Annotated in this window: 52 protein-coding genes and 1 pseudogene (1 of these 53 only partly in view); 28 read left to right on the forward strand and 25 right to left on the reverse strand. The window is 41.7% G+C overall.

What is annotated here, in order from left to right; translation table 11 throughout:
• Positions 1–1,486, reverse strand: partial view of a zinc-dependent metalloprotease gene (locus NOS7524_RS19525; RefSeq protein WP_015140209.1) — the 5' portion only. It extends 1,433 nt beyond the left edge of the window; only the first 1,486 of its 2,919 coding nucleotides appear in the window; it begins with the start codon at positions 1,484–1,486; the stop codon falls past the left edge of the window.
• A gap of 408 nt (positions 1,487–1,894) precedes the next feature.
• Between NOS7524_RS19525 and NOS7524_RS19530 the strand changes: the two genes are divergently transcribed.
• From NOS7524_RS19530 to NOS7524_RS19555, 6 genes are all read left to right on the forward strand, one after another.
• Complete coding sequence (locus NOS7524_RS19530) at positions 1,895–3,613, forward strand: pentapeptide repeat-containing protein (RefSeq protein ID WP_015140210.1); 1,719 nt, start codon at positions 1,895–1,897, stop codon at positions 3,611–3,613.
• Between the two features lie 439 nt (positions 3,614–4,052).
• Positions 4,053–5,426, forward strand: a complete 1,374-nt coding sequence (locus tag NOS7524_RS19535; RefSeq protein WP_015140211.1) for a nicotinate phosphoribosyltransferase — start codon at positions 4,053–4,055, stop codon at positions 5,424–5,426.
• A gap of 172 nt (positions 5,427–5,598) precedes the next feature.
• Positions 5,599–6,201, forward strand: coding sequence for a nicotinate-nucleotide adenylyltransferase (locus NOS7524_RS19540; RefSeq protein WP_015140212.1), 603 nt, complete (start codon positions 5,599–5,601; stop codon positions 6,199–6,201).
• A complete protein-coding gene (locus NOS7524_RS19545) occupies positions 6,162–6,908 on the forward strand; it encodes an NUDIX hydrolase (RefSeq protein ID WP_015140213.1) in 747 nt (248 codons plus the stop codon). The genes NOS7524_RS19540 and NOS7524_RS19545 overlap by 40 nt, the downstream gene beginning before the upstream one ends.
• A gap of 193 nt (positions 6,909–7,101) precedes the next feature.
• On the forward strand, positions 7,102–8,847 hold the full coding sequence (locus NOS7524_RS19550; protein ID WP_015140214.1) for an NAD+ synthase: 1,746 nt from the start codon (positions 7,102–7,104) through the stop codon (positions 8,845–8,847).
• A 590-nt stretch (positions 8,848–9,437) separates the two neighbouring features.
• Positions 9,438–10,061: an HMA2 domain-containing protein gene (locus NOS7524_RS19555; RefSeq protein WP_015140215.1), complete on the forward strand. Its 624-nt coding sequence runs from the start codon at positions 9,438–9,440 to the stop codon at positions 10,059–10,061.
• A 100-nt stretch (positions 10,062–10,161) separates the two neighbouring features.
• On the opposite strand, the gene NOS7524_RS19560 is transcribed toward NOS7524_RS19555, so the two are convergent.
• Both NOS7524_RS19560 and NOS7524_RS19565 read right to left on the reverse strand, forming a co-directional pair.
• Positions 10,162–10,773, reverse strand: coding sequence for a DUF4231 domain-containing protein (locus tag NOS7524_RS19560; RefSeq protein ID WP_015140216.1), 612 nt, complete (start codon positions 10,771–10,773; stop codon positions 10,162–10,164).
• A 3-nt stretch (positions 10,774–10,776) separates the two neighbouring features.
• Entirely contained in the window at positions 10,777–11,529 is a 753-nt protein-coding gene (locus NOS7524_RS19565; protein WP_015140217.1) for a hypothetical protein, read from the reverse strand.
• A 157-nt stretch (positions 11,530–11,686) separates the two neighbouring features.
• On the opposite strand from NOS7524_RS19565, the gene NOS7524_RS19570 reads away from it, so the two are divergent.
• Positions 11,687–12,589 (forward strand): ABC transporter ATP-binding protein, encoded by a 903-nt coding sequence (locus tag NOS7524_RS19570; protein WP_015140218.1) that lies wholly within the window; start codon positions 11,687–11,689, stop codon positions 12,587–12,589.
• 3 nt (positions 12,590–12,592) lie between these two features.
• Here NOS7524_RS19570 and NOS7524_RS19575 read toward each other — a convergent pair whose 3' ends face one another.
• A complete protein-coding gene (locus NOS7524_RS19575; RefSeq protein WP_015140219.1) occupies positions 12,593–13,273 on the reverse strand; it encodes a tetratricopeptide repeat protein in 681 nt (226 codons plus the stop codon).
• Between the two features lie 739 nt (positions 13,274–14,012).
• On the opposite strand from NOS7524_RS19575, the gene NOS7524_RS19580 reads away from it, so the two are divergent.
• Positions 14,013–14,339, forward strand: coding sequence for a YbjQ family protein (locus NOS7524_RS19580; RefSeq protein ID WP_015140220.1), 327 nt, complete (start codon positions 14,013–14,015; stop codon positions 14,337–14,339).
• Positions 14,340–14,405: 66 nt separating this feature from the next.
• On the opposite strand, the gene NOS7524_RS29605 is transcribed toward NOS7524_RS19580, so the two are convergent.
• Positions 14,406–14,696 (reverse strand): hypothetical protein, encoded by a 291-nt coding sequence (locus NOS7524_RS29605; RefSeq protein WP_015140221.1) that lies wholly within the window; start codon positions 14,694–14,696, stop codon positions 14,406–14,408.
• A gap of 323 nt (positions 14,697–15,019) precedes the next feature.
• Here NOS7524_RS29605 and NOS7524_RS19585 point away from each other — a divergent pair, with 323 nt between their 5' ends.
• Positions 15,020–15,646, forward strand: coding sequence for a hypothetical protein (locus NOS7524_RS19585; RefSeq protein WP_015140222.1), 627 nt, complete (start codon positions 15,020–15,022; stop codon positions 15,644–15,646).
• A 143-nt stretch (positions 15,647–15,789) separates the two neighbouring features.
• Here the strand turns inward: NOS7524_RS19585 and NOS7524_RS19590 are convergent, their stop codons facing one another.
• Positions 15,790–16,050 (reverse strand): hypothetical protein, encoded by a 261-nt coding sequence (locus tag NOS7524_RS19590; RefSeq protein ID WP_015140223.1) that lies wholly within the window; start codon positions 16,048–16,050, stop codon positions 15,790–15,792.
• A 195-nt stretch (positions 16,051–16,245) separates the two neighbouring features.
• Positions 16,246–16,926, reverse strand: coding sequence for an iron-sulfur cluster biosynthesis transcriptional regulator SufR (sufR, locus tag NOS7524_RS19595; protein WP_015140224.1), 681 nt, complete (start codon positions 16,924–16,926; stop codon positions 16,246–16,248).
• A 247-nt stretch (positions 16,927–17,173) separates the two neighbouring features.
• Between sufR and sufB the strand changes: the two genes are divergently transcribed.
• The 6 genes from sufB (at position 17,174) to NOS7524_RS19625 (ending at position 23,357) form a co-directional block, all read left to right on the forward strand.
• The gene (gene sufB, locus NOS7524_RS19600; RefSeq protein ID WP_015140225.1) at positions 17,174–18,613 is read left to right on the forward strand and encodes a Fe-S cluster assembly protein SufB; all 1,440 of its coding nucleotides are present in this window, start codon (positions 17,174–17,176) and stop codon (positions 18,611–18,613) included.
• 79 nt (positions 18,614–18,692) lie between these two features.
• Positions 18,693–19,481 carry a Fe-S cluster assembly ATPase SufC gene (gene sufC / locus NOS7524_RS19605; RefSeq protein WP_015140226.1) on the forward strand — a complete coding sequence of 263 codons (789 nt, stop codon included), beginning with the start codon at positions 18,693–18,695 and terminating at the stop codon, positions 19,479–19,481.
• A complete protein-coding gene (gene sufD / locus NOS7524_RS19610; RefSeq protein WP_015140227.1) occupies positions 19,481–20,854 on the forward strand; it encodes a Fe-S cluster assembly protein SufD in 1,374 nt (457 codons plus the stop codon). Before sufC ends, sufD begins: the two co-directional genes overlap by 1 nt.
• Before the next feature lie 113 nt (positions 20,855–20,967).
• The gene (locus NOS7524_RS19615) at positions 20,968–22,230 is read left to right on the forward strand and encodes a cysteine desulfurase (protein WP_015140228.1); all 1,263 of its coding nucleotides are present in this window, start codon (positions 20,968–20,970) and stop codon (positions 22,228–22,230) included.
• Between the two features lie 33 nt (positions 22,231–22,263).
• Positions 22,264–22,713: a hypothetical protein gene (locus NOS7524_RS19620; protein WP_015140229.1), complete on the forward strand. Its 450-nt coding sequence runs from the start codon at positions 22,264–22,266 to the stop codon at positions 22,711–22,713.
• 14 nt (positions 22,714–22,727) lie between these two features.
• Positions 22,728–23,357 carry a Uma2 family endonuclease gene (locus tag NOS7524_RS19625; protein ID WP_015140230.1) on the forward strand — a complete coding sequence of 210 codons (630 nt, stop codon included), beginning with the start codon at positions 22,728–22,730 and terminating at the stop codon, positions 23,355–23,357.
• Between the two features lie 16 nt (positions 23,358–23,373).
• Here NOS7524_RS19625 and NOS7524_RS19630 read toward each other — a convergent pair whose 3' ends face one another.
• Positions 23,374–24,051 carry a Uma2 family endonuclease gene (locus NOS7524_RS19630; protein WP_015140231.1) on the reverse strand — a complete coding sequence of 226 codons (678 nt, stop codon included), beginning with the start codon at positions 24,049–24,051 and terminating at the stop codon, positions 23,374–23,376.
• 159 nt (positions 24,052–24,210) lie between these two features.
• Here NOS7524_RS19630 and NOS7524_RS19635 point away from each other — a divergent pair, with 159 nt between their 5' ends.
• A complete protein-coding gene (locus tag NOS7524_RS19635; RefSeq protein WP_015140232.1) occupies positions 24,211–24,648 on the forward strand; it encodes a secondary thiamine-phosphate synthase enzyme YjbQ in 438 nt (145 codons plus the stop codon).
• Positions 24,649–24,847: 199 nt separating this feature from the next.
• Here NOS7524_RS19635 and NOS7524_RS19640 read toward each other — a convergent pair whose 3' ends face one another.
• The 6 genes from NOS7524_RS19640 to NOS7524_RS19665 all read right to left on the reverse strand — a co-directional run bounded on the left by NOS7524_RS19640 (position 24,848) and on the right by NOS7524_RS19665 (position 29,927).
• Entirely contained in the window at positions 24,848–25,198 is a 351-nt protein-coding gene (locus NOS7524_RS19640; RefSeq protein WP_015137800.1) for a four helix bundle protein, read from the reverse strand.
• A gap of 32 nt (positions 25,199–25,230) precedes the next feature.
• Positions 25,231–26,937 (reverse strand): ISL3 family transposase, encoded by a 1,707-nt coding sequence (locus NOS7524_RS19645; protein ID WP_015137799.1) that lies wholly within the window; start codon positions 26,935–26,937, stop codon positions 25,231–25,233.
• 54 nt (positions 26,938–26,991) lie between these two features.
• Positions 26,992–27,711, reverse strand: coding sequence for an SDR family oxidoreductase (locus NOS7524_RS19650; protein WP_015140233.1), 720 nt, complete (start codon positions 27,709–27,711; stop codon positions 26,992–26,994).
• A 75-nt stretch (positions 27,712–27,786) separates the two neighbouring features.
• Positions 27,787–28,962 carry a pyridoxal phosphate-dependent aminotransferase gene (locus NOS7524_RS19655; RefSeq protein ID WP_015140234.1) on the reverse strand — a complete coding sequence of 392 codons (1,176 nt, stop codon included), beginning with the start codon at positions 28,960–28,962 and terminating at the stop codon, positions 27,787–27,789.
• 87 nt (positions 28,963–29,049) lie between these two features.
• Positions 29,050–29,388: a carbon dioxide-concentrating mechanism protein CcmK gene (locus NOS7524_RS19660; RefSeq protein WP_041555858.1), complete on the reverse strand. Its 339-nt coding sequence runs from the start codon at positions 29,386–29,388 to the stop codon at positions 29,050–29,052.
• A gap of 80 nt (positions 29,389–29,468) precedes the next feature.
• Positions 29,469–29,927 (reverse strand): hypothetical protein, encoded by a 459-nt coding sequence (locus NOS7524_RS19665; RefSeq protein WP_041555859.1) that lies wholly within the window; start codon positions 29,925–29,927, stop codon positions 29,469–29,471.
• Between the two features lie 379 nt (positions 29,928–30,306).
• Here NOS7524_RS19665 and petN point away from each other — a divergent pair, with 379 nt between their 5' ends.
• The 3 genes from petN to NOS7524_RS19670 all read left to right on the forward strand — a co-directional run bounded on the left by petN (position 30,307) and on the right by NOS7524_RS19670 (position 32,983).
• Complete coding sequence (gene petN, locus NOS7524_RS28830; protein ID WP_010998401.1) at positions 30,307–30,396, forward strand: cytochrome b6-f complex subunit PetN; 90 nt, start codon at positions 30,307–30,309, stop codon at positions 30,394–30,396.
• A gap of 7 nt (positions 30,397–30,403) precedes the next feature.
• Positions 30,404–30,565 carry a hypothetical protein gene (locus NOS7524_RS30205; RefSeq protein ID WP_015140237.1) on the forward strand — a complete coding sequence of 54 codons (162 nt, stop codon included), beginning with the start codon at positions 30,404–30,406 and terminating at the stop codon, positions 30,563–30,565.
• A 333-nt stretch (positions 30,566–30,898) separates the two neighbouring features.
• Positions 30,899–32,983, forward strand: a complete 2,085-nt coding sequence (locus tag NOS7524_RS19670; protein ID WP_015140238.1) for a GAF domain-containing protein — start codon at positions 30,899–30,901, stop codon at positions 32,981–32,983.
• A gap of 193 nt (positions 32,984–33,176) precedes the next feature.
• On the opposite strand, the gene NOS7524_RS19675 is transcribed toward NOS7524_RS19670, so the two are convergent.
• The 3 genes from NOS7524_RS19675 to NOS7524_RS19685 form a co-directional block, all read right to left on the reverse strand.
• Positions 33,177–34,283 carry an ABC transporter ATP-binding protein gene (locus tag NOS7524_RS19675; RefSeq protein WP_015140239.1) on the reverse strand — a complete coding sequence of 369 codons (1,107 nt, stop codon included), beginning with the start codon at positions 34,281–34,283 and terminating at the stop codon, positions 33,177–33,179.
• Positions 34,284–34,383: 100 nt separating this feature from the next.
• On the reverse strand, positions 34,384–34,602 hold the full coding sequence (locus tag NOS7524_RS19680; RefSeq protein WP_015140240.1) for a hypothetical protein: 219 nt from the start codon (positions 34,600–34,602) through the stop codon (positions 34,384–34,386).
• Between the two features lie 22 nt (positions 34,603–34,624).
• Complete coding sequence (locus NOS7524_RS19685; protein WP_015140241.1) at positions 34,625–35,341, reverse strand: GUN4 domain-containing protein; 717 nt, start codon at positions 35,339–35,341, stop codon at positions 34,625–34,627.
• A 361-nt stretch (positions 35,342–35,702) separates the two neighbouring features.
• Here NOS7524_RS19685 and NOS7524_RS19690 point away from each other — a divergent pair, with 361 nt between their 5' ends.
• From NOS7524_RS19690 to NOS7524_RS19705, 3 genes are all read left to right on the forward strand, one after another.
• Positions 35,703–37,124, forward strand: coding sequence for an NADP-dependent isocitrate dehydrogenase (locus tag NOS7524_RS19690; protein WP_015140242.1), 1,422 nt, complete (start codon positions 35,703–35,705; stop codon positions 37,122–37,124).
• Between the two features lie 445 nt (positions 37,125–37,569).
• A complete protein-coding gene (locus NOS7524_RS19700) occupies positions 37,570–38,118 on the forward strand; it encodes a Uma2 family endonuclease (protein WP_015140243.1) in 549 nt (182 codons plus the stop codon).
• Between the two features lie 34 nt (positions 38,119–38,152).
• A complete protein-coding gene (locus tag NOS7524_RS19705) occupies positions 38,153–38,728 on the forward strand; it encodes a Uma2 family endonuclease (RefSeq protein ID WP_015140244.1) in 576 nt (191 codons plus the stop codon).
• Between the two features lie 158 nt (positions 38,729–38,886).
• Here the strand turns inward: NOS7524_RS19705 and rsmG are convergent, their stop codons facing one another.
• The 4 genes from rsmG to NOS7524_RS19725 form a co-directional block, all read right to left on the reverse strand.
• Positions 38,887–39,624, reverse strand: coding sequence for a 16S rRNA (guanine(527)-N(7))-methyltransferase RsmG (gene rsmG, locus NOS7524_RS19710; protein WP_015140245.1), 738 nt, complete (start codon positions 39,622–39,624; stop codon positions 38,887–38,889).
• A gap of 144 nt (positions 39,625–39,768) precedes the next feature.
• Positions 39,769–40,926 (reverse strand): hypothetical protein, encoded by a 1,158-nt coding sequence (locus NOS7524_RS19715; protein ID WP_015140246.1) that lies wholly within the window; start codon positions 40,924–40,926, stop codon positions 39,769–39,771.
• 141 nt (positions 40,927–41,067) lie between these two features.
• Positions 41,068–41,886, reverse strand: a complete 819-nt coding sequence (locus tag NOS7524_RS19720; RefSeq protein ID WP_015140247.1) for an alpha/beta fold hydrolase — start codon at positions 41,884–41,886, stop codon at positions 41,068–41,070.
• Between the two features lie 337 nt (positions 41,887–42,223).
• Positions 42,224–42,949, reverse strand: a complete 726-nt coding sequence (locus NOS7524_RS19725) for a lysophospholipid acyltransferase family protein (protein ID WP_015140248.1) — start codon at positions 42,947–42,949, stop codon at positions 42,224–42,226.
• Positions 42,950–43,328: 379 nt separating this feature from the next.
• On the opposite strand from NOS7524_RS19725, the gene metG reads away from it, so the two are divergent.
• The 3 genes from metG (at position 43,329) to lptC (ending at position 46,989) form a co-directional block, all read left to right on the forward strand.
• Positions 43,329–44,930 (forward strand): methionine--tRNA ligase, encoded by a 1,602-nt coding sequence (gene metG / locus NOS7524_RS19730; protein ID WP_015140249.1) that lies wholly within the window; start codon positions 43,329–43,331, stop codon positions 44,928–44,930.
• Positions 44,931–45,103: 173 nt separating this feature from the next.
• Complete coding sequence (locus NOS7524_RS19735) at positions 45,104–45,727, forward strand: LabA-like NYN domain-containing protein (protein ID WP_015140250.1); 624 nt, start codon at positions 45,104–45,106, stop codon at positions 45,725–45,727.
• A complete protein-coding gene (gene lptC, locus NOS7524_RS19740; protein ID WP_015140251.1) occupies positions 45,727–46,989 on the forward strand; it encodes an LPS export ABC transporter periplasmic protein LptC in 1,263 nt (420 codons plus the stop codon). The genes NOS7524_RS19735 and lptC overlap by 1 nt, the downstream gene beginning before the upstream one ends.
• Positions 46,990–47,216: 227 nt before the next feature.
• Here lptC and NOS7524_RS19745 read toward each other — a convergent pair whose 3' ends face one another.
• From NOS7524_RS19745 to NOS7524_RS19760, 4 genes and pseudogenes are all read right to left on the reverse strand, one after another.
• Positions 47,217–48,536, reverse strand: coding sequence for a D-alanyl-D-alanine carboxypeptidase (locus NOS7524_RS19745; RefSeq protein WP_015140252.1), 1,320 nt, complete (start codon positions 48,534–48,536; stop codon positions 47,217–47,219).
• Positions 48,537–48,972: 436 nt separating this feature from the next.
• Positions 48,973–50,043: an LOG family protein gene (locus NOS7524_RS19750; protein WP_015140253.1), complete on the reverse strand. Its 1,071-nt coding sequence runs from the start codon at positions 50,041–50,043 to the stop codon at positions 48,973–48,975.
• Positions 50,044–50,243: 200 nt separating this feature from the next.
• Positions 50,244–50,591, reverse strand: a pseudogene (gene trxA, locus NOS7524_RS19755) (thioredoxin); the annotation flags it as partial.
• Positions 50,592–51,031: 440 nt separating this feature from the next.
• Positions 51,032–52,195, reverse strand: a complete 1,164-nt coding sequence (locus NOS7524_RS19760) for a GuaB3 family IMP dehydrogenase-related protein (RefSeq protein ID WP_041555861.1) — start codon at positions 52,193–52,195, stop codon at positions 51,032–51,034.
• Positions 52,196–52,331: 136 nt separating this feature from the next.
• Here NOS7524_RS19760 and NOS7524_RS19765 point away from each other — a divergent pair, with 136 nt between their 5' ends.
• From NOS7524_RS19765 to NOS7524_RS19775, 3 genes are all read left to right on the forward strand, one after another.
• Positions 52,332–54,800, forward strand: coding sequence for an endonuclease MutS2 (locus NOS7524_RS19765; RefSeq protein WP_015140256.1), 2,469 nt, complete (start codon positions 52,332–52,334; stop codon positions 54,798–54,800).
• A 485-nt stretch (positions 54,801–55,285) separates the two neighbouring features.
• Positions 55,286–55,891 (forward strand): DUF3038 domain-containing protein, encoded by a 606-nt coding sequence (locus NOS7524_RS19770; RefSeq protein ID WP_015140257.1) that lies wholly within the window; start codon positions 55,286–55,288, stop codon positions 55,889–55,891.
• 25 nt (positions 55,892–55,916) lie between these two features.
• Positions 55,917–57,506, forward strand: coding sequence for a DUF4335 domain-containing protein (locus NOS7524_RS19775; protein WP_015140258.1), 1,590 nt, complete (start codon positions 55,917–55,919; stop codon positions 57,504–57,506).
• The last annotated feature ends 165 nt before the right edge of the window (positions 57,507–57,671 follow it).

The raw sequence follows: 57,671 nt of genomic DNA on the forward strand, positions 1-57,671 counted from the left end.
TTAATGCTGATAACGAAGTTCGAGTCTTGGTTTGATTAGGTTGGATAAGTTGGCGATAGTTACCTTTGAGATAGCGGACAAAGCTGGCATCGACTAAGATATCTGCATCTAAAATTTCCCCAGTTAAAGGATTAACGCGGGATGGCCCCATAGCAAAATAACCATCGACTGTGTTGATCCAGCGAATGGTATTGTAGCGAATATCTGCTGGATGCCAAGTTACATTGTCTGGCATTTGCCTCGCTTCGATTGCATCCTGAAACCCCGCTTTCAGGAAGGCTTTGTTCCACATCAGTATCCCTTCTTTAATGGCATCGCGATATTCTAAAGGGACGGCGTTGTCAATCCAGAAGACGATGGGTTTTTTCGGTCGGGATATGGGTGCGTTGGGGTCTTGTTTTTCTAAATGCCAGCGATTAATGTAGCGGACAAAAGGATCATCGCGGTCATTTTTCGATAAATCTTGGTAGGCAGTGAGAAAATAACCAACCCGTTCGTCAGCTAACCGGGGGCGGTAATTGTTGTTGGGCAGTTGTGAGAGACTATAGTGAACCCGGAGAGTGAAACCACGATTGTCAGCTAGGGCTGTAAAAAAACCCAGCATGGGATTTCCAGGGTTGCTACTACCTGAGAAGTTCAAGACTGACTCAACTTCTAAGTTTTGCGGAAAAACTTGAGCATCACCAAGATATGATTGCTCTGTGTTGGCGCTCAAGCCTATACCGACAGCTAATCCTGACAAGTCTGTCAGTAGTAAGTCCCCTAAGTCAATCAGTAAAGTTTTGCGTTCTGGATGAATACTTTTAATCGACAAAGAGTAAAGAACAGAATCACTAAAGGAACGGGCAAGCGATCGCGCTTGGGGATCACCTTCACGAGTGCGAAAATTCACATTCCGCACAACAAAATATAAGTTTTTATCTACTCTCTTGAAATAAAACAAAAAGTCTTGTAATGGCAGTCCACTGTAAATCCCCCATTCACCAATGCCAGATTCCAGGGTAGCAGTCGCTAAGTAATTTTTATTAAGTTGTTCTGGTTTGACTTCCAGATAAATTTTATTCTTTTCTTTATGGCGATATACAGTAAATAATCCCTCTAATTTTTCCGTATCTTTAGTTACTTCATCAAATTCTTCCAAATCATCTTTTTTTTCTGGTTTAGTTTCGGTGTTGGGTTTCTTTCCTGGTTTATCTGTAGGTTTACCAACTTTTAATAATGGTTGCTGACTTGATTGTTTGATATCATTCACCACCCAAAAGAATGGTTGGCTTTGTGCCTGTTGATTTTGATCAATTACCCAGACTTGTTTCGGCATCCGCACTAAGGACTGATGCAATTGCTTGGTACTATCTGTTACATTTATTGTCCGAGTGTCATGTAATGTTTTCCTGACTGCACTATGAGACACTGATTGGGCATTTGCAGTTGTGATTCCTAAAAATAAACCATGTAGCAACATGACATAAAAGATTAGCCTATTCATTCCGTTCATCCCTGATCACAATAATTAATTTTTAATAATGACTTTTAGTCTAGTTTTGCTGTAGTATTTTTCCTAACTATGTACTTTGTAGCAAACATTACGTATTATTTTGACCTCAGTTTAGTAGGCTTGCAGAATCATTGACATCATATCTTAGCCAAAATTGTGAAAAATGTATGTTTTTTCGGGAAAAATGTTCATATTTGCGCGTTAAAAATTTAATTTTATCAAGAGAAAAATCTCTCCGACGGTAGGTTAATCATTACCAATGTCTTGTCAAAATCAAATACTTTGCTTGATTTTATACACTATTTTTGAGTTAATCGGCTATATCACTAAATTAATTTCTGCAATTTGGTATAAATTTTTGACTTTAAATTCAGTAATAAGTATTAATAGATACAAAATATGTCAAATTTACCTCAAGTTTGGAAGCTATTGCAAAATTACGTTAAAGGTACAAGGTCACAAGATAGACCAACAAAAAGACATTTGGTATCAACAACAGTTGTACCTCTCAAAAATGGTGTGCAGAGGCGAGACAAAAATGTCAACCTTTATCAAGGTAACTTACAGAAAGAAAGATTACTCCAAAGATTGCAAACCAGTTTAGAAGCATGGACAAAACCAGGAGATAATCACAGGTTTAATATAAGCGATCGCCAACTGTATGCAGAAATTTATGATTTACTAGGCGATGGGGGATTAAGCGCCGAAATTGTTCAAAAGCTCATAGACTTTCTCATCACTAACAACCAATGGCAACCTCTGCTACTGTTTGAGCGTTTAGAAGGCTTTTATGAACGTTGGTGTCGGGGAGAATTCATTGATGCACTTCCCACTGATAACTTACCTCAACGCAAATTGCTGAAAATGTTAGCACAGAATCAGGCGATCGGGCTGAGGCAAGTAGATATATACACAGGATTGAACGTACTAATTTTACTGTTAGAATTACATCGCCACGTCCAACAACAAGACGAACTGCGATCGCACATCAACTTTTATCCCTCCAGCCAACCAGATACAGACAGCTTTTTTACATCCCAATTGCTGCGGGTGATTTACTATAGCGATGCCATTGAAATTGGTAACTTTAGTAATATTGTCGGGCAGTTTCTCAAAGGCGCTAACTTTCGAGGTGCATACTTGGGTGATGCCAACTTAACTGGTGCTAACTTTCAAGGTGCAAACCTGAGCGGTGCATACTTAGGTGATGCCAACTTAACTGGTGCTAACTTTCAAGATGCTAACTTAGCCGGGGCAAACTTGGGTGATGCTAACCTCAGTGGCGCTAACCTCAGTGGCGCAGACTTGAGTAGTGCCGACCTGAGCAGCGCCAACCTCACAGGTGCAAATCTCACAGGTGCTACTTTGTATCGTACCGACTTCAGCCGTGCCGACCTCAGTAGTTGCCATCTCAACGATGCCGAAATGGGTCACGCTGACTTGAGTGGCGCTAATCTCAGAGATACTCAACTTTGCCGCACCAACCTCACAAATGCAATTCTTTTTGGCGCTAATCTCAGCGATGCTAACCTCAAACATATTAACCTCAGCCACGCCGACCTGTGCCGCGCCGACTTAAGCGGTGCAGACTTATCCCACGCCATCCTCAACGGTACTAACCTCAGCGACACAATTTTATTTAGTACCAACCTTACAGATGCCAGCCTCATGGCCGCTGACCTCAGTTATGCCAAACTCAACGGTGCTAAACTCATCGACGCTAAACTCAACGGTGCAATGTTTCTGGGTGCAGATCTCAGTGGCGTAGACCTGAGTCGGGTAGTTCTCAACGATGCCGATTTAAGTGGCAGCATTCTCAGCGAAGCCGACTTGAGTAGTGCCGACCTCAGCGATGCCATTTTGTTGGGTACCGACCTCAGTTTCGCCAACCTTAATAGCGCCAACTTAAGCGGTAGCAATCTCAGTGGTGCCATGCTCAATGGTGCAGACTTAAGCGAAGCCAATCTCAGCGATGCCATTCTGGAAGATACAGACTTAAGTGAAGCCAACCTAGAACAAATGACCTGGGGTGAACAGCAACAATGGGAAGGCGTGCGGGGTTTGGATACGGCGTTGAATGTACCGGAGAGGTTAAGGGTGCAGTTGGGGTTGAGTTAGGTAGGTGACAGGTGACAGGTGACAGGTGACAGGTGACAGGTGACAGGTGACAGGTGACAGGTGACAGGTGACAGGTGACAGGTGACAGGTGACAGGTGACAGGGAATGGGGTTTTGATCCAAACTGCTGGTAGTTCACCCAACAAACTGTGCGGAGTTTGTAGTGTACCCCTGCTCTTAAGCAAGCTACGCGAACGCGTAGCGTGTCGCAGAGAGGGCTAAAGCCCTTACTACAAACTTATTTACCCTGTAAAATATTTTTAATGAAATTAACTATTAAAAAAAGTAAATTAATAGTTAGATGCGGTAGAAAGCCATACACAATCATTTGTTTATTACTCCCCTGCTCCCCTGTCCCCTGTCACCTATTTTACACTTGACATTATTTATGGTAAAATCTACCATAATAGAAACAACCACTCTTGTAAGGATACTCTGGTATGTCACCTTTCCCAGTCCGGGATAGCCACCAGAACCCAATACTAAACATCTCTGCGGCTGATTACAGTCTGCTGACAGACCTTTACCAGTTAACAATGGCAGCTTGTTACACGGGTGAAGGTGTGGAAAAAAAGCGGGCTAGCTTTGAGTTATTCGTCAGGCGATCGCCAGAGGGTTTTGGCTATTTAATAGCAATGGGTTTGGCGCAAGCATTGGAATATTTGGAAAATCTGCGCTTTAGTTCCGAACAAATAGCCGCCTTACAGGCAACAGGGATTTTCAACCATGCCAGCAAACGCTTTTGGTCATTGCTAGCTGAGGGACGATTTACTGGGGATGTGTGGGCAGTACCAGAAGGGACGGCTGTATTTGCCAACGAGCCGTTATTACGGGTAGAAGCCCCCCTATGGCAAGCGCAATTAGTGGAAACCTATCTATTAAATACACTCAACTACCAAACCCTGATAGCTACCAGGGCAGCACGTCTGCGGGATGTCGCAGGTGATCAAGCCAGACTTTTGGAATTTGGTACAAGACGGGCATTTAGCCCCCAAGCCTCATTATGGGCGGCACGGGCAGCTTTAGCGGGGGGTTTAGATGCTACTTCCAATGTGTTAGCGGCGCTACAGCTAGGGGAACAACCTAGTGGTACGATGGCTCACGCCTTGGTTATGGCGTTGTCAGCGATGGCAGGCAGTGAAGAACAAGCCTTCACTGCATTCCATCGTTATTTTCCAGGTGCGCCATTGTTAATTGATACTTACGATACCGTCGCGGCGGCCACACATTTAGCGGAAAAAGTCAATGCCGGAAAGATGGAATTAACAGGGGTAAGGTTGGACTCTGGAGACTTGGTGATTCTATCACAACGAGTGCGATCGCTCCTCCCTGGAGTGACAATTTTTGCTAGCGGAGACTTAGATGAATGGGAAATTGCCAGACTCAAAGCCGCCGATGCAGAAATAGATGGTTACGGACTAGGAACGAAATTAGTCACAGGTACTCCTGTGAACGGAGTTTATAAACTCGTAGAAATTGACGGTATCCCCGTGATGAAAAAGTCCAGTGGTAAAGTCACCTATCCAGGACGTAAGCAAATTTTTCGGTCATTTGCGGGAAGCCAAGTCAAAGCAGACAGACTGGGATTAATCACCGAAACTCCCCTCCCCACAGAACAACCCTTATTGCAATTAGTAGTTAAAGAAGGTCAACGACTACAGCCACCAGAAACCTTAGCTGCAATTCGCCAACGTACAGCCACTTCGGTAGCAAGTTTACCAGAAAAAACCAGACAACTAGATCATCCTATTGCCTTAACTGTGGAAATTTCTCACACGTTGGCAGAGTTGATCAGGGGTGTAGGTGACAGGTGAGCCACTGCGGTGGACGGGTTCCCCGGCATATAGCAAGTGGCGAACCCCTTTAGGAGTGACAGGGAAGGAGCAGGGGAGCAGAGGAAAAAAACTCATGACTATTGCCTATTGCCTATTGCCTATTTTGCCTATTACCTATTGCCTACTAACTAATGACTATTGACTATTAACCATGCAAAAAATCGCTTTATTTGGTACTAGCGCCGATCCACCAACAGCAGGACATCAAAAGATTCTGCGGTGGTTGTCTGAACGTTATGATTGGGTGGCGGTTTGGGCGGCTGATAATCCGTTTAAATCCCATCAAACACTGTTAGCGCATCGGGCGGCGATGCTGCGGTTGTTGATTACGGATATAGAAGCACCTCGACAGAATATTGCTTTAGAACAGGAATTAAGTAGTTTTAGAACCCTGGAAACATTGGATAAAGCTAAATCCCGTTGGGGTGAAGATATAGAGTTTACCTTGGTAGTTGGTTCAGATTTATTGCATCAGCTACCACGCTGGTATCGAATTGAAGAATTATTACAGCAAGTGCAACTATTGATTGTGCCGCGACCGGGATATGAGATAGATGAATCTAGCTTAGAAGCTGTGCGAGGACTGGGAGGAAAAATTGCGATCGCTAGTTTAACTGGTTTAGATGTCTCCTCCACAGCCTATCGTGAACATGGAAACACCGAAGCCCTCATTCCCCCTATTGCTGCTTATATTAATCAACAGCATTTGTACAAATGCCCGGACGCAACCACAAAAAAATTTCAACTCCGTTAAATCAACAACCTTTGGCCGATTTCAAGGTTGGTGTTGATAATGTAATTTTCTCTGTAGATACTGTACAGAATCGCCTCCTAGTTCTCTTAGTAATGCGACAGCAAGAACCATTTTTAAATCAATGGAGTCTTCCCGGTACTTTAGTTCGTCAAGGAGAGTCTTTAGAAGATGCTGCTTATCGCATTATGTCTGAGAAAATCAAGGTAAATAATCTTTATTTAGAACAGTTATATACCTTTGGTGGGCCAGAACGCGACCCCAGGGAAGCAACTGGTAGTTATGGTGTGCGTTATCTATCAGTTAGTTATTTTGCCCTGGTCAGGTTTGAAGAAGCAGAACTAATTGCTGATGGCGTGACTGGGATTGCTTGGTATCCAGTCAAGCAAGTGCCAAAATTATCCTTTGATCATAATGAAATTTTAGCTTATGGGCATAGAAGGTTACGCAATAAATTGGAATATAGTCCGGTAGCCTTTGAAGTTTTGCCGGAAATGTTTACATTGAATGATTTATATCAGTTATACACCACAGTTTTAGGGGACAACTTCTCTGATTATTCTAATTTTCGAGCGCGTCTCCTCAAGTTAGGTTTCTTATTGGATACAGGCATCAAAGTATCAAGAGGTGCAGGTCGTCCAGCCAGTTTATATAAATTTGATGCTGAAGCCTTTGCCCCATTTAAGGATAAGCCATTGGTATTTATTTAAAAGTAGGGGTATAGGGGTGTAAAAGGTTGTTTGAAAAGGGTTTGGCTGTGATTTTAGAGACTTATTGATCCCCTCCCTTTTGAAGGGGGATTTAGGGGGATCTAAAAGTATTCGATACACCATTAGAGACTTTTCAAACATCCTCTAAAAGAGAATCACTAATAACTAATTACTCATGACTAATAACTAAACTATGAAAATTGCGATCGCTCAACTTAATCCTATAATTGGTGATTTGTCAGGTAATGCCCAAAAAATTCTGGCAGCAGCACAGCAGGCAGCAGAAACAGGGGCGCGACTGTTGTTAACACCAGAGCTTTCTTTATGTGGTTATCCACCAAGGGATTTATTATTAAATCCCAGCTTTGTAGAAGCTATGAGTATTACTTTGCAGCAATTAGCTAGAGATTTACCGACTAATTTAGTTGTATTAGTTGGGACGGCTGACCAAAATTTAAAATCTCATATTACAGGCGGTAAAAGCTTATATAACAGCATTGCTTTGTTAGAAAATGGCAAAGTCCGGCAATGCTTTCATAAGCGGCTATTACCAACCTACGACGTATTTGACGAAAATCGTTATTTTGAACCAGGACTATCAGCTAACTATTTCACCCTAGATAATGTCGATATCGGCGTAACAATTTGCGAAGATTTATGGAATGATGAAGAGTTTTGGGGCAAACGACATTATGCAGCTAATCCCATCGCTGACTTATCAATTTTGGGTGTGGATTTAATTGTCAATTTATCTGCTTCACCCTATACAGTAGGTAAGCAATGCAGTCGAGAAGCGATGTTGCAACATAGTGCTGTGCGTTTCCAGCAACCGATCATTTATACTAACCAAGTTGGTGGTAATGACGACTTAATTTTTGACGGTTGTAGCTTTGCTTTGAACCGTCAAGGTGAAGTGATGTGTCGCGCCAGTGGTTTTACTACCGATTTAGTCACAGTAGAATTTGACGAGGCAAAACGGGATTTAACATCAGGTTCTGTAGTCTCAGTATACACATCAGAAGATGAAGAAATTTGGCACGCTTTAGTTTTGGGAGTGCGAGATTATGCCCAAAAGTGCCGTTTTTCTAAAGTAGTGTTGGGTTTAAGTGGCGGGATAGATTCCTCATTGGTAGCAGCGATCGCTACGGCCGCACTTGGTAAAGAAAATGTCTTGGGTGTACTGATGCCCTCCCCCTACAGTTCCGAACATTCCATCAGCGATGCTTTAGCATTAGCAGCAAATTTGGGTATACAAACGCAAACCATACCCATAGGCGAATTAATGCAAGGCTTTGATCACAGCTTGGCTAATTTGTTTGCAGGTACAGAATTTGGGATTGCTGAGGAGAATATTCAATCTCGGATTCGGGGTAACTTATTAATGGCGATCGCTAATAAATTTGGCTATCTCTTATTATCTACTGGCAACAAGTCAGAAATGGCAGTGGGTTACTGCACCCTCTACGGCGACATGAATGGCGGATTAGCAGTAATTGCCGATGTTCCCAAAACCCGTGTTTACTCACTATGTCACTGGCTAAACCACAACGGCGAAATCATCCCCCAAAACGTAATCACCAAAGCACCGAGCGCCGAACTCAAACCCGGTCAAGTTGACCAAGATTCCCTACCCCCCTACGAAATTTTAGACGATATTCTACAACGTCTCATCAATGAACACCAATCAGTAAGTCAAATCGTTGCCGCAGGTCATGATCCGGTAGTTGTAGACAGAATCATCCAAATGTTAGCGCGGGCAGAATTCAAACGCCGACAAGCACCCCCAGGATTAAAAATCACTGATCGCGCCTTTGGTACAGGCTGGCGAATGCCAATTGCTAGTAATTGGAGTGCGATTAAAAATACATATCAACGCACAACCATTTCTTCTCCTACTCCTGGTCGTGAACATCAACAAGCCCAAACACAAATTCAATAATTCCTGATACGGAGTTAGTAGGGTGTATCAGTGTGAGAAAATCTAGTTACATCTAGAAATGATTCATACTGACGCACCCTAAATTTTGGATATTTTTTGATCTGGAAGTCCCTATATAGGACTCCTATTTGATTTTTGTTGGTGTAGCCTGCGCTGGTACATAAAAAACTCAGTACACCCCTACCCTCTCCTTTCATATTGCCTATTGCAAGAGTGCCTATTGCCTACATACGCAGATAATATTAGAAATCAAAGCGGATTCCTATATCTCTGTTGATAATGTAAATGAGACTATGACCTGTCGTTAGTAAGATGATAGAAACAGGTAGCTTAGTTAATATAGTGCATGAATAGAAGTGACCTAACATGGCACCTAAAGTTGTTGATATTTTGCAAAAAGCTAGTGTGCTTAGTGTAATAACAGGTAGTCAAATATTGCTGGTTTCCGGTCACAAAATTCAGTAGTGTTTAAATGTTACAGCAAATTAAGGTTTCATACTAGAGTGACGGCAGATCGGTAAGTGGAGGTCGCACCGAGATATTTAACCTTCGCTGTCTTTTCTGCTTTTTTAAAACTGCAATATAAAAATATGACTTCTAAACAACTGCCTCATTCTGGCAATAACTCTATTAGCAATCCACATAGACAACAGCCTAAAAAAAATACTAAAAGCTCAGTTAATAAAACAGCAGCACCGCCAAAGATATCTTATACTGTTGCCCATGTAATTCCAGGACGTATACGTTTTCGTATTCCTCGGCTAGGCAAGGATTCTGAGTATGCTAATAAACTTCAGCAACTAATAGAATCAGATTCTAGGATTAAGAATGTCCGTATTAACCCTATAGCTGCATCCATTGTGATTAGTTATCAACCAGGCATCATCTCTGAAGAAAAAATGCGTTCGCATCTAGTCTATCTCATTCAAAATGCCCCAAATATAGTTTTACCAGTGAAAGCAACGACAAAACCAATCGTAGGAGCTATCTTTGATGCTGTGATCAACTTGATTGATAGTACGCGTAACATTAACAAAGCCCGTCATGCTAATACCTATCAACAGCCGAGAACAGACACTTGGGAACGGGTACTTGGGGGCGCAAAAACCTTGATCAAAGGTATCAAATCGGGCATCATGTTTATCTTGCCCAACAAACGATGGCAATCGCAAAGCAGCGATCGCAAAGCACATTTACAGCCATCGCCACTATGAATCAATTCAAAATAGTCTACGACAAGGCTTGCGCCTACAAAATTCAAATTAGTTAAGGATAATTTATGTAGAGAATTGGTATTTTTTATGAATCATAATGCTATGATTCCTGTTTTTCTGCTGATTGAGCTTCATCATTGACGGTTTCTTCGGGCAATAGACTAACAAAGTTTTCCTGTTTCTCTCCTGCCGCTTTTTTATCCTGCACAACCTGAGTTGAATAAACTTCCACATCTCGCTGAATAATATCTTCTATTTGACCGGCAAATACATTAAAAGCCTCATCATGATTAGTATAACTACGATATACCCCACTTAATTGTGAAAATTGCCAAGCTTGGGTTTTGAGAGATTCACAAGTCCGGCGATAGTGTCGCCACCGTTCTCCGTAGTGGAAAAACTCTTCAATCGCAGCACTCATTGCTACTACTTGACTGATACCAAAAGTTGACCAAAAAATAACTCGTTTAGCGTTTTCATTAGTAGTATTGAAACTAATTAAAGCTGGGAGAATTACCCCACCAATAATAGTTGTTAGCCGCAAAGCATAGTAGCGATCGCGTGCTTGATTGGCTTTACCTTCCATCCAGAGTAATTGATCTAACCAGCGCGATCGCAAAAAATGTTTCTGCACATCGCTCAATTTCATCATTTCAAATAATTTGTCAAAATCATCCTGTAAAAATGCTTTATAACTATATTTTTTGGTCATTCTTCACTCTGAGGTAGAAAGCACACTCTTAATTATTTCGGCTAAACTTTCAAATCTTGCTTCTGAGTTAAATAAATTAATGTAGTGCAATATACCAGATTTAGCTAACTTCATCGCTCTTGTGTCTGTCATCTCTCCATGCAGAGCATCTGCCAGTATATCTGCGGTTCTGCCACTACCCGCTATGACAATGACTAACCGTCCTTTTGTGATACTATGCAGTGCGTCATCAAAGGTAATTTCACCACCATTAATCAGTATAGTTAACGCAGGTGCGCCATTAGCCAACACAGTTGCTACTTGAGCTAACCAAGGAGATTCATCACCCCAATTACTACCAGGAACTAACACAAAATGATTATGGTTAGGTTCTAGAGGAGATGAATCAGCAGGTGGTTCTAAAGCATTAGGTAGAGCAACTTTACTTAAAGGTGCTACACCAATCAAAACAAATTTGCCTCCTATTTTAGTACGCGCCTCACCCATCAAGCGCATCACTCCTGTATCAGTACCCCCATCTACAACATAAGCACCTAAATTTTCTGCTATGGGGGCTAAAACTTCCATAAACAACCGTTGAAGTTGCAGAAAAGTTGCTGCACACATCTGACTTGCACCCCCCACAACTACTAGAGTAGGACGTACCATTTGCAAACCCATTGCTGCTAGAGCCTGGGGTAATTCCGTCAGTTGATGCACGACAACAGCAGATGCTATTTGTCCATTGTGAAAGCTAAGTTGCAAAAGTTGTTCCATTAGTGTAAGGCTCTGTCAAGCTATTTTCTATTATTCGTAGTCAGCACTTTAGTCCTGACTACAAACTTTAATAGCATTTTGCTTACTCCCCATTCCCCATTCCCCATTCCCTAATGAATGGTAGTGTATGTAATGAAACTGTGTAATCAATGTCTTCATGTCTGCTGCTGTTCTTTTAGAAAACGTCTACAAGTTTTACAACCAAGTTCCCGTCGTGAATGACCTGTCATTTACCATTGAGTCTGGAGAAATATTTGCTCTCCTCGGCCCTAACGGTGCTGGTAAATCAACTACAATTCGGATGTTGACAACACTCACAAAGCCATCCCAAGGGCGAATAGAGGTAGCAGGATATGATGTAGTGAGTCAACCCATGCAAGCAAAACAAAGTATTGGGGTGGTGTTGCAGCAAATCAGTGTTGATGGGGATTTGACTGTTTGGGAAAATATGGAATTACATGGCAGACTACATCATATAGCTAACCCACAACGACAACGATTAATTAATCAATGGCTGGATTATGTCGAATTAGCTTCTAGAGGCGATAGCTTAGTAAAAACCCTGTCTGGGGGTATGAAGCGGCGATTACAAATAGCTAGAGCTTTGTTACATCAACCGCGAATTTTATTTTTAGATGAACCAACAGTAGGACTTGACCCCCAGACTCGGCGACGACTATGGGAGATTATTCGGGATTTGAATAAGCAAGGAATGACGATACTATTAACTACTCATTACATGGATGAGGTGGAATTTTTGTGTGATGCCTTTGGTAGTGTTAAGCCAGGACGCATCGGGATTATGGATGGTGGTAAACTGATTTCTTTGGGAACGCTACAACAATTGCGCTCGTTACATGGTGAAGGTTTGGTGATGAAGCAGTTGGATGTCACCGACGCAGGAAGTGATAGTGTGCGGCGGTGGGAATATTTATTTTTCCCTTCTTTGGAAGCAGCAAACATTTATCTGAATCAACAAACAAATAAAACGGGAATGATGGTGCGTCCTTCTAATTTAGAAGATATTTTTGTCGAACTCACAGGAAGGCAATTAGATTAATCTTCAACCTCCTAACTCCTGCAACATAGCTTCTACTCTAGCTACACCATCCAAGTCGTTCTTGCGCCGATACAAATCACGGGCTTTTTGCAATACGTTGCTGGCTTGCTTGGGGAGACGACGTTGCTTATACATGACAGCCATAAATTCATAGGTTTGGGGATTGTTCCGATTCAAGTTAAGGGCTTGTTCAAATGCCCAATTAGCTGCTTTATAGTCTCCCATCCGTGATTGGGTAACACCTAATCCTAGGTAAGCATTAATATTACCTCTGTTGAGTTGTATGGCGCGGCGGTAAGCTTCGTTTGCACCGCGAGTATCACCCATATTGCCTTTGATATAACCCACGGCATAGTAAAAATCACTATTATTGGGGTTAATCGCGATCGCGCGGCGGTATGATGCTAAAGCTGCCTGAAAATTTCCTTGTTGAGCTTGTAGGTAGCCGATACCAGAATGGATTCTGGCATTTCTATTGTCTAGGCTAGCAGCTCGTTGGTATACGGCGATCGCCCCATCAAAATCACCAGCATCTACTAGCCGCTTACCCTCTTCTAAGAGTTGTCTTAATTCTGGGTTATTAGCTTGCACTACCAAGGTTTCAGCCTGCGCTACTGATGGTATGCTAGCAATATTGCATCCTAGCAACAAAATACCTAGTATGAACGATATGCGTTTGTACACAGTAATTTTCCTGAAATTATAGTGAACTTTTTTCTTGTACATTAAAACAAAAATATCAATTTTTGCAAACAGTAATTTGTCTAGCTTTATAAAATATTAATAATCAGTAAATTCCCTATCCCAGTTCAAGACCAAATTTCTCAGGATTTTTATGGAAGCATTCTAAGAGCGGCAAATATTCAAGATACTGTATAAGTAAATCTGTCACTTTTGAAAAGAAGGCAGAAGGCAGGAGGCAGGAGGCAGAAGGAAAGAATTTGGTGGGGGATTCAGACCCCACCAAATAAGTACCACTGAATCATTCGCGCAGCGTCTCGTAGAGAAGATTTCAGTGGGGGACTCAAACCCTTGCTCCCTTCCGGTCGCCAGAAGGCTTGTGCATCAGACAGAAGATAAACATAAAAGCCTTCTGCCCTCTGCCTCCTGCCTTTCTTGTTGAATCAGTTATCTTTTTTTGGTGATGATTTTGTCTGCTAAACATTACATATAATCAACTAAAAGATAGGCAGATGGTGATGGGAGCAGGAATTTCCTAGTATGAAGACACTTGATACTTTAGCAAATATATAATGAATAATTATATTTATTTATCCAATATCTTTAGTTTTTTTTGTCTATTGTTTAGCTAAAATCAAGCCAAACTATTAAAAATTACCTTGTTTACCATACATTACTCTAGAAAAAACTGTCAGCAATAATACATAAGTATGAACTAATCAGCAATTCGTGAGGATAAATTATGATTTTAACTACAACTGATGTGATTCAAGGTGGGGTGATCGACTCATATTTAGGTATTGTGACAGCAGAAGTTGTCTATGGTAGCAATTTCCTGCGGGATTTTTTAGCTGGTATTCGGGATGTCATTGGTGGACGCACGGGTAGTTATGAGCGTTTATTTGAACAGGGGCAAAATAAGGCCATACAAGAATTAGAACAACGGGCGTTGCGCTTGGGAGCCAACGCTGTAATTGGTATCGAAATTGACACTGGCACAATTAATGTTGATCAGTCAGGAGTTTTGATCTTAATTACTGCTACAGGTACTGCTGTGAAATTGCGTTAGTTTTTGTTTCTGCATTTCTACAGAACTCATGTCCTACAGAAACTGTTCATAAATCAAATAGGAGTCCTATATTTGATTTTTGTGAGCGTAGCCTGCGCTGGCGCATAAGAAACTACCTACACTCACAAAGTCTTCTTGCCTACTTCCCATTCCCCACTGGCTTGAAAGAGCAGGGGGAGCAGGGGAGGCAGGAGGAGAAAGACATATTTCATGTTTGACTGTGAAACTTGCTTCATCGGGACTTCCTATTCCCTGCCTACACAAATAATTTCCAAAATCAAAACCGATTACTATATATCTTTGGTTATAGACCTTTAATAATTTGTGATAGGTAATATTGTGGATGGTATTACTCATCACTTATGGCTAGAAAATTATTTTTTTCTAAAAAGTAATTATGAGAAGTTATTAAAAATATTGATAAATTTACAAGCAATTAGTTTAGTATCACCCTCAAAAAAGCTTTCAAATCAAGATATACAGCAAAATTAAGCAATAATAACTAATATTAAACTCGATAAATATACTGATTTCTTACTACCCTTGATAGAGGCAATAACTCTTTCTGTTGATAGATATTAAAATCGATAATTCACAATTTAATTTTAAACGTAAGCATAAATATAACTAACTTGAGAAAAACGTTACTTCACTAAAGTAGCAATGGAGAAAATAGACTTATGTCATACGTAAATCGAGTAGGTGACGAAGTTATTCAGCCAGAATCTGCGATCGCTGGGAGAGTAGCCGAATATCATGATCGGGTACGTTGGGGTCCCGTCATTTCCGGTGTGTTAGTTGCCTTAGCTACGCAATTGATTTTAAGTACCGCATTTGCCGCAATTGGCGCGGGAACCATTGCAGGTTCAGGTAGACCTCGCACCATTGCCCCTGATATAGCAGGTAATGTAGGAATTTGGTCAACCATTGCGCTGTTAATTTCCCTATTTGTCGGCGGTTGGATTACATCCCGTGCTTGCGGCCCCATGAATCGCAATACCGCACTCCTCAATGGGGCGATTTTATGGGCTACTACTTTAGCACTTAGCTCCTGGCTATTAGCAAGCGGCGTAACAGGTGCTTTTGGGATTGCAGCAGCCAATGTGGGACCAGTCATAGCACAGCAACCAGGTGTAGTCGCAACCCCACCCCCTCAAGTTACTGCTGAACAAGCCCGTGAGATTGCAGACGCTACTTCTAGAGGTTTGTGGTGGTTTGTCTTTGGTTCTTTATTAGGTTTAGTAGCTGCGTTAATAGGTGCGGCTGTAGGAGTTCGTAGTCCTCGGACTCACACTTATCAAGCTTAAAACTTAAATTATTGCCAGCATCAACACAGAATAATCATCTTAAACTCCCATTATGCTCGTTATTAGGTTCAACCTAGTAACGAGTTTTTGCAGGAGATTGGGAAATTTTAGATTTTAAAATAATTGATCAAGGAATCATAATCTTACCATTTTAAATAAGCAGCTTCGACTCCTTCCTCTCTCCTAATTTTGCCGTCTTTTTCAAACCAAGCTACTATTTGTTGTGTTGTTAAATCTTCAATAGTCACGCCATAATCTTGGGCAATATGTTTTAACAGTTTTAGAGAAGAAATAGTTAATCTTGTTAAAAATTTTTCTGGAGAAGACAACAGAGCGGCATCTACTTTAGCTGACTCTTCTGGAGTGAGAAATTGAGTTGACGGTTGTTGTGATGGGAAATCCATAAACAAATCAAAATTTAAAATAGTCTACGACAAGGCTTGCGCCTACAAACTTCACAAATCGCATCCTACTACGAATTCTAGTAGGTGAGGGCAACACTTAAAAGTTAGCTTTGGGTAATATTAGCCAAGAATTGGTAAAGCTCTTTACCAATTGACTCTGCTTGATGACCTAAACTGAATTTGAAAAACACCTGATTAACGAGATGTTTGCTTGCGGGCTTGCACTAGGTAGCCACAACGATGTTCACCATTGATGAGCCAATGGGTACGCTCAACTGTGCAATCTGGAAGAACAGCAGCAAACATTTCTAGTTCATGACCGCAAATACTGGGAAATGATTCAGCAACATTAGAAATTGCACAATTATGTTCCATGAAGATAAATCTTTCCGCCTCTGTTGACTCAGGGGAATCTACAGGGTGATATTCCGCCATGAAACCTTCAGCTTTTCGCAATTCTACTAAATTTGCTACCCGTTCGCGCAAGGAACCATTACCCACGCGATCGCGGTATTCTTGGGCTTTGCGTTCCCATTGTTTTTGTAAAATTGTCTTGAATTGGTCGTGTCCCACTGTTTCCGCCAAGGTATCGAGGAGCGAAACCGCAAAATCACCGTGGCGATCGCTAGCGGTTTTGTGCAGGCGTTCTCGCCCTTGCCGACTCAATTGATAAACGTGCTGCGGTCGCCCCATCCCCGCTTGTACTGTTGATGAATAGGTAATTAGCTCCTCCGCCTCCAAATCTTTAAGATGACGACGAATAGCTTGGGGGCTGACATCTAATATAGAGGCTAAATCAACGGCTGTTGCCTGGGAGTGCTTGAGGAGATACTCTAGGATCTCTTGCTTGGTTGAGGACTGTTGAGTGGTCGCCATCTTCTCTACAAGACGCTCCGCGAACGTCCAAAAAATTTTTTCAGAAAATTTGACTTTGACAACATTGTTGTTGTTAATCTAGCGTAAAATGAAAATATATTAAACAACAACCATGTTGTTTTAGTCTATATCATTATTGTAACAGTCGTTTAACCACTCGGTTAAATGAGATGGGAAGCGACCCAATCCTAACCCGTCTCCCATCCTTAAAGAGAAACACTTCCTGAACACATAGAGACCACTAGCGATGAGTGCTACTGTCAAAACCTTAGTCAACCAGCCCTACAAGTACGGTTTCGTCACTGACATCGAAACCGACACGATTCCGCGTGGACTAAATGAGGATGTTATCCGCTTAATCTCCGCTAAGAAGAATGAACCGGAGTTTATGCTGGAGTTTCGTCTCAGAGCTTACCGCCAGTGGCTCAAAATGACCGAGCCGACTTGGCCTAGCGTTACTTATCCACCTATCGACTATCAGGATATCATCTATTACTCTGCCCCTAAGCAAAAGAAAGAAAAACTCAACAGCTTAGAGGAAGTAGATCCCACCCTCCTAGAAACCTTCGAGAAGCTAGGCATTCCCTTATCGGAACAGAAGCGTCTCGCCAACGTCGCTGTAGACGCAATTTTTGATAGCGTTTCTGTTGCCACCACCTTTAAAGAAAAACTCGCCAAAGACGGCGTGATTTTCTGCTCCATTTCCGAAGCATTGCAAGAACACCCAGAACTGATCAAAAAATATCTGGGTAGTGTTGTTCCCATTGCTGACAACTATTTCGCTGCCCTGAATGCGGCGGTTTTTAGTGATGGTTCTTTTGTCTATATTCCTAAAGGCGTAAAATGCCCAATGGAACTGTCTACCTACTTCCGCATCAATTCCGGTGATACAGGGCAATTTGAGCGGACTTTGATTGTCGCTGAAGAAGGTAGCTACGTTTCCTACTTGGAAGGTTGCACCGCGCCGATGTACGACAGCAACCAACTACACGCCGCAGTCGTGGAACTCGTCGCCCTCGACAACGCTGAGATTAAATACTCCACCGTCCAAAACTGGTACGCTGGTGATGCTAACGGCAAAGGCGGGATTTACAACTTCGTTACCAAGCGCGGTTTGTGTCAAGGTGTGAACTCCAAAATTTCTTGGACACAGGTAGAAACTGGTTCAGCGATTACTTGGAAATATCCTAGCTGCGTGTTAGTCGGTGATAACTCCGTCGGTGAATTCTACTCGGTGGCGTTGACAAACAATATGCAGCAAGCCGACACCGGTACGAAAATGATTCACATCGGGAAAAACACCCGCAGCACAATTATTTCTAAAGGTATCTCCGCAGGTAATTCTAGTAATAGTTACCGGGGTTTGGTGAAAATTAACCCCAAAGCCGAAGGGGCGCGTAACTATTCACAGTGCGACTCCATGTTAATTGGGGATAATGCCCACGCCAATACTTTCCCCTACATTCAAGTGCAGAATAACACCGGGAAAGTAGAACACGAAGCGTCTACTTCCAAAATTGGAGAAGATCAGCTATTTTACTTTGCTCAACGCGGCATTTCCGCCGAAGATGCGATTTCCATGATGATTAGCGGCTTCTGTAAGGATGTCTTTAATCAGCTACCAATGGAATTTGCGGTGGAAGCTGATAAGTTATTGAGCCTGAAATTAGAAGGTAGTGTGGGTTAAGGCTTGTAGTAAGCACTTTAGTGCTGCCGAAAGGTGCTTCAGCACCAACTACGAACCAAAAAATGAAGAGAGAGAGAACATGATTGTTGAAAATAGTGATGTGATTTTGTCGGTAAAAGATTTGACGGCAGAAGTTGATGGTACGCCGATTCTTAAGGGTGTAAATTTGGAAGTTCGCGCTGGTGAAGTTCATGCGATCATGGGGCCGAATGGTTCTGGTAAGAGTACCTTTTCTAAGGTGTTATCAGGACATCCAGCTTATACTGTGACTGGTGGTGAGGTGATTTTCCAGGGGCAGAATTTACTGGAAATGGAACCAGAAGAACGGGCTAGGGCTGGTGTGTTTTTGGCGTTCCAATATCCTCTGGAAATTCCTGGAGTGAGCAATTTGGATTTCTTGCGGGTAGCTTATAATTCTCGCCGCAAAGCCCAAGGTTTGGAAGAGTTAGATGCTTTTGATTTTGATGATTTGATTGAGGAAAAGTTGGAAGTGGTGAAAATGAATCCTGCTTTCCTCAGTCGCAGTCTGAACGAAGGGTTTTCTGGCGGTGAGAAAAAGCGCAACGAAATTCTGCAAATGGCGCTGCTAGAACCACAGTTAGCTATTTTGGATGAAACAGATTCTGGCTTAGATATCGATGCTTTGAAAATTGTGGCTCACGGTGTGAATCAACTCACCAGCCCCGAAAATGCCACGATTATGATTACCCACTACCAACGGTTACTTGATTATATTGTTCCTGACTTTGTACACGTTATGGCGCGGGGACACATTATTACCAGTGGTGGTAAGGAATTGGCACTGGAATTAGAATCTCGCGGTTATGACTGGCTGTTGGAAGAAACTGCGGTTGAGGTGGGTGTGTAATGACGAGTAAAGTTTCTCCTAGTTCTATCCCTAATTCGGATGCCGTCAGTTTGACATCGACTCTGTTAGATCGAGATGCTGATTTAGTGGCTTTGTTAAATCAGGTGACTCCACCAGCAACAGTAGGTTGGTTACAGGAATTACGCGATCGCGCCGCGAATTGGGTACGTCATTCCACTATCCCCACTACCCGCGAGGAAGAATGGCGGTTTACTGATTTGTCGGCGTTATGCCAAGTGGAATTCAATCATGTAGAGACTTTGCCAGCAACGTCTCTAGATATCACTGGATTAACGCTACCAGAATCTCACTACAGCCGATTGGTGTTTGTGAATGGTGTTTACTCGCCGGAATTATCAGCCGTGGCGGATTTACCTGCTGGGATAGTTGTCGGTAATTTAACTACATTACCTTTAACCGAACAAGAACGGGTACAACAACATCTAGCCCAAGCAGAGGGAGCATTAGAAGTATTTACCGCCCTCAACACTGCGGGAATATCTGATGTAGCAGTCGTATTGGTAGCAAAAAACCTAGTCGTTGAGACACCAATTCATCTGTTATTTATTACCGTCGCAGGTGAAACAGCGACAATTTCCCAACCCCGGTGTTTGGTGGTGGCAGAAAGTGGTTCCCAGGTGAGTGTCATTGAAGATTATGTGACTATCCCACAAAGGGAAGAAACGGTTTACCTCACCAACACCGTTACAGAAATAGCGATCGCTGATAATGCTCATGTAACTCATATTAGGGTTGAGCGAGACTCTCAAGCCGCATTTCATATTGGTAAAACTGCCGTCACCCAAGCACGTTACAGCCGCTATAGTTGTCACGCTATCACCTTGGGTGCAAAGCTATCACGGCATAATTTAGAGATTTTGCAAACCGGTGAACAAACTGAAACGACTCTCAACGGTTTGACGATGATTGCAGGCAACCAAGTAGCGGATACCCACAGCGCGATCGCTCTCAATCATCCCTATGGTACAAGCAAGCAATTGCACAAATGTATTGTCGGCGATCGCGCTCACGCAGTCTTTAACGGTAAAGTGTTTGTTCCCAAACCAGCACAACTAACCGACGCAGCACAGTTAAACCGCAACTTGCTGCTATCATCAAAAGCCAGAGTTGATACCAAACCCCAACTAGAAATCACCGCCGACAACGTGAAATGCGCTCACGGTGCAACAGTCAGCCAGTTAGAAGATGATGAAATATTCTATCTGCAAAGCCGGGGTATTGATGCCAATGACGCGCGCAAGTTATTAGTTAACGCTTTCGCCACCGAAATCATCAATCATATCCCAGTAGCTTCATTGCGAGAACAATTATTAAACACCGTCACTATCTGGAAAACAGGGAGTGGGGAGTAGGGAGTAGGGATTAGATATGAGGGCAAAGGGAGCTTTTGAAGCAAAGCCCAAAGCCCAAAGCCCAATTTCCGATGCCCAATGCCCCATGACTAACTACCAATGACTAACTACCAATGACTTACACTCCTACCAAAACCCTAGCTGATAAAGTCCGTGCTGATTTCCCGCTATTACAGCAGGAAGTCAACGATAAACCTTTGGTTTATTTAGACAATGCGGCGACATCCCAAAAACCATTCTTCGTCTTAAATGCACTCAGGGATTACTACGAAGAATATAACGCCAACGTGCATCGGGGAGCGCATACCCTCAGTGCAAAAGCTACTGATGCTTATGAAGGCGCACGGGATAAAATTGCTAAATTTATTAACGCAGCCTCTCGCCAAGAAATTGTCTACACCCGCAACGCCAGCGAAGCCATTAACCTCGTAGCTTATAGCTGGGGGATGAACAATTTAAAAGCTGGGGACGAAATTATTCTGTCGGTGATGGAACACCACAGTAATATTGTGCCTTGGCAACTTGTGGCGCAGAAAACTGGTGCAGTTCTCAAATTTGTGGAATTAACACCAGAAGAAACCTTTGATTTAGAACAGTTTAAACAACTGATTTCTGATAAAACTAAATTAGTTTCTATAGTTCATGTTTCTAATACACTGGGTTGTATCAATCCAGTGGCAGAGATTGCAAAGATTGCTCACAGATACGGCGCGAAATTCTTACTTGATGCTTGTCAAAGTGTTCCCCATATGCCTGTTGATGTCCAACAAATCGACTGTGATTGGTTGGTAGCATCTGGACATAAAATGTGTGCGACCACCGGTATAGGTTTTCTATATGGTAAGTTGGAATTACTAGAAGCAATGCCACCATTTTTTGGTGGTGGTGAAATGATTGCTGAAGTGTATTTAGATCATTCCACCTACGCCGAATTACCCCATAAATTTGAAGCGGGGACACCAGCAATTGGGGAAGCGATCGCACTGGGTGCAGCCATAGATTATCTGACTAATATAGGTATGGATAAAATCCACGCCTATGAAGCAGAATTAACAGCTTATTTGTTCCAAGAATTAGCTAAAGTCCCCCAAGTGAGAATCTACGGGCCAAAACCCAATGCTCAAGGTGAAGGGAGAGCCGCTTTAGCAGCATTCACTGTTGAAGGTGTCCACGCTAACGACTTATCTACATTATTAGATCAAGAAGGCGTAGCCATCCGTTCTGGACATCACTGTACACAACCATTACACCGTCACCTGGGTTTACCAGCCACCGCACGAGCCAGTTTATCTTTCTACAATACCCGCGAAGAAATTGATGTTTTCATCAAAGCACTCAAGGAAACCATTGACTTTTTTGCTGGAATTTTCGGTTAATTGAGGGTGGGCAATGCCCACCTTTTAATTTTTATGAAAAAGTCTACTTTAACTCTGCTATGCTTACTTTGGGTTTTGATTCCTCATACTGCGATCGCAGGAGGTTCAAGTTGGGAATATCAAGTTGTTAGGTTCAAGAAAACATCCCCGACATCAGCAGAATTTTCTCTACGTCCAACAAGGCGAGAACAGAACTATCCTAGAAGAGAGTGCAAAGAGATTGTAGTACGCGCCCGATATCGTCCTGAAGCATTTTGGCGACGAACATGGAGTCAATTTGTTTCTCGAAGAACGCAAAATCAAGCTCTAAACTTACTTGAAGAAGCATTTAAACAGAAAAAACCAACTCGATTTGGTGAGATAGGTACTGGTTTGAAAAAAGCAAATGGTCAAGCTTGTGTTTTTGAAAGTAGGGGACTTGATGTGCGTCAAGAACATCCTAGTAAACAAAATGCCGTATATTCCTATCACGATCCTATTTAGCTTCATTTATTCATATGCTCATACAGTCAACCCCTGCCGAACAAAGAACAGTTTTACATAACGTTAGCTGGGAAACCTTTGAAGCCTTGCTCAGAGATACAGGCGAGGATAGAGATTCTAGGTTTGCGTATGACTGCGGCACTTTAGAAATTATGACCCCACTTTTTGAACACGAAAACCCTAAAATTCAGTTTGACCGTTTAATATTTGCTCTAGTTGAAGAATTAAACTTAGAAGTAAAAAGTGCTGGCTCTACAACCTTAAAACTCCCATTAGCTAAACGAGGTATAGAACCAGATAACTGTTACTACATCCAAAATGAATTTAGAGTAAGAGGTAAAGAACAATTAAATTTAGAAACAGATCCGCCACCTGATTTAGCCATAGAAATAGACATTACTAGCAGTTCAGTCAACAAATTTAATATTTACTCAGCGTTAGGTATTGCTGAATTGTGGAGATATGACGGACACAACTTAAAATTTTATCAGTTAGTTAACGGTCAGTATATTGAGCATGAATTTAGTCTGGCTTTTCCTGTAGTGTCTGCAAGTGAGATGAGTAGATTTATGCAGCAAAGTAAAAGTATGACTGAAACTGCTTTGATAAAGTATTTTCGGACTTGGGTGAGAAATAATATCTAAAAAATGTAGGTGAACTTCAAGTTAAAGTATCAGGATCTATTCCTAATTTTCGCAATTCATCTGCTAATCTTTGAGCGCGTTGTTCAGATGCGATCGCTCTTTCTTCTGGTGACAAATATCTCACCCCTTGGGCATCATACCAATACAACCAATCCCTTGTGATTCCTTGATAAGTTCCCTGTTCATAACCAATTGCTAAACCTATCTCTGGCAACCAAACAGGATTTCCCGGTTGCAATACATATTCATTATTGACTAACTTATAAACTTCTAAAGGTGGTTTTTTCCGCCGTTGGGGATTATAAACCACATAATATAAAACCTCCATCTCGGCGTAAAGTTTCTTTTTGTAAGTATATTCTCCCCTGCGTCTGTGAGAAACAACCTCTAAAGCCATAATTGGCATGACTTTTTCTTCCCACAGTACATAACTCAGGCGTAAGTTCTCATCAAAAACGCGCTCAACTCCCAAGCTTAAAAAACCATCGGGGACAATTGGTGGCTGTTCGGGATCGTAATAAATTCCCATATCAACCCCAAAAAACCAATCCATCCGGCTTGACCAAATCCAAGCTAGTATGGCTTCTAGTAACCCAGGAATTAGATGTTGTAGTTGATTATCCACAGGTTCATCGTCAGAATCGGGTAGATCCTCGGCGGAGGGTAAGCAGTGTAATGGGTTGTAATTTAGCATGGTAAGAGCGATGGCGTAGAGCGCCCGCTATAGGCGATCGCAAACTTATAATCTTGATACTATCTATGTTACTTAATTATTTTTACTATAAGTAGCAAAGAGCTTTAAAATATTTTTTATACAAAGTTTTACACTCTAAAAATTTACATTTCTAAGTTTATGCCAATTTTTCATAAATTAATCGAAATCGAAACTGAACCAGGGATTAATATTCATAACATTACGCCTCAAATCAAAGATTTTCTAGCTGCTACTGCAATTAAAAATGGGCAAGTTCTAGTATTTTCTCGACATACTACAACGGCTTTGACAATTAATGAAGATGAAGTCAGACTATTAGAAGATATCAAAGTATTCTTGAACAAACTAGCCCCTGAATCAGATCGTTATTTACATAATGATCTACATTTAAGAATTGTGCCAGAAGATGAACCAATGAATGCTCATTCTCACTTGATGGCAATGATGCTAACTACTAGCGAAGTTATCCCTGTGATTGATGGAGTATTAGGGTTGGGAACTTGGCAATCAGTATTATTTTTTGAGTTAGATGGGCCACGTAAAAGAACTGTGTCCTTACAAATTTCTGGAGAGTAATTAGGAGAGATAAATTAGTGGATGGAAAAAATATAAAATTATTTTTCCATCCTCAATTCACTATTCCAAATTAAATTCCACAAATTCTGTTTGTGTAAACAGCATATTTTGGTTCTTGGCAACTTTTGGTGATCTTAGCCGGGGGAAGGCAGAGGGCAGAGGGCAGAAGGCAGAAGTCGGAAGAGTAGAAGTAATAATTTCAACCCTTGAGTTTGTTTAAAGTAGCAACTAATATACTTTGCATTTCCTCAACTTCATTTAATACGGGAGTGAAAAGGTCTTTATCAGCTAAATCTACTTCTTTGGCAATGATTAATTGCGTATCAAGTTCTCTCAAAGAACCTAGCGCAATATGTAAAAACTGGATATATTCTGGTTTGGAACGCCTACCATAGCCTTCAGCTATATTAGACGCTACAGATACGGATGAACGGCGTATTTGACTAGTTAAACCGTACAATTCTGACTGAGGAAATAGGCGGGTAAATTTATAACAATTGATAGCAAGTTGAACTGCCCTTTGCCAGATAAACTGATTTCTATAACTCATATAATCAAGTGTAAATTGTCAAAATTTTCTTTTCAAATAGCCAACAGAAATCGTCGTTCTAGTAAGTCTATCTTGGCGCGACCATACATCTGCCGTTTTAACATTTTCAGTCGATTAATATGCCCTTCAACTGGGCCATTACTAACTGACATAGTTACACCTGCTTTCACAGCATCGTAGTCAGACTCTAAACTAACAGCAAAGGAGCGCAACAAAGAAACCAAGCTGTTTTTAGCTTTGTTTAACCAAGCATCGAGCTGCTCAGGCAGGCGTTGACGCACAAGAGATGCAAACTGTTGTGCTAGTTCAATAGCTGACTTCAAATCCGAATGGGCTTTTTGTAGTTGAGCGATGACTTCACGCTCATTAGGCTGTATTAATTCTGGTCGTCGCAAGACTAAAGCTGTGACGCGACTGGGGGTGAGAGGACGATGGGCGCAAGAGCTAACCCTGGGGGAAGCGTTTTTTCTTGAACCTTTTGCTGGCTCAAATCCGGGCAAGGTCTTGAGATAACGAGTGAAGCGAGCGACCGTGGCATAACTACCGGTATAGCCGCAGGTGCGAATTTCTTCAAACAGTTCTTGGGTGTTGTGGTTCCCGCTATTCCAGCGACTGAGGAGGTAATCATGATAAGGGTTGAGAAGACTCAGACCGTGGTCGCTACGTTCACGACGTTCGGTAAAAGTTGAGCTACGCAAGTAATTGAATACGGTAGTTTTAGAAACTCCCAGCTCTTGAGCGATTGCTAGCCCTGATAAGCCAATAGACCGCAGTCTCCAAACTTGCTCATGGATTTCTCTGCGTCTATCCCGTGCTTTGGCGGATTGAACTTTTCTTTTTAAAGATGTGTTTTGGGGAAACCTTGGCACAACTGGACTCTTATTAGTCTCAGCAATCATGGAAAGGTTGTTTGCTGTTTCCACCTCTAAATGCACTTTAGTATCAGTATTAAAGACTTGTTTTTCCACTTCTTTTAGTGTTTTGGCGTGATTACCAAAGACTTGATAAAGCGTTTGAGATAAGTTCTGCAATAGATGAAAGCGGTCTGCAACTTGAATGGCTTCTGGCGCACCTTGGCGAATACCACTTTCATAAGTTTTTGACCGATCTCGTGAGACGACTTTGACACCAGGGTGAGCTTTTAACCATTCTGCCAAAGTTTCAGCCTTTGCATCTTTGAGTAGAGCAATTGGTCGTCTGCGTTCGAGATCAATTAGTGCTGTGCCGTAAGTTTTACATTTACGAAAACAAAAGTCGTCTACCCCAAGAGTATGTGGCGTTACGATGGGTGGTAGTGGAATTGAGCGGACTAAATTTAATAGCGTGTTGCGAGAAACTTTTATCCCCAAGTCCTGTGAGAGTCTTACCCCTGCTGCACCACCATTAGCTAAACCAATCGCACTCAGTCTTTGAGCTAAACGTAGAGTTCTTCTCGCCCAAGGTGCGGTAACATTGGTCAGCCTTTCTGCAAAAATGCGCCGTTTACACAATTTATTAAGGCAAAAAAACTTCCGCACCCTTAACTGTAAAGTAATGCTGTAATCAGCCCAGGGTAAATCTGCTAACTTTCGCTCATAGCGACTATGAATTTTATGAGTTGGTTGGTTACAAACTGGACAATTAACTACTCTATTGATAGCAGAAACAATCAACTTTATCTGAGTTTTTATCTCGTCAAGAATGCAATTTTCAAGTTTCAGGTTTGCTGAATCTGGTAATAGATAACTTAGCACTGACATAACCAAGCTGAGGCTTATCCCTCAAATGTTTGATGGAGTGAAGTTTGACGTATCTCAATTATATCTTTCTAACTTCTGCCTTCTGCCTTCTGCCCTCTGCCTTCCCCCAACCAAGATCACCAAAAGTTGCCAAGAACCCATATTTTTGTCTACTGCTGACAAGATTTTATTGCTAGTAAGCTTAGAGTTTAAGCAACGACAAACCAAATCTGCCACATCTGCACGATGAATACTGCCACAAATACGTGTATCTTCCGTTAGAATACCATTACCCGTGGCTGGTTCTGATTTTAGTCCACCAGGACGAATAATTGTGTAATTCAGTCCGCTAGCAATTAAATGTTGTTCGGCTTTATCTTTTTCAATTAAAATTGTTTGCAATGCGGTTAAAGCTTGAGGTGATAGCGCACCGACACTATTACCAGTCCCAATAGAAGTCACCAGGATAAATTTTTGTACACCAGCTTTGATAGCGGCATCAATGAGATTTTTATTACCTGGATAATCTGGTTTTTCTGTGTCTGTCGGCAGCCCTCCAAGGGTACTAATAACAGCATGAATTGGCTCATCTGTTAACATAGCTAGTTCTACATCATCGACATTTAAGGTATCTCCTTGAACAACTTTAATACCCATTGTTTCGAGTTCAGCACGAGCATTTTCACTTCTCAGAAGTGCTTTAATATTGAGCTTTTGCACTGTTAAGTGTTTAGCAATTTCTCTGCCAACACCGCGACTAGCTCCTACTAAAAAGATGTTTGGTACACTGGTCATTTTGATTTTTGAGAGGATTATTTATGTTTTATACTTTAGCAAAATTTAGTTATAATATTTTAGTGCAGATAAATTTTAATGTTTATTGTTTAAAATTGTTTTTGTCCCTTTGACTAATCTTGCCATACCTTCTTGAACTGTATCTTTTTGCAATGCACCATAAGCAACTCGTAAATAGCAACCATGTTCCATGCCAAAGGTTGTACCTGGAATAACTGCTATTTTATGTTCTTGAATCAGCCGTTTGACTAATTCAAAAGCATCCATTTGGGTATGCACTTTCAAGAAAAAATAAAAAGCACCATCAGCAGGAGTAATAGTACACAATCCTTGTAGCTGCTGAAGGTATTCTAAAACCAATTGTCTGACTTGAGCGATCGCACCAATATTGGCTTGTAAATACTCTGGTTTAGCCTGCAATGCTCCCAAGGCTGCATACTGGGAAACCACTGGCGGACAAATCAAAATTGTATCCTGGACTTTCTTCACAGCAACCAGCAGGTGTTGAGGTATCACCATATAGCCAATCCGCCAACTAGCAAAACCGTAAGCTTTGGAAAGACTAAATAGGGAAATAGTATACTCACTGCTATCCGGAAATGATCCAGGGGAAATATGTTTTACACCGTCATAGGTAAAGTATTCATAGGCTTCATCACTAATGTGATAAATACCGCGATCGCGACAAATTTGATTAACTTGTTGTAATACATTTTCCGGATAAACCACACCTGTAGGATTATTCGGTGAAATTGTCACAACTGCCCGTGTTTTGGGTGTAATTGCTTGAGCGATCGCCTCTGGAATTAGTTGATAATTTGCATCGGTTTCGACTAACACCACACGACAACCAGCCATAGTAATAGCCATTTCATGGTTGAAGTAATAAGGTGTATTCAAAATAATTTCATCGCCAGGGGAAGTGATAGCCAAAATAGCATTCATAAATGCCATATTACTTCCCGCAGTTACTACAATACAATTTCTGCTATTAATTAGAATTTGATTAAAAGCTGCTAATTTATCCGTCAAAGCATTTAATAAAGAGGGAATTCCTTCAACAGCTTTATATAAATTATTAGTAGGTTCAGATAAAAATTGAGGCAAAAGCTCAATAGCTTCTGGTGGTGGACTGTAGGAGACTACACCCTGTCCTAAAGAAATCGTACCAGGAGAATTTTTAATTAACTCCCCAACTACAGGAATAATTGGCGACTGTACTGCCTGCATCCGAGAGATTAAATTAGTCATTATTTATTAGTTAGTTATTAGGTAATAGGCAATATTCATTTTCTCTCCTGCTCTCCTACTTCCTACTTTTTACTCCATACTCCCTACTCACACCGATAAGGGTGGGGGAAACCGGATATCTGCACTAAAATTCTCTATATTGGCAGTGTGATCAATAGGTAAAACATATTCTAAGTTTTCATGGGGTCGAGGGATAATGTGATCAGCAAGCCACTCACCGCCATGAACTCGGTTTATTGCCTCTAATCCAGCTTTGACAGCCACATTTACCTCCCCCACTTCTCCGCGAATCAGGACTGTAATTCGTCCTAAATCAGTATTTTCGTATCCTACTAAGGTGACACGGGCAGCTTTACACATGGCATCACCCACTTCTATAGCAGTGGGAACACCGTAAACTTCAATCATGCCTAGTGCCAACGTCATAAATAATAGGATTCGGAATTGATGCCAATACAATCCAAATCCTATCATCTGTTGTCTTCAGTTCATTTTTTAGATAATTGCTATTGACTAAAAGGTTTTACCCAGGCAAATTGAAGCGCCTGATCAAGAGCGATCGCCGCAATGGCAAACCACAATATACTTTCACTAGCCAAGACTACAAAGGGTAAAACTGTACTGCTAGCATTCCAACCCAATTCTATCTGGGTTAAACCTCGTACCAAGCCAAAAGCCAACACCCCACCAGATTTTAAATGTGGGTTGTGATCTTTGCGGATAATATAGCGGTAAGTAGCACCAAATAGTAACCCAGAAAAACCCGCGATCGCTCCACTCAGCAACCAGTCCCCATTAAAATCTTTTTGCAAACTTACGAGTATCGGAAAATACTTTGCTAGGACTAGGGTATTGATCAGACTTGTAATTAAGTAAGCCAAACCCAAAGACAAACCCCCAATAATTCCGGCTTTCAGGGATTCTAAGCGTTCTGCCATCATTTGCTGATCAAAAATTTGGTTCATATGTAAATGGGAGTAGGGAGTGGAAAGTGGGGAGTGGGGGAGATGTAGCTTGCTTATCTGACGATGGCGTAAGCCCATTTCACGAAAAACCTGATACAGATGTAAACCCTGAAAGTTTTGCTGCATCTAAGTTTTTTAATTGCGAATTGCGAATTGCGAATTGCGAATTGGTATAAGCCTACCCGTAGGGTGGGAGATGAGGGAGAAATGGGGAAAGTCCTCCCCCTTGCCCCGATTCCTCTGATCCCGATGATTAACGAAAAGATTCATCCTGAGTTAATAGAAAAATTATAAAATTGCCCAGTCCCCAGTCCCCAGTACCCAGTCCCCAGTATGATAAATATAGAGACGTTTTGTAAATCATTTCAAAAGTAAGACTATGGCGATTTTGACATTGGGTTGGGTATCACTGCTAGTTGTGTTTACTTGGTCAATTGCAATGGTAGTATGGGGTCGTAACGGACTGTAGAGGGATTGTGGAAAGTCCATTCTTAGGTATTTTGGCTTTACTTGCCTTGGTGTTACTGGTATTAGTGACTGGTGGCGTTGGTTATCTAACCTTGGCAGACTGGCGCGATCGCCGTCTTCAAGAAAATGAAAAACGTGAACTCCGTCGCAGCACTCCTAAGCGGCGATGATTCACGAGTTGTCAAAACAGCGCAGTTTTTCAAACATATTTCTCTCAGTAGGGACACGGTACATCAACATCGTGTCCCTCAATTTTGACAGCAAATTAGATACATAGGACTTACATAACTGGCACACCCTACGAATGTGCCAGATTTGAGTTTTTCGTGATTCTCAACAGATTTTTAGCATCTGACTTTCTTGAGTGCGTAAAGCCTGCGACGTAGCTCCATTCCCCAGTATGCACTCACTTTGAGGTTGAGAATATTTACAAACTGTTATATTTACTCTGCTTAAGGGAATTTTAAAATAGAAGACTTTTGATATTTGAACTCTCACCGCGAATGGATAACTCTTCCGCAATGCAACCCATACAACTAAAATCAGAGCAACAGGAATATCAATTTAATATGAAAACAGCATTGTCTAGAGTCATAGCCAAGATTCGTGAGTCTCTAGACATAGATAGTATCTTTCAAATCACGGTTAGTGAACTACGTCGGTCTTTGAAGGCTGATAGAGTGGGAGTGTTGCGTTTTTATCCTGAGTTGGGATGGCAGGGAGAATTTATCTGTGAAGATGTGGGAGATGGATGGAGTTCTCCACTAACAGATAAATTTAGCGTTCATGGTTTAGCTGAGGAATTAGCAAAAATCTATCAGCAAGGGCGGATTCAAGTATTGACTGATATCTATGAACATGGAATTAGCGATTGTCAAGTTCAAATACTAGAAAAATATCAAGTCCTTGCCAATCTTGCTGTTCCCTTGTTGAAAGGTAAAGAATTATGGGGTTTATTGTGCATACATCAATGTAGTAGTTCTCGGCAATGGGAAACTTCAGAAATTGAGTTTGTGCAACTCATCGCCACACATTTAGAAATTGCTTTGCAGCAAGCAGATTACATAGAACAAGTCAAAGTACAATCAGCACAAATAGCACAAACCAAAGCTCAAGAAAAATCTGTAGAGTGGCAAAAAACCATAGCGATCGCTATTGAAAAAATTCGCCAGTCTCTTGATTTAGAAACCATTTTCCGTGCTAGTACCGCAGAAATTAGAAAGCTGATCAAGACTGATCGCGTAGCTATCTATCGCTTCAATCCCGATTGGACTGGAGAGTTTGTATTTGAATCTGTAGGTGAAGGTTGGATTTCCCTAATTGATGAACAATCACAACGGCCAGAATTAAGAGAAAACGTTAGCGAATGCAGCGCCAAAGATTTAGCTAAAACCCCTGTAGTAGATACTTATTTACAAGATACAGAAGGTGGACGCTTCACTAAAGGCGAGGTTTATCGCGTTTGTAATGATATTTATAGTGCTGGTTTTAGCGACTGCTATATCAAAGTATTAGAAGCTTATCAAGCAAAAGCTTATGTGATTATTGCCATTTATCACGGTCAAAAGCTGTGGGGTTTACTAGCCGCTTATCATAATACTGAGATGCGAAATTGGCAAGAAGATGAGGTTTACTTACTAACTCAAGTTAGCACTCAGTTGGGAGTAGCGATTCAGCAAGCAGAATTATTTGCACAAACTCAGCGTCAAAAGGAAGAAATTGCACAAACACTTAAAGAATTAAAGGAAACTCAAAGCCAATTAATTCACAGTGAGAAAATGGCTAGTTTGGGTCAATTAGTTGCTGGGATAGCGCACGAAATTAATAATCCAATTAGTTTCATTTACGGTAATATTACCTACATTAATGAACACACAAATGATTTATTTAAATTGCTAGATACATATCAAAAAAACTGTCCCAATCTACCAACAATAATTCAACAACAAATCGCGAATTTAGATTTAGATTATATTACTGATGATTTACCCAAAATTCTCGCATCAATGACAACAGGTGCAGAACGCATCTCTCAGTTAGTCTTGTCATTACGTACTTTTGCTCGACTTGATGAAGCCGATATGAAACCTGTTAACCTACATGAAGGTTTAGACAGCACCCTTTTGATATTACAACATCGGCTGCAACCCAAGACTAATTATCCGGCAATTGAAGTCATTAAAGAATATGGTAATTTACCCGAAATTGTGTGTTATGCTGCCCAGATGAATCAGGTATTTATGAACATCATCAATAATGCTATTGATGCTATAGAACATAAAATATTCTGGAATGAAATTAATATAAACCCTCAAATTATAATTTCTACAAAAGTTACAGAAGAGCATACTATTGGGATTAGTATTGCTGACAATGGCTGTGGAATTCCAGACAATTTGCGATCGCGCATTTTTGAACCCTTCTTTACCACCAAAGAACCCGGACAAGGTACTGGTTTGGGTCTATCTATTAGTTATAAGATTGTTGTAGAAAAACACGGCGGAAAAATTAAGTGTATTTCTGAACCTGGAAAGGGTTGTGAATTTTATCTAGAAATTCCCCAACAACCCTTAGCCTTAGTTAGTTGAGGTTAATGAAACACTAAGTAGCTCAGTGTTAAAAATTATCACTATGGCAAGGCAGGAGGCAGGAGGCAGAAGGCAGGAGGGAAGAGGGTTATAGCTTTGTTTACCTTTCTTAACTTAGTTTTGTTTTTTCCCACCGAGTTACTTACGTAAAAATGTTTTACTAGCTTAATTTGAAATTGATGGCAAACAGCAATCAGTTTTGAGGTAAAATTCTATCTCCAGTTTTAGGATCAAATATAAACAATTGATTTAAATCTAGTTGTAAAGACAGGCGATCGCCTGAACGGGGACGCACATCACCACCCACCTGAATATTCAAAACTGTCATCGCGCCAGGTAAACCGACACGAATTAAAGTTTCTCTTCCCAAAGGCTCTACTACCTTAACATCAACTAATAAAGTCCCTGGTTGTTGGTTGTTAAGTTCTGATTCAGTGTTAATAGCAATATGTTCGGGACGAATACCCAAATCAACGCTTTGTCCTGGAGGTAGTTGTAAATTTTCTCGCAAAAATGCTGGAATTTCTATTAACTGCCCACTCACATCAAAACCATCATTTTTATAGATTGCTGGCAAAATATTCATGGGTGGACTACCTAAAAAAGTCGCCACCATTTGATTCGCAGGACGAGCATAAATAGTTTGGGGATCACCAATTTGTTGAATCCTGCCCCGATTGAGTACCACAATCTTATCTGCTAAAGTCATAGCTTCGACTTGATCGTGGGTAACGTAAATAGTTGTTACGCCTAATTCTTGATGCAGCTGCTTTAATTCGGCTCTTGTATCATCTCGCAATTTGGCATCTAAATTAGATAAAGGTTCATCTAATAAAAATACCTGTGGTTCGCGGGCGATCGCTCGACCTAATGCTACCCGTTGTTGTTGCCCACCAGAGAGTTGTTTGGGTTTACGATCTAATAAGTGTTCTAAAGATAGCGATCGCGCCACATTTACCACCCGTTCTTGAATGATTTTCGGGTCAACCTGCCGCATTTTCAACCCAAAGGCGATATTTTCAGCCACCGTCATATGGGGATACAGGGCGTAATTTTGGAACACCATCGCCACATCTCGCGCTCTGGCTGGGACATTATTCACCAACTGATCGCCAATAAAGAGTTTGCCAGATGTGGCAATTTCTAAACCTGCGATCGTGCGTAAAATTGTAGATTTACCGCATCCAGAAGGGCCGACTAAAACCCAAAACTCGCCATCGGGAATTTCAAAAGAAATATCCTCGATAGCGGTGGTGTTGTTAAATCTACGCTTAATATCTTCTAAAACAACTTTTGCCATGATGCAATTTGATATTTAGAATTAGTGATAGTAAACTTGTACTTTTCACTTGTGCAATTCGTTAACCGTTTCTGACCAAGAATAAACTTGTTTGGTCAATTTAAGTTGGTTGATTTTCTCGCGTCACTCTAATCAAAAAGCGTAAAGCCTCATTAACTGCTTCAGCATTAGGAAATATTGCTGCTACATCTGGCTCTAAACGTACTATATCGTTACCAAAACTCTTTCTTGCAGCACCTAACTTTCTGACTTTGAGACTTTTTAAGTCGTACTCTGAACGTAGTTCATCTTCCATGTCTTGTTTATCCGTATTGTGCATAATGAACTCAATTTTTACTAAATTACTTAGACCAAGCAGGATGAGCAAATAAAGAAGCAATTACACGCACGCCTCGCAATTGATTAGATAGGGGTAAATGACCTTTAGGCGCGCTTAAATCCCAAGTAAATCCATTGGGGTATCTTGTCCAGTTGTTACCATCTTTCCAGCCAATTTTCGGCCAGAAATTGTCCCAATTTTTACCCAAACTTAACCAAATGTCTCGCTGTACAGAAAAGCCAAACTTACCTTCCGAGTGAACTATCCAGAGATTATTAATGGTATGTAAGTCTACAGAGGGAAAATTTTCTACATCAGTAAAATACAGCCATTTTCTTTGTAGGGCTGTAGGGCCTGCCAACTCACACATTTTTTCGATTGTCATGCGATCAGCAGCTTGGAAGTCTTGAGCAGCGAGTAACTGTTGCAAAGGGTGATAATTAACCCCTGCGTCTGATTTTAGAGGTACAATGCCTTCAGGAAAAGAAGTTTTCAAGAATTCTTGGGCTTGAGGTGCATCAGAGTTGTAGAGAACTTGGTAGGCTTTGCCATCAACCCAAGTCGCTGGGCTGTCACGACGTTGCAATAAAAACTGCATTAACACATCTAATCCCTCATTACCCAAATCAGCTAACTGTGGGATGATCTGTTGTTGAACTTGCATAGACCCAGCGATTAACTTTTCTCGGAGGGAGTCGATGTTATTAGCAGTGCCTGATAATATCATTGGGTCTGTCATGCCATTACTCGTGTTAGCGGTCAGTGAAAAAGCAGTGGGCTATCAACCTCTATCGATGACAAAGCATTGATAGCGAAAAGTAGTTTACTATTTTTGATCGTACAGAATTGCGGCAGTTCGCTGAATCCTATACTGAAAAATCCCCAAATGCTGTAAAAGAGGAATAGGGGGAAAATCTGCACATCAATCAGGGGATGAGAGCCTAGGAAGAATGTAGGGAAGTGGGAGGAGACAAGAAAGACAGGGAAGAAGCCTTCCTGAATTCCCCAATCCCCAATCCCCAATATCTACAGTAAAATTTGCAAGCCAAGACAAGAAGAATCTTCTCGCTGGCGGCGTATCTTTGTGGAGTGTGTGAAGTATGTACGACAAGATTAACCCCCCAACAACAGGCGCAAAAATTACCTTCAAAAATGGTGAACCTGTTGTACCAGACAATCCCATTATCCCTTTTATTCGGGGCGATGGAACTGGTATTGATATTTGGCCAGCTACGCAAAAAGTGCTAGATGCGGCGGTAGCTAAAGCATATCAGGGCAAACGTCAAATCAGTTGGTTTAAAGTTTACGCTGGTGATGAAGCCTGTGATTTATACGGTACTTATCAGTATTTACCGCAGGATACTTTGACGGCTATTAAAGAGTATGGTGTTGCGATTAAAGGCCCTTTGACTACTCCTGTGGGCGGTGGTATCCGGTCTTTAAACGTGGCACTCAGACAAATTTTTGACCTATATGCCTGCGTGCGTCCTTGCCGTTATTATGCGGGTACGCCATCACCCCACAAAAATCCCGAAAAGCTTGATGTGATTGTTTATCGGGAAAATACAGAGGATATTTATTTGGGGATTGAGTGGAAGCAAGGTAGTGAAATAGGCGATCGCCTCATCTCCATCCTCAACAAAGAACTCATCCCCGCCACCCCAGAACACGGTAAAAAGCAAATCCCCCTCGATGCTGGTATCGGGATTAAACCCATCAGTAAAACCGGTTCACAGCGTCTTGTGCGTCGTGCCATCAAACACGCCTTGTTATTACCTAAAAACAAGCAACAGGTAACGCTGGTGCATAAGGGTAACATCATGAAGTACACCGAAGGCGCATTTCGTGATTGGGGTTACGAACTAGCCACCACCGAATTTCGTCAAGAGTGCGTTACTGAACGGGAATCTTGGATTTTAAGCAACAAAGAAAAAAATCCCAATATTTCCTTAGAAGAAAACGCCCGTTTGATTGATCCTGGTTTTGATGCTCTTACCCAAGAGAAGAAAACCCAAATTGTCAAGGAAGTGGAAACAGTTCTTAATGCTATTTGGTCAAGCCACGGTAACGGTAAGTGGAAAGAGAAAATCATGGTCAATGACCGGATTGCTGATAGTATCTTCCAACAAATCCAAACCAGACCAGATGAGTATTCGATTCTGGCGACAATGAACTTAAACGGTGATTACTTGTCTGATGCGGCTGCTGCTATTGTTGGTGGCTTGGGTATGGGGCCTGGCGCAAATATTGGTGACGCTTGCGCCATTTTTGAAGCTACCCACGGCACAGCACCCAAACACGCCGGTTTAGACAGAATTAACCCCGGTTCGGTGATTTTGTCTGGGGTGATGATGTTTGAGTATATGGGTTGGCAAGAAGCCGCAGACCTCATTAAGAAGGGTTTAGGAGATGCGATCGCTAATGGTCAAGTTACCTACGACTTAGCACGGTTACTTGAACCAGCTGTAGAACCACTCAAATGTTCTGAATTTGCCGACGCAATTATCAAACATTTTGGTTGAAAAGAAGGCAGAAGGCAGAAGGCAGTCCCCATGAAGCAAGTTTCACAGTCAAACATGAAAGATGTCTTTCTCCCCCTGCCTCCCCTGCTACCCCTGCTCCCCCTGCTCTTTCAAGTCAGGAGGCAGGAGGCAGAAGGAAAGAATTTGGTGGGGGATTCAGACCCCCACCAAATAAGTACCACTGAATCATTCGCGCAGCGTCTCGTAGAGAAGATTTCAGTGGGGGACTCAAACCCTTGCTCCCTTCCGGTCGCCAGAAGGCTTGTGCATCAGACAGAAGATAAACATAAAAGCCTTCTGCCCTCTGCCTCCTGCCTTTCTTGTTAATTTCAGTTAATTATTAGGATGGGGTTTCCCCGTCCTAAGTAATTCAAAATTCAAAATTAGATATACAACCTAGAGATAAATTATCATTAAAGTATACTTTTCATGAGTATAAAAAATCATGGTTATCACTCCCGTTAAAGAAAATGTCACCACAGATTATTCTCTAGAAGATTGGCTGCAAAGTCCCCCAGAAGGTACAGAATGGGTGAATGGGGAATTACTGGAGAAAGATGAAGTGACATTAAAACACAGTCGCATACAGGCAAAAATAGCTACTTATTGGAGAAATTATAAAGATGTTAGTGGACAAGGTGGTGAAGTGTATACAGAAGTACCCTGTCTTACGAATAAACAAGGTCGTCGTCCCGATGTGGCTTATCTCACCCCAGAACTGATGCAGCAGTTGGGTGAACCTGCGGTTTTACCCCAAAGTTTTCCTTTGATAGCTGAAATTATTTCCCCTACAGATTTGGCTGAAGATATGATTGCTAAATCTCAAGAATATTTGCAATCTGGTAGTGAAGAAGTTTGGTTAGTTTTTCCTGAAAATTACTGGATTATTGTAATTACTAAAAATCAGCGCCTTGTCTTTATATCTGGTGAAGTAGTGAAAACTCAAACTGTACTTGCAGGTTTTAATGTTGCAGTAGATGAATTATTAAATTAACGCTGAAAAAACCATGATTAACTAGGTTATTGATATGGTTATTAGTCCTTTCAAATTAAAACTAGATACTGTTCATTTCACCGACGAACAGTTTTATCAGTTATGTCAAAATAACCAGGAATTAAAATTTGAACGCACATCTACCGGAGAATTAATTATTATGCCACCTGTAGGGGGAGAAAGTGGCAATCGCGAGGCAGATTTAATTATTGATTTGGGCATTTGGAATCGACAAACGGGACTCGGTTATACTTTTAGTTCTTCTACTATATTTAAATTACCCAATGGGGGCGATCGCTCTCCTGATGTGGCGTGGATAAAGCGTGAACGATGGGAAGCATTAACTCTCGAACAAAGACGTAAATTTCCCCCCATTGCGCCGGATTTTGTGATTGAGTTAAGGTCAGCAACCGATGATTTAGAAACCCTACACCAGAAAATGCAGGAATATATGGACGCAGGGGTAAAACTGGGATGGTTGATTAATCCTCAACAGCAGCAAGTTGAGATTTATCGCCTAGGAAAAGATGTAGAAGTGCAGAATTTACCTACAGAATTACTAGGTGAAGATGTCTTGCCAGAATTTAGCTTGAGTCTAGGTTTGTATTAAGATTATTCCCCACTCCCTGCTGACTTTTAATAAAGAAGCATCCCAAAGATTTTATGTTTAAACGCAGAGGAGCGCAGAGGTTCACGCAAAGTTACACAGAGGCTTAATGAGAGCTATTTGTTTAGCATTTCAAACAATTGGGATACTTGCCTTGCTTCTTAAAGTGGCTTTTGAGTTGGTACACCGACAACACGGGGAAATTTAGCAGGTGTGGTTGCTATCTTTCGCAAATATAAACAGTGGCGAATGCTATTACTGAGGGGAGTAACGAACTGTTCAATAGATTCAATTTCACCGCCTAACTGCTGAACCGCATTTTGCAAAGCTATAGTTTCTTCTTCTGTCCAAGTACCGCGATAAATTACGGCTAAACCGCCTGGTTTGATTAAAGGTAAGGTATATTCAGCGCAGACTGAGGCATTACCAACGGCACGAATTAACGCTATATCATGCTTTTCTCGGTGCTGTTGTTGCTGACCAATTTCTTCGGCTCTAGCAACCACAGTTGTAGCATTATTAAGTGACAATTCACTCAAGATTTTGTCGATAAAAGTAATCTTTTTCCGGGTTGAATCTACAAGTGTAACTTTAGAACTAGGTGCAACGATTGCCACAGGTACACCTGGAAAACCTGCACCTGTACCAATATCAATCACAGATGCACCCGCTTCGAGGGAGGAGATAAATTTTTGCTGTGGTGCAATTCCCCGCAAAGAATCCCAAAGGTGTTTTTCCCAAAATTCTTGAGGTTCGGTAATGCGAGTTAAATTTAACTGACGATTCCCTTCTAAAATTAATTCATAAAGCTGCTGAAATCGCGCCTGCTGTGCGTCATTAGGTTGCCAATTGAGAGTTTGCTGCCAAATTTTTGCTATTTCTGGTAATGAGTTAGTCATTAGTGATTAGTCAATAGTCGGTAGAGACGCGATTATACTCTTACAAGAAGACGCTTTAAGAGAGTATAAGTGTCTGTGCAGTCATGTTTGTCAGAAGAGAGTTTTACTAATTGACAGAGCTAGAGCGATCGCTAGCAGAAAATACTATAGAATCATTGTTGACTCAACATCAATATCGAATTTGTTCGCGATCGCAGTGATAATTTCTTGCTCTACTGGTGTAGTCTGATTGTCTAGTTGGGCGATTCTTCGGCACTGTGCTAGTAAGGGTACGGCAAAATCACGGTTTAGTTGATTGAGTAGCTGATCTAGGGGTTGGGGTGATTTGATATTATTAGCGATCGCTGATAAGGAAGTGGGGCTGAGATTAGCGCCTTGTAGTTGGGGTAAGATTTGTTGCCAAGTTTTTTCCGGGTGACTGGCGAGAATCATGTGGACTAATATTTGATCCATTACTGCTTGTTGAGCGATCGCAGTTTCTAAATATTGTTCGCTTTCTGCTTTTAAGTTTACCAGTGTTTGTGGTGATTCTAGGGACACTGATTCATCTAGTTTGGCTTCATAAAAGCGACAAGCGGCATATCCTAAAGAATAACTCATGGTGGCATTGGCACTAGCTGCGATCGCTGCACCCGCAAAGGGGACATTTCGCAACCAAACTAATCCTGCGGCTTTGAGAAGACGATTCCCACCTAAACCCAAGCCAAAAATTGTTAATAGTTCCCCTTTACGTGCTGGATCTTGTAAATCTAGCCCATAAGCAGCTGCAATTTGATACAGCATTTCTGTCTGCAATTTCATAGTTGCTGCCAAGTCTACTGCTAACAAAGCAACTGCCACTCCCGGCAAAATACTACTGGCTAAACCAATTCCACCAGCCTTAGTGGCTTTTTCCATCATGATGCGGTGGGCAATTTCCCTTGGGGATTCTTGGGGGTATTTCTGCTTGAGTTTGTTGGCAGCAATTTTAGCTTGTTCTAAATCAACATTTTCGCTAGCACCGATGAGCCAGTTGAGGTTTAAAAAGCCTGATATTCTTCTAATCAGCCAATTTTTATTAATATGATTAATGACTTTACCTGTGATTTGAGTTGCTTGTTCAAAGAGATTATGTGTAGTTTTTGCTGTTGTTGTTCCTAATTCAAATGCAGTTTTTATAGCTGCTTTACCAGTATTAGTAGCAGTTTCAGCCAAATTATCTATGACAGATGGTTGATTTTTATCTGCTTCGGGTTTTTGATTTGTATGGGAATCAACTGATTGTTTGATATTTGTGTTTTTTAGTGGCGATTTTTCTGACATCTTTAACAATTATCCTCATTACAGCCTCTCTATTTAGGTTGTAATGAAAAATTACCCCAGTTGACATCTCCCAACCAGTGCAAATGATTGTTGCATAGGATGGAAAATTACCGCAGGTTTCACTCTCAGGTTGAATTTCAATTAAGGTATATTCAACTGATGAAGTTTATGGTATTTCTCCTCTAAGAAGTGATGAGCCTGAAGAATTTCGTAGAGGTTAACATCTTGCTCTAGTAAGCAAGCGTGTCCACATTCAGGTAGAATAACCGTTTTACTATTGGGTATGATATTCGCTATACGTTTGACTTCACTGACTGAAGGTAACAGGCGATCGCTACCACCCGCAATTAACAATACTGCTTGCTCCAGAGAACGTAGCTTTTCTTCATCAATTTGAAACTCTCTCAACAGAGATAGTCGCCAATTCACTGTTTCTGGTGGTACAGAACGCATAGTTTTCAGTAATTCATATCTAATACTCCGGGAAATCCGGGGTAAAGATGCTAAAAATGGTAACAACCCCAGTGCGCCAACATCATAAACACATTCTGGAACTAAATTTACCAGTTGGGATGTCCAAGCTAACCAAGGACGTAGCCCAAAAGCTGACGCTGGGTTAATTAAAATAATGCGTTTAAACAATTGTGGTGATTCAATGGCTACTTTCATCGCCAAGCAACCGCCAAAGGACTCACCACACAGGTAAACTGCTCTCTGGGAACTTTTTTCTAATTCCGCGTGAATTAAATCCAAAACGTTATTTGTGAGGATGTCCCAACTCGTCAAGTCCTGCCGTGGTATTGCTAAACAACGGACATCAAAGCCAACTTCTAACCCTGTAGTTTGCGATCGCAATAGTTGACCAGTCCCATCCATCCCCGGCAAATATACAAACAAGGGATATTCTAGTTTAACTCTTCTAGGAGTCAGGAAACACGGCTTTAGTTCAACTTCTGGCATTATGGCAACATTTAACGTCAATTTCCTAGTTTGATCGGCTTAAACCTATAACAATCCAATACTTTGTAGAGCTAGGATCAACGAGGGTTACAGCTCGATAGTCAAAGTTAAATTCCTGATCAAATCATAGCTTTAAATGTAACAACTACTTTAGATATAGTTAAATTGGTTAATAATTACTTAACTTTAATTCAATTTAACAATATATTAGCCTGCTTATGAGGTCAAAAGCATCACCAAAGTTACCAAACTATCAACAGCAATTTATTGAGCATTATCCCTAGAGATGAGTCTAGGAATTGCATAGGATATTTCTATTCTTGTTACTTCTGTCAATTTAATAACACCCTTGAATTAATAAATTAGCGATTTCACTGTGACAATATGTAGTTAGTTCAGCCACAACATTTTTCGCCTGTTTGCCGTAATATTGATGTTGATGTTGGGGTGTAATCCAATAAGGGCGACCAATTAACACCGCCACCCGATGATAAATTACCAGGGGATGCCAACCAGACTGATTAAATAACGGTTCGGAAGGATCAAATAGACTTAACAATCTTAAGGGAAAAGCAGCAGTGTTAGCCTCTTCTAAGGAAGCGATCGCAATTGGTAAAACTGCTAAATCTGGTACGCCAGAACGTAATGCCAAATGAGCAAAACCCCGATGAAATTCGCCCAAATAATCGGGTTTGGTGTACTTGATCATCGGATTAGCACCTTCTGGAAACACTCCCACCATCTGTTTTCTTTGTAATAGTTGCTGGGACTGGACAAAAAAGCTTTGTTGGCGGTGTTGGTTCTCTTCTAAAGGAAAGCAGCCCAATTGTCCTGTGACAATCTCCCGCAGGATTGGTACTTGCCCCATGTAATGATGGCAAGCAAAGCGAATTGGACTGGCTACAGCTGCCATTAAAATCAGGGCATCCATAAAACTGCGGTGATTGCTCACTATTAACAAACTGGCATCTTGAGGAATGCGATCCTCGTAATATCGAAACATTCTTGTTGAGAGTGCTGTTAAAAATGAGCGAGAAATATCTAGGGGGCTATTAAGACTCATAATTCATGAATGTATTTTTTTCAGAAAATATCGCAGTTTATCTTGACTTAATTTTTACATTTCTTCACCAACGCCATGACCGTCTTAAGGTAGAAATGTTTTATCGACAGAAACCGCCCAAAGTCTGGGATTTAGGGCTTTCTATATCGTGCCATCTCAAGATGTAATCAGAAGCATTGACTATGATTTTTAGAAGTTAATTACGTCTTTCCGGTAAAAAATAGTTGGTTTTATAAACATCACAAAATAATTCTTTACCTGGGAAATTTGCTAATATTAAGTTGGAGTTTGAAAAAAAAGATAGGAATGTTATATAATTGCGTGGTTTTGCTTAACAAGTAAGATATAAAACGTTTTAATAATTTGATTTTTATTTTGCATGAGTATAGTGAATAAAACAGAAAAAACATTTGCACTAACAACACCCCTGTATTATGTAAACGATGTTCCCCATGTAGGCAGTGCCTACACAACGATGGCAGCAGATACCTTAGCGCGGTTTTATAGACTGTTGGGGCAGCAGGTACTGCTGATTACAGGTACAGATGAACACGGGCAGAAAATCCAGCGTTCCGCAGAGACTATCGGCAAAGCACCACAAGAGTTTTGCGATCAAATATCTGCCAGTTTCGCGTCCCTGTGGGATTTGCTGAATATTAAATACGATCGCTTTATTCGCACCACCTCATCACCCCATGAGGCGATCGTCAAAGAATTTTTCCAGCGAGTCTGGGAATCTGGTGATATCTACCAAGGACAACAGAAAGGCTGGTACTGCGTATCCTGTGAAGAATTTAAGGAAGAAAGAGAACTGTTAGAAGGCAACCGTTGCCCTATTCATACTAACAAAGAAGTGGAATGGCGAGACGAGCAGAACTACTTCTTCCGTCTCTCTAAATATCAAACTCAATTAGAGGAATTTTACCAGGCTCACCCTGACTTCATCCAACCAGAGACTCGTCGTAATGAAGTTCTCAACTTTGTCAGCCAAGGTTTACAAGACTTCTCGATTTCTAGGGTGAATGTCGATTGGGGTTTTCCTGTACCCGCAGATCCAAAACATACCCTATATGTCTGGTTCGATGCCTTGCTGGGTTATGTCACAGCATTGTTAGATCCCGATGAATCACCCACCCTAGAAAACGCCCTAGCCAAATGGTGGCCGATCAATTTGCATCTGATTGGTAAAGATATTTTGCGTTTTCATGCCGTTTATTGGCCTGCCATGTTGATGTCAGCTAATTTACCTGTGCCAGAAAAGGTATTTGGGCATGGCTTTTTGACCAAAGATGGTCAGAAAATGGGTAAAAGTCTGGGTAACACCCTAGATCCTGTCGCCCTCGTTCAGCGTTATGGTAGTGATGCCGTTCGTTATTACTTTCTTAAGGAAATCGAATTTGGCAAAGATGGCGACTTTAATGAAATTAGATTCATTAATGTTCTCAATGCAGATTTGGCCAATGACCTAGGTAATTTGCTCAATCGCACCTTGAACATGGTGAAAAAATACTGTGCTGACAATACCCTGTCAGTTGGCAATCAAGATATTCCTGTGGAAAATCATTTAAAAGCGATTGGTTTAAATTTGGGTGAAAAAGTCCAACAAGCTTATGAAGCACTAGCTTTCAACCAAGCTTGTGAGGCTGTGCTGTCACTGGTGCAAGCTAGCAATAAGTATATTGATGAGCAAGCACCTTGGACATTATACAAACAAGGGCAACAGCAAGAAGTAGAAGCCGTACTGTACACAGTTTTAGAATCTGTGAGACTAGCAGCTTATCTTCTTTCACCCATAATTCCTCAGCTCAGTAGCGATGTTTATCAGCAACTGGGCTGGGAAATTGATTTTAACGATCAAATAGCAAGTAAAATTAATGCTCCTTTTTCTACCCATGCACAATGGGGATTACTTTCTAACCAACAAAAGTTAGGTAAACCACAACCCATTTTCAAACGCATAGAACAGATAAAAAATGATTGATCCCTAGAATTTTTGCTTGATTTTAATCTAGTTCAATCTCTTATCATTTTCTCAAAAAAATAACGGGGCTGAACTAGAAATTAGCCCCAGCAAATTATCATAAGCTAATCTAGCATTTTCTACTTGAAAATTTGTATCAAAAATATCAAAGATAAAAATGAGGCATGACAACAATGTTGAATAACTTAGAAAATGATTCCATATTTACGCCGGAACAGGTCTTAGAAAATCGCGGTCGGGTAGCTATATTTATTGATGGCTCCAATCTATTTTACGCTGCTTTGCAATTAGGAATTGAAATCGATTACACGAAATTACTATGTCGCTTAACAGGTGGCTCTCGATTGTTGCGGGCTTTTTTCTACACGGGTGTAGACCGCACTAACGAGAAGCAGCAGGGGTTTTTGTTATGGATGCGACGTAACGGTTATCGAGTAATTGCCAAAGATTTAGTGCAGCTACCAGATGGCTCAAAAAAAGCCAACTTAGATGTAGAAATAGCCGTAGATATGATGGCTTTGGTAGATTCCTATGATACAGCCGTGTTAGTTAGCGGTGATGGGGATCTGGCCTATGCAGTCAATTCTGTCAGTTATCGTGGTGTGCGGGTAGAGGTAGTCAGTTTGCGTTCTATGACAAGTGATAGCTTAATTAATGTCAGCGATCGCTATATTGATTTAGAAGCGATCAAAGAAGACATTCAAAAAACCCCACGTCAAAGCTATCCCTATCGACCTTTATCGGGTATGGGATTTTTAGATGACCCTAGTGATGGACAACTAGAAATTCAAGATTAATGCACAAACATCAAGGTAGACAAGGAAAACAAGTAAGTTTTCATCGGGGGGAGCTAGAAACAGTTTCCCCCATTTCTGTAAGTTTTGACATCCGGTCTTACTTAAAATTACCAAGTTTTTTACATTTACCAATCAATTGGTATCACCTGCCTTTAATTATTTTCTTAATTATTGGTTTAGTGGCTTGTGGAGGTAGATTACCTAAAAATACCCAACAAAATAATGCTGATTCATCTCCTCAAGATAGTAATTTAACTTTCTTTGATGTCACTTTGGAACAAGCAGATGAAGTAGGACGGCCAGTTTGGAGAGTCAGAGCTAAACAAGCACAGTACACCAAAGAAAAACAAATTGGTGAAGCTCAAAATCCCTATGGGGAACTCTATCAAGATGGCAAAGTAGTTTACCAAGTCACAGCCGAAAAAGCAGACATCGAACAGGATGGCAAACAACTATTTCTCAAAGGAAAAATATTGGCTACAGACCCTGTAAACGGTATTATTTTGCGAGGTAATGAATTAGAGTGGCGACCCCAAGAAGATTTATTAATTGTCCGCAACCAAATTAATGGTACTCATAAACAACTCAATGCAGTAGCACAGGAAGCCAAAGTCAAAACCCGTGAACAGCGTATGGAATTTTCTGGTGGGGTAGTGGCAAATTCTGCTGATCCCCAAATGCAAATACGGACTGAAAAGTTAATTTGGCAGATTAAAGAGGAAAAACTAATTAGCGATCGCCCTTTACAAATTGACCGTTACAAGAACAATCAAATTAGCGATCGCGGTCGGGGTGACTCCGCCGAAGTAAACTTAAAAACTAAGATTGCCACCATTCAAAAAAATGCTCAATTAGAGTTATTAGATCCGCCAGTACAAATTGCTAGTAACTCCATGACTTGGAATATGAAGGGGGAAACAGTCACCACAAATTCCCCAGTCCGTATATTTCACAAGGCAGAAAACTTAACTGTAACTGCCAACCAAGGTAAAATGAATATCACCCAAAAAATAGTTTATTTAACAGGTAAAGTTAATGCTGTTGGGCAGCGTCGTCAGAGCCTCAATGCTCAAAAAATGACTTGGTATCTAGACAAGAAATTATTAGAAGCCGAGGGAAACGTGGCTTATCGACAAGTTGATCCACCCTTAAATTTTCAAGGTCAAACAGCTGTAGGTAATCTGCAAACAGAAAATATTGTAGTTAGGGGTGGTTCTGGAAACAGAGTAGTGACAGAGATTATTCCAGAGGTGAGGAATTAGGGATTGGGGACTGGGCTAGATAAATACAGCACTTTTGAAGTAAGTGAGGTACACCATGAGTATTAAGTAATGAGTAATGAGTAATGAGTAAAAAATTTACTTATTACTCATTACTTTTCAATTATTTGCTGTACCTCAATAAACATCGAATCTGCTGTATTAGTATTCTCCCTGCTCCTCTGCTCCTCTGCCCCTCTGCTCCCCTGCCACTTCTTACCCTTTCGAGTCTAAATTTTAAACACAATTTCTTGCCGACTGATATTACCTAGATCCGGTAATGATTTAGTTGTATGAGGGGTGAGAGAAGTTGGTGCTTTGGGTGCTACTTGTAATTGCTGTACTAGACGTTGTAAAAGCTTGTCTTGTTCAGTGCGGAAAGCTGAAATTTGTGGGCCACGGTTGATGATCGCAAACCAAACTAAACCGCGATCGCGTGTGGGTACGACACCAGCTAAAGCACTGACATCTCGCAATGTACCGGTTTTCATCACCGTTGCAGATGGTAAATCTCTATATTGCATTGTGCCTCGGTGATCAAAGCCAGAGGTGGGGAACAAATCAGCCAAATTGAGTTGATTGGCAGCTGCTTCTTGTTGCAGCGCCATTAACATCGCACAAGCAGCCCTAGGAGAAATACGGTTTGCTTGTCCCAATCCTGAACCATTAATTAACTGAATTTCTGCTTGGGGTACATTAGCCATTTGGGCGGCTTTTAACTGCACTACGGTATGGCCGCCTACGGATTCTGCTAGCATCTGTGCTATCTCGTTATTACTGTAAACGTTCATCTCCTTGACTAACTGCTGCAAAGGTAGAGAACGATGGCGAATCAGCAAGGTTTGTTGGGGGTTGGGTTGGGCTGTGAATTTGACTTGCCCGGCGATCGCTACCTGGGGTTTAGGTGTACCCTTGGCCATAATGGAGTGGATGTAAATTGCCGGACGAGTCCAAATTTTGGAATTTAGGGCTTGTTTGACCATCTGCCCAGCTAATAGGGGATGGCGTTGGAAATTCATGGCGAAATTGCCAGTAATCACCAAATTTCCTTTTACTTCTTTGATCCCCATTTTGTTGAGAGTATTACCCAAGGCGATCGCTTCTTCCCAGACAAACATGGGATCGCCACCGCCAGTAATCACTAAATCACCCTGCAAAACCCCATTAACTATTGGCCCTGTAGCACTAATCATCGTGTCAAATTGGTGATTTGGCCCCAAGGTTTTTAAAGCCACCAGGGAAGTCGCTATCTTGGTTAAAGAAGCAGCAGGTAGAGGTGTCGTACCTTGATGATCAGCCATCAACACAGGCCCCGACTGCATCCAAATTCCCTGACTCTCTGTGAGATTATCGGCGATTAGCTTTGATTTCAATAGCCCTTGGAGATATTCCTTGACTGTATTCGCTCCTGCTGGATTGGGATCAGGTGCAATAACCAAGCCAGGACTACTTTGCCAAGTTAAAGCTTCTAAAGCATCTGATGGCTTGATTTGTACCCCAGCCATCTCCAGCCAGAGAGAAACCAAACCTGAACCCAACAATTCCAGCATGATGAAATCCCCTCTTTAGGATGTAACAGAACAATATGATGTTGTTTCCTGTGCTAATATACTGGCTTTTTGGTAAATATCAGCATTTAGCCATAATAACTGGTGTTTTTTTCATCTGTGAGTCAATTAAATTACATTTTTTTAGTTAAATCTGTGACAATTCATCCAGTTCTAGTGATTGCAACTCAGACAGAAGTTAAATATTTAATTGGTGTAGTTCAAAAGCTTGATACTATCCACGAATTGATCAAGGTAGAAAAATAATGACCTCGACCAATATATAGAGTTATATGGTCAGAAATTACCACTTTTGTCAATATCTATGCAACAGCTTAGGTCAAGCGATCGCAGACATATTTCACTAAGTTATCGAGATTTCCCAAATTTTTCAACAGGAATTGCCTTCTGCCTTTCTTGTTGACTCAATGCTACATATCTATTTTTTTTCAGGATGTAATTGTTCTTGAGGTGGATGAATACCCATATTGTTGATTGTGGCAATCATCTGATACAAACGTCCTAAATCCCGTTGATTGAAGTACAAAACTAGACGCGGTAAATCAACGCTTTCGTCTTGACTTTCTTGAGGTAAGGCTTGACTTTTTTCAATCTGGCCCTTAACGAGAATATCGCTAAATTCCCCATTCAGTTGCTCTACTTCTTTTTCTGATAACTCTTGCATTAAGCGAATTACCAACTGATCGCCTACATAGCGACTAGAATGATAAACCCGATAAAAACGGGTAATGACATTACAAGCTACTTCCAGACTATCTGTGACCGTATAAAGGCTGGGATCTTCAGGACTTACTAAACCTGTTTTTACCAAATGCTCATCAATATATTGACTCCAAGATTGCCAATAGTCACCACCTGGATGGTCGATTAAAACCACGGGTACAGGGCCAAATTTACCTGTTTGGCTTAATGTCATGCACTCAAAAGCCTCATCTTGAGTGCCAAACCCACCAGGGAATAAAGCGACAGCATCGCTTTCTTTCAGGAGAAATAGCTTACGAGTAAAGAAATACTTAAAGTGAATCAGCTTAGGATCACCCTCAATAATTGGGTTTGCTTGCTGTTCAAAGGGTAATTGAATGTTTAAGCCAAAAGAATTTTCTCGGCCAGCGCCTTCATGTCCAGCTTGCATAATCCCGCCACCGCCACCTGTCATCACCATAAATCCCAACTTAGTAACAGCGCGGCCAAATTTTAGCGCCATCTGGTACTCTGGGGTTTCTGGCAATAGACGAGCCGAACCAAAGATAGTGACTTTACGAACGTGTCGGTAGTCATAGAATAACTGGAAACCTCGCTCCATATCTGCCAAAGCCGCAGACAGTATCTTCCAGTCAAGACGATCAATATCACTATCAGCTAGACGGACGATAGTTGCTAAAGCCTGCTGAATGAGTTGCTGATGTTTTAATGTCGGTAAGCGTTCAAGTAATCCAGCGATATCCGCTTGGAGAGACTCGAAAGTGTCAAACGACGCAGATGAGGTCATGAGAACTGCCAGCACAATGGCATTACATTTTACCTAATTTTGGTGAGCATTTGATTGGGCAAGGATAATTTCAACTTATTTTTCACTATTGAAAGTTTTATTGAGGCGCTCAGTTGAGCGCCTCACAAACTTATTGACAAATACTGACCTAAATTGAATGAAAATAGAATACTCAACAGGGATTTACTACTGATTGAGGTTTAAAGATACTTTTCCAGAGTGTTGGCTAATGTAGTTTTAGGTACTGCACCGACTACCATATCAACCTTCTGCCCACCTTTAAAAATCATCAGAGTGGGAATGCTGCGGATACCGTACTGACTAGCCACTTGAGGATTTTCATCCGTGTTGACCTTCACAACTTTTAGTTGACCTTCGTACTGAGATGCGATTTCATCTACGACAGGGGCTACCATTCGGCAAGGGCCACACCAGGGAGCCCAAAAATCAACTAAAACAGGTACATCGCTGTCTAGTACCTCTTGCTTAAAAGTAGAATCTGTAACTTGTGCGGCTGCTGACATGCCTAAAAACCTTTGCCAATTATATTTCTGACTTTCGTGAAAATTCTACCATAGCAAAAACAGCAGCCGAAAATCGAAGGATGTACATTTGCAAAGAAGCTAAAGAATTTCTGCAAAAAAATATAGACATAAGGAACCGCCCGAACAGTAGTCCGGGCGGAGTGTGGTGTGAGGAGTGAACGGAAACATGCGTCTCCGCTATCTCTATTGTAGGCGACAGATGTGATTTTTCCAGTCGATGTTTAGGAGTCTGGAAAAATTTTCTGATAGATTTGGAGATTTTATCTATTAAGGATTAGGTATTTATTGGGTGTAGTTATTTTCCTATTCCCTATTCTCTACTTCACTGGTTAAGGGTGTAGGGGTATAAGGGTATAGGGGATGATTTGACCCTCATCACTCTTTACTTTTATCAAAATCTTAGCTTTTTTTCAGCTATTCCCATTCCCTAATTCCCCATTCCCTTATTTACCCATACCTAATTGTTGGGCTTTTTGGTAGACTTTGCCTTCAGTTAACAAAGAAGGAGCAATTACGACTTCAACTTGCTGCATTTCTTGAAGATTTTTGGCTCCTAAAGTCCCCATGCTAGTCTTTAAAGCTCCTAACAGGTTATGAGTACCATCATCAAGACCGGCGGGGCCAATGAGAATTTGCTCTAAACTACCAGTTGTACCCACTTTAATACGTGTCCCACGAGGCAATACAGGGCTAGGAGTGGCCATACCCCAGTGATAGCCCCTTCCTGGTGCTTCTGCGGCTCTAGCAAAGGGAGAACCAATCATCACAGCATCAGCACCACAGGCAATACATTTACAAATGTCACCACCAGTGATTAAACCGCCATCGGCAATGATGGGGACGTAATTACCAGTTTCCTGGAAGTATTCATCGCGGGCGGCGGCGCAGTCAGCAACAGCTGTTGCTTGGGGTATACCTACACCCAGCACACCGCGAGAGGTACAAGCTGCACCAGGGCCAATCCCTACCAAGATCGCCGCCGCTCCAGCTTTAATTAAATCTAAAGTCACCTCATAAGTTACGCAGTTGCCCAAAATCACGGGAATGGGCATAGAACGGCAAAATTCTGCTAAATCGAGAGGTGTGATTGACTCTGGCGATAGGTGAGCAGTAGAAACTACTGTAGCTTGGATAAAAAATAAATCTGCCCCAGCTTTTGCTACTACTTCACCGTATTTGCTAGCACCTGCTGGTGTCGCACTAACTGCGGCAATACCACCTTGTTGTTTAATTTCCTGAATACGTTTTTCAATTAATTCTGGTTTGATTGGTTCAGCATACAGTTCTTGCATGAGGGAAACAAATTCATCTTTCCCCACCGACGCAATCCGATCCAAAATGGGATTTGGATCAGGATAGCGAGTCTGGATGCCTTCTAAGTTGAGAACGCCTAATGCCCCTAGCTGCGACAAACGTACAGCCATGCCCACATCAACAACACCATCCATTGCACTGGCAATAATGGGTATTTCTCGCTCAATATTGCCAATTTTCCACCGAGTATCGGCTAAACTCGGATCGAGTGTTCTGTTACCGGGGACTAGAGCAATTTCATCAATGCCATATGCCCTACGAGCTGTCTTCCCCCGCCCAAGTTGAATTTCCACGCTGTTAACTTTTTTCAATTCTGTTCTAGCTAGGGTATCAAATTGTGAGATCATTTGCAGCGATTTTTCTGCTTTAAGGTTAAGCCTTCTAAGAGCTAAAATTGTTAAGATACTTGTCAGATTTGACTTTGCAGCCTTGATCCAATCTGAAACATTAGAACTATTAGAATGGCATCGCCTTTGCCAGCATCTTTCCACGTTTGCGGCTACCAAACTAGGCGCGATCGCCTCACGCTGTCTGCAAATACCTACCTCTCAAGCAGTCAGTGAGCAGTTGTTAGCACAAACCAAAGAAGTCTATCAACTGGAAAGTCGTTTGACTCCAGGATTATCTTTTGAGGGAGTTCAAGATATTGGTGATTCCCTAGAACGGGCTGAACTCCAGGGTATTTTGGCAGGGGATGAATTGTTAGCGATCGCTACGACTTTAGCCGGGGCTAGAAATTTACGGCGTATTATTGATAACCAAGAAGATTTACCCGTTCTCAATGAATTAGTTGCCGATTTACGGACTTACCCAGAATTAGAGCAGGAAATTCACCGTTGTATTGATGAACGAGGACAAGTAACTGACCGTGCTAGCCAAAAACTGGGAGAAATTCGCACGGAATTACGCAGATTACGCAGTCAAATCACGCAAAAACTGCAAAATATCTTACAGGCGAAATCAGGCGCAGTCCAAGAACAAATTATTACCCAACGGGGCGATCGCTTTGTTATTCCCGTAAAAGCACCGCAAAAAGATGCGATTCCTGGTATTGTACATGACACTTCTACCAGTGGTGCAACCCTGTACATAGAGCCAAATTCGATTGTGCCAATGGGCAATCAATTACGGCAGACTGTGAGAAGGGAACAAGCTGAAGAAGAAGCCATTAGACGCATCTTAACTGAACAAATAGCAGCCGTTAAGCCAGATTTAGAAAGATTATTAGCAATTGTCACGACATTGGATTTGGCAACGGCTAGAGCTAGATATAGTTTATGGCTCAACGCCAACCCACCCAGATTTATCAGCCGTGAGGAACAGGAAATCATTACCTTAAGGCAGCTGCGCCATCCCTTATTGGTATGGCAACAGCACCACGAACAAGGTCATCCGGTGATTCCTGTGGATTTGTTAATCAGTCCTCACATTAAAGTCGTCACGATTACCGGGCCGAACACTGGCGGGAAAACAGTCACCTTAAAAACCCTCGGATTAGCTGCATTAATGGCCAAAGTGGGTTTATTTATCCCCGCCCGTGAGCCAGTGGAAATGCCTTGGTTTGAGCAAATATTGGCAGATATCGGTGATGAACAATCATTACAGCAAAGTTTATCTACTTTTTCTGGTCATATTCGCCGCATTAGCCGGATTTTGAATGCTTTAGGGACAGATGATAGGGGACAGGTGACAGGTGACAGGGAACAGGTGACAGGTGACAGGGGAGAAGAATTTTTACTTACTCCCCACTCCCCACTCCCCACTCCCCACTCCCTAGTTTTACTAGATGAAGTTGGCGCAGGTACAGATCCTACAGAAGGTAGTGCTTTAGCGATCGCACTTTTACAATATCTGGCTGATCATGCCCAGTTGACGATTGCGACAACGCACTTTGGCGAGTTGAAAGCTCTGAAATATGAAGATGCACGTTTTGAAAACGCCTCTGTAGAGTTTAATGAGGCGACTTTATCTCCTACATACCGCTTGCTTTGGGGAATTCCTGGACGTTCTAATGCTTTGGCGATCGCTCTGCGTTTAGGACTAAAACCAGAAGTTATAGAACAGGCAAAAACCCAAGTGGGAGAAGCTACAGATGAGGTGAATCAGGTAATTGCTGGCTTAGAAGACCAACGTCGCCGTCAGGAAACTAAAGCCGCAGAAGCGCAAAAATTATTACAGCAGGCAGAACGGTTATATAAAGAGGTATCAGCTAAAGCTGCGGCCTTAGAGGAACGAGAACAGTCTTTACGGGCTTCCCAGGAAGTTGCAGTCCAGCAAGCGATCGCCCAAGCCAAAGGCGAAATTGCTAAGGTGATTCGGCGTTTGCAGCAAGGAACACCCACAGCCCAAGAAGCCCAACAAGCCACCAACGCCTTAAATCAAATTGCCCAAACATATCAACCAGCAGCACCACCAAAACCCAAAGTAGGCTTCATGCCCAAAGTAGGCGATCGCATTCGCCTGTCCAAATTTGGGCAAACAGCAGAAGTATTAACAGCTCCCGATGAAGATGGCGAGTTCAGCGTCCGCTTTGGGATTATGAAGATGATGGTCAAGTTAGAAGACATTGAATCTTTGGATGGTCAAAAAGCCGAACCAGTCGTCAAACCCAAAGCAGCCCCAGCCGCGATCGCAGCACCACCCCAACCAGTCCTAGCCATTCGTACTTCCCAAAATACCGTCGATCTGCGTGGTAAGCGGGTAGCCGATGCGGAAATTCTTTTAGATAAAGCTATTTCCGAAGCGCAAGGGCAAATCTGGATTATCCACGGACACGGCACAGGGAAACTACGTCAAGGTGTTCACACCTTTTTACAACAGCATCCCAGAGTCAGCCGCTATGAGGCAGCAGAACAGTCTGACGGTGGTAGTGGTGTCACCATTGCCTATATTTCTTAAGTCAGGGTATAGGAGCATGACGACAAATCTGTAGAGATGTTGCAATACAACGTCTCTACAGAGACGATTTTCATTTGCATTGTTTAAGCAATAAATATAACTGGTGTTAGTTCCTAATTATTATCTTTTATGATTCCTATGCTGATGAAGCTGGCAATTAATAATTAAAAGTTAAATTATCCAGACATATTTATTTATACTTTTGTACTGAAATAGCAACCAAAGCAGGTAAATTTTACCAGCAAAGTTCACTTTTTCCACTGTTGAAAATAAATTTTCATCTAGTAGAGTAAGACAGTGACAATTGCTGTTTACCCAAAATAAGAAAAGCAAATGCAGTTAGGGAAGTAAGGGAAACAAGGGAGAATTTTCCTACCCCATGCCCCATCCCCCTGCCTTCTTACGGTACGGGAAACCAACTTTAAATATTCCTAGTCTGGTTTCAAAATGGGTAACAGCAACAGCCCCTATCAGCCTGATCACCTATGCTAAAAGTTATGCACTCGGCCGCTGATTCAGCCACTCCCAATGCCCAGTGGGTGGACTTAACTAAACTTCCCGACCCCAATATTGTCCAATGGGATAATATCAAAACCCAGTTAGACTTGGTGCTGTTGGCGCTAGAAACTTTAACTGGTATTGGTTCCGAGGCTATGCTCTCGGCAGCAACTGATCTGAATTTGGAGTCAAGAGTGCCAGACCGCGTTGCTTTATGGCGACTGCGACAGTCGAATCCCATACGCAAAGGTCAAGGAGGGCGAAAAAAACTAGATGTGGAAGAAGCGCGATCGCTTGTTTTAATCATCTGTCACCTCGCCAAACAGCACCAGGAATTGATTCGCCGTGCGGTGAGTCTACTAGAACAAATGGCGGAAAAAAATCGAGAACCTCATCAGGTGGCTTTACTTGGAGATTATATTGATGCTTTCTGCAATACCTACCAAGAGCGGATGGAAGAAGACGAGCAAATCTCGACGGATTTACTTACCAAGTTGGCACTCAAACTGCTTGTAGATTTAATGTTTTACAGCGCCCCTGGTGGACATCGCCGACTCTGGTTAGCACTCATAGATCGTTCCGCAAAATTTTGAAACAATCTCCCTTGCAGTTCCTGCTATGCCTCTAACAAATTCTGTCATTCGTCGCTACACACCTCCTACCTGCACACTAGAAGTATTAGCGCAAAGTTCCCCTTTGTCGCGATTGCTAGGAAAAACCGTACTCAAGCAATTAACTTTTGAGTTGCGCTTTGATGATCCGCAGTTGCCAGTAGAACGCAGGTTTCAAATTCGAGGCGATCGCGACCAACTCGAAGCTTTGTGTGATGCTGTCACTACTTACGTACAGGAAATTCTGCAACAATCACCGGAAAGCTTTTGGTTCAGTTTCTCCGGTCTTCAAGATTCAACTAAAGTATCTCAAGACACAGAATTAACAGATTTTCAGCAAGCCCCTTTATTAGCTAAGACATCAAAATCATTTACAGCCCCAATACCAGGGACAAAAATCTACTTAGAATCTAACAGTTATTTAACACACAATTTATATCTTGGTTCTCTTGCTAATCCAGATTCTGGGTCTGTTATTCAACTGAGTCTATTACAACTGTTCGATTTGGCAACTGCCCTAGATGAATATGCAGCAGATGTCATGACATTACCCACCCTGAATGAAAGTAGTTCAGTAGTACGCTTGCCTAATTGGGTTCCCATCGCAGCAATGTTAGTCATAGCTGTAGGTTTAACGCCTTTGACTTGGCAATATGCTAGTAACACCAGGCAAAAACAACAGCAGACAGCTAAAACGACCACACCACAAGAAGAATCCGTTGCGCTACAACCTGCCCCCTCACCTAACTTTCCTGTACCTCAAACTCAACTCACTCCTCCCTATAATGTTTCATCGCTACCTTTAGGTTCTACTCCTCAAGTACCACCCAATAGCAATTTTCCTACCACAACCCTGACATCTCCTGACCAAAATCTCACCTCAAATCCTGAGTTAGCTCCTAATTCCGTCGCTTCAACACAGACAGCAAATTTACCTCCAACACAAATTCCACCGTTGTCTGGCAACTCATCGAGTAACATCCCAGGTCAACAAATCGCTATTCAACCCAATCCCATAGGGACAAACAACTCGGCTGAATCTGCTCTTCCCATCAGGCGAAATTTACCTCCGAGATTGTCTTCTACACCCGCACCTGTTCCGCCACCACTAGCTACTCTACCTAATGCCAGTGGTAACAACACCATTCCTCAAACCTACTCACCAGTCAATTCACAACAGTCGCAAGCTAGATTAAATTCCGCAGCAACTACCCCCTCGGAAGTGGCTGATGCCAACTCATTAATAGCAAGATTGAGGGGTGAATCTAACACTACACCCACAGAAGTATCTGTCAACAGTAGCAGTACACTATTTGATACACCACAGGTAGTAGAAGCCAGAGAATTTTTGCAGAGACGCTGGCAGCCACCCACAGGATTTACCCAAACTCTAGAATATAGTTTGATTTTGGGTGTTGATGGCTCAATTGAACGCATCTTACCTTTAGGAAAATCCGCCAGAGATCACTTTGATGCAGTGGGAATGCCTGCTATTGGCGCACCTTTTGTTTCTGCTAATCGCTACGGACAAAATACCAGAATTAGAGTTCTTCTCAGTCCAGATGGCAGGGTACAGACTTTTCCTGAACGTGATTAGTTATTAGTCAATAGTCATTAGCTATGACTATTGACTATTTCAAATTCCAGAATGGCGTTGATGCCAATTATCAAACTGGTACAATTTTTGTGCCAGTTTTTAGTTTATCTCAGTGGTGTTGACTAACTTTTAACTTGTATAGCTGTAGTCAATGAGATTAGGACA

The sequence above is a fragment of the Nostoc sp. PCC 7524 genome (assembly GCF_000316645.1).
Lineage (GTDB): Bacteria > Cyanobacteriota > Cyanobacteriia > Cyanobacteriales > Nostocaceae > Trichormus.

What these genes read in the sequence shown, in the direction of transcription:
- NOS7524_RS19530 (WP_015140210.1), top strand. Translation starts at nt 1,895, where the DNA reads ATGTCAAATTTACCTCAAGTTTGGAAGCTATTGCAAAATTACGTTAAA.
- NOS7524_RS19535 (WP_015140211.1), top strand. Translation starts at nt 4,053, where the DNA reads ATGTCACCTTTCCCAGTCCGGGATAGCCACCAGAACCCAATACTAAAC.
- NOS7524_RS19540 (WP_015140212.1), top strand. Translation starts at nt 5,599, where the DNA reads ATGCAAAAAATCGCTTTATTTGGTACTAGCGCCGATCCACCAACAGCA.
- NOS7524_RS19545 (WP_015140213.1), top strand. Translation starts at nt 6,162, where the DNA reads ATGCCCGGACGCAACCACAAAAAAATTTCAACTCCGTTAAATCAACAA.
- NOS7524_RS19550 (WP_015140214.1), top strand. Translation starts at nt 7,102, where the DNA reads ATGAAAATTGCGATCGCTCAACTTAATCCTATAATTGGTGATTTGTCA.
- NOS7524_RS19555 (WP_015140215.1), top strand. Translation starts at nt 9,438, where the DNA reads ATGACTTCTAAACAACTGCCTCATTCTGGCAATAACTCTATTAGCAAT.
- NOS7524_RS19560 (WP_015140216.1), bottom strand. Translation starts at nt 10,773, where the DNA reads ATGACCAAAAAATATAGTTATAAAGCATTTTTACAGGATGATTTTGAC.
- NOS7524_RS19565 (WP_015140217.1), bottom strand. Translation starts at nt 11,529, where the DNA reads ATGGAACAACTTTTGCAACTTAGCTTTCACAATGGACAAATAGCATCT.
- NOS7524_RS19570 (WP_015140218.1), top strand. Translation starts at nt 11,687, where the DNA reads ATGTCTGCTGCTGTTCTTTTAGAAAACGTCTACAAGTTTTACAACCAA.
- NOS7524_RS19580 (WP_015140220.1), top strand. Translation starts at nt 14,013, where the DNA reads ATGATTTTAACTACAACTGATGTGATTCAAGGTGGGGTGATCGACTCA.
- NOS7524_RS29605 (WP_015140221.1), bottom strand. Translation starts at nt 14,696, where the DNA reads ATGAGTAATACCATCCACAATATTACCTATCACAAATTATTAAAGGTC.
- NOS7524_RS19585 (WP_015140222.1), top strand. Translation starts at nt 15,020, where the DNA reads ATGTCATACGTAAATCGAGTAGGTGACGAAGTTATTCAGCCAGAATCT.
- NOS7524_RS19590 (WP_015140223.1), bottom strand. Translation starts at nt 16,050, where the DNA reads ATGGATTTCCCATCACAACAACCGTCAACTCAATTTCTCACTCCAGAA.
- sufR (WP_015140224.1), bottom strand. Translation starts at nt 16,926, where the DNA reads ATGGCGACCACTCAACAGTCCTCAACCAAGCAAGAGATCCTAGAGTAT.
- sufB (WP_015140225.1), top strand. Translation starts at nt 17,174, where the DNA reads ATGAGTGCTACTGTCAAAACCTTAGTCAACCAGCCCTACAAGTACGGT.
- sufC (WP_015140226.1), top strand. Translation starts at nt 18,693, where the DNA reads ATGATTGTTGAAAATAGTGATGTGATTTTGTCGGTAAAAGATTTGACG.
- sufD (WP_015140227.1), top strand. Translation starts at nt 19,481, where the DNA reads ATGACGAGTAAAGTTTCTCCTAGTTCTATCCCTAATTCGGATGCCGTC.
- NOS7524_RS19615 (WP_015140228.1), top strand. Translation starts at nt 20,968, where the DNA reads ATGACTTACACTCCTACCAAAACCCTAGCTGATAAAGTCCGTGCTGAT.
- NOS7524_RS19620 (WP_015140229.1), top strand. Translation starts at nt 22,264, where the DNA reads ATGAAAAAGTCTACTTTAACTCTGCTATGCTTACTTTGGGTTTTGATT.
- NOS7524_RS19625 (WP_015140230.1), top strand. Translation starts at nt 22,728, where the DNA reads ATGCTCATACAGTCAACCCCTGCCGAACAAAGAACAGTTTTACATAAC.
- NOS7524_RS19630 (WP_015140231.1), bottom strand. Translation starts at nt 24,051, where the DNA reads ATGCTAAATTACAACCCATTACACTGCTTACCCTCCGCCGAGGATCTA.
- NOS7524_RS19635 (WP_015140232.1), top strand. Translation starts at nt 24,211, where the DNA reads ATGCCAATTTTTCATAAATTAATCGAAATCGAAACTGAACCAGGGATT.
- NOS7524_RS19640 (WP_015137800.1), bottom strand. Translation starts at nt 25,198, where the DNA reads ATGAGTTATAGAAATCAGTTTATCTGGCAAAGGGCAGTTCAACTTGCT.
- NOS7524_RS19645 (WP_015137799.1), bottom strand. Translation starts at nt 26,937, where the DNA reads ATGTCAGTGCTAAGTTATCTATTACCAGATTCAGCAAACCTGAAACTT.
- NOS7524_RS19650 (WP_015140233.1), bottom strand. Translation starts at nt 27,711, where the DNA reads ATGACCAGTGTACCAAACATCTTTTTAGTAGGAGCTAGTCGCGGTGTT.
- NOS7524_RS19655 (WP_015140234.1), bottom strand. Translation starts at nt 28,962, where the DNA reads ATGACTAATTTAATCTCTCGGATGCAGGCAGTACAGTCGCCAATTATT.
- NOS7524_RS19660 (WP_041555858.1), bottom strand. Translation starts at nt 29,388, where the DNA reads ATGACGTTGGCACTAGGCATGATTGAAGTTTACGGTGTTCCCACTGCT.
- NOS7524_RS19665 (WP_041555859.1), bottom strand. Translation starts at nt 29,927, where the DNA reads ATGAACCAAATTTTTGATCAGCAAATGATGGCAGAACGCTTAGAATCC.
- petN (WP_010998401.1), top strand. Translation starts at nt 30,307, where the DNA reads ATGGCGATTTTGACATTGGGTTGGGTATCACTGCTAGTTGTGTTTACT.
- NOS7524_RS19670 (WP_015140238.1), top strand. Translation starts at nt 30,899, where the DNA reads ATGGATAACTCTTCCGCAATGCAACCCATACAACTAAAATCAGAGCAA.
- NOS7524_RS19675 (WP_015140239.1), bottom strand. Translation starts at nt 34,283, where the DNA reads ATGGCAAAAGTTGTTTTAGAAGATATTAAGCGTAGATTTAACAACACC.
- NOS7524_RS19680 (WP_015140240.1), bottom strand. Translation starts at nt 34,602, where the DNA reads ATGCACAATACGGATAAACAAGACATGGAAGATGAACTACGTTCAGAG.
- NOS7524_RS19685 (WP_015140241.1), bottom strand. Translation starts at nt 35,341, where the DNA reads ATGACAGACCCAATGATATTATCAGGCACTGCTAATAACATCGACTCC.
- NOS7524_RS19690 (WP_015140242.1), top strand. Translation starts at nt 35,703, where the DNA reads ATGTACGACAAGATTAACCCCCCAACAACAGGCGCAAAAATTACCTTC.
- NOS7524_RS19700 (WP_015140243.1), top strand. Translation starts at nt 37,570, where the DNA reads ATGGTTATCACTCCCGTTAAAGAAAATGTCACCACAGATTATTCTCTA.
- NOS7524_RS19705 (WP_015140244.1), top strand. Translation starts at nt 38,153, where the DNA reads ATGGTTATTAGTCCTTTCAAATTAAAACTAGATACTGTTCATTTCACC.
- rsmG (WP_015140245.1), bottom strand. Translation starts at nt 39,624, where the DNA reads ATGACTAACTCATTACCAGAAATAGCAAAAATTTGGCAGCAAACTCTC.
- NOS7524_RS19715 (WP_015140246.1), bottom strand. Translation starts at nt 40,926, where the DNA reads ATGTCAGAAAAATCGCCACTAAAAAACACAAATATCAAACAATCAGTT.
- NOS7524_RS19720 (WP_015140247.1), bottom strand. Translation starts at nt 41,886, where the DNA reads ATGCCAGAAGTTGAACTAAAGCCGTGTTTCCTGACTCCTAGAAGAGTT.
- NOS7524_RS19725 (WP_015140248.1), bottom strand. Translation starts at nt 42,949, where the DNA reads ATGAGTCTTAATAGCCCCCTAGATATTTCTCGCTCATTTTTAACAGCA.
- metG (WP_015140249.1), top strand. Translation starts at nt 43,329, where the DNA reads ATGAGTATAGTGAATAAAACAGAAAAAACATTTGCACTAACAACACCC.
- NOS7524_RS19735 (WP_015140250.1), top strand. Translation starts at nt 45,104, where the DNA reads ATGTTGAATAACTTAGAAAATGATTCCATATTTACGCCGGAACAGGTC.
- lptC (WP_015140251.1), top strand. Translation starts at nt 45,727, where the DNA reads ATGCACAAACATCAAGGTAGACAAGGAAAACAAGTAAGTTTTCATCGG.
- NOS7524_RS19745 (WP_015140252.1), bottom strand. Translation starts at nt 48,536, where the DNA reads ATGCTGGAATTGTTGGGTTCAGGTTTGGTTTCTCTCTGGCTGGAGATG.
- NOS7524_RS19750 (WP_015140253.1), bottom strand. Translation starts at nt 50,043, where the DNA reads ATGACCTCATCTGCGTCGTTTGACACTTTCGAGTCTCTCCAAGCGGAT.
- NOS7524_RS19770 (WP_015140257.1), top strand. Translation starts at nt 55,286, where the DNA reads ATGCTAAAAGTTATGCACTCGGCCGCTGATTCAGCCACTCCCAATGCC.
- NOS7524_RS19775 (WP_015140258.1), top strand. Translation starts at nt 55,917, where the DNA reads ATGCCTCTAACAAATTCTGTCATTCGTCGCTACACACCTCCTACCTGC.